Here is a 56804-nt window from a genome sequence, read left to right as displayed (position 1 = left end):
TGCTCCCGTGCCGGTCTCAATGATATCCGTTCGCGGGAACCTCTTCTGCCAAGCAGTCCGGATCGATACCCAAGACGGCCTCTTTGAATCGCAGAGCTTTCGCGACGCGCGCCGGGATTTTCTCCTGGCCAGCCGACTTATGTATTCGGGTCCTGAAGCGCGCCGGAACGGATCCCCCGAAGCGAGAGGCCGCTACACGGCGCGACACGGATGTCGTAACGAAATGCCGGCGCAGGTCTGCGGAGGCATGGGGGATGGCCAGTGCGAGCACGGGCGCGGCGCTGCTTTTGGCTCTTTCATCGTCAGCCGTGCTTGCCCAGGTGGAGCCGTGGGGCGGCAATGTGCCAGGGTGGAAATTCACCCAGACGGCGGAGGCGGGCGGCATCGTCAATTGTCGCGCGACGCAGGGTGCATACCTGATCTCTCGAAGCAGCCGCGGCCGGACCTACGTATCCGTGCCTCCGCCAGCCGGCTTGCCCAGCGGCCGGTACAATGAGGGGCGGGCTTCGATCATCATCGGCGGCGCCGCCGAGCCGATCGACGCGGAGCTCAATGGCCGCCTGCTATTCTACATCAGTTCGGCCCAGGCAGCGACCCGAACGACTATGAGGTGACGTTCATCGAAGGCCGGGATGGGGAGAAGTGGGCGCGCATCACGGAAGGGCGCAACGATGGCCCCGGGCTTCTGGACGATGCGCTTCCCAATTTCACTCAGATATCCTTTTCCGGTCGGAACATCATCCTTGAGCGCCCGCTCAATGGGAGCAAGCGCGCGCTGGATGTGTTCTTCCGGTGCAGCAACGACCTTCAATAGCGCTTTCCGTCTCGCTCCGACGCGCGATTTCCCAGACTTCTCAGCCATTGCGGCGTCGCCCACTTCCGTCGCGGGGGCGATGGGCCGAAGCGGCTTTTCTGCGAACGATCTCTGACTTTCCCCAGCCCTTCAGCTGCGGAAGCGCCATTGGCGAACGGGAAGCCGGATCGGGGACGCCGCGCGGAAAGGCGCGAGCGCGCGCCCGGGCCTATCCCAGGCCCCGGGTGGGGCGCGCGAGGCGGGCGGAGGCGAACGCGTCGAAGTCGGCGCGCGGGAGGGGACGGGCGAAGAAGTATCCCTGCGCCTCCTCGCAGCGATGGGCGCGCAGAAACGCCATCTGCCGCTCCGTCTCCACCCCCTCGGCCACCACCTCCAGGCCGATATTGTGCGCCATCACCAGGATCGACTGGACGATGGCGGCATGCTCCGGCGCCGCCGCGTCGGCGATCTTCTGCACGAAGCTGCGGTCGATCTTCAGGCGCGTCAGCGGATAGCGCAGCAGATAGCTCAGCGACGCGTAGCCGGTGCCGAAGTCGTCGAAGGCGAGGCCGATGCCCCGCTTGTGCAGCGCCTTGAGCACGTCGAGCACCTCGTCGCCGTGGCCGAGGGCGATGTTCTCGGTGATCTCAAGCTCCAGCTGGCGGGCATCGAGCCCGCTGCGCGCGAGGGCGCTCTCCACGTCGTCGAGCAGCGTGCGGGAATGGAACTGGATCGGGAACAGGTTGACGCCGATCCGCAGCGCCCCGAGCCCCTTCTCGCGCCAGGCGGCTGCGGCCTCGCACGCGCTCGTCAGCACGAACTGGCCCGCCTCCGCCGCCGCCGGGCTGCGGCTGAGGGCATCGATGAAGGCCGCCGGCGCCAGCAGCCCGCGCTCCGGATGACGCCAGCGCAGCAGCGCCTCCGCCCCCACGATGGCATCGTCGGCGAGGCGGATCTGCGGCTGGAAATGGAGCTCGAACTCCTGCTGCGCCACGGCGCGGCGCAGCTCGCTCTCGATCTCCTGGCGCGCGCGCGCCTCGGTGCGGATGGCCGGCGCGAAGACCCCGAGCTTGCGCGCCCCTCCCGCCTTGGCGGCATTGAGCGCGAGATCGGCGTTGAGGATCAGGTCCTCGCTCCTGTGACCGTGGTCCGGCGCGCGGGCGAGGCCGCATGACACCGAGACGAACAGCCGATATCCGTCGACCTCGATCCGCTCTTCCAGGATGCGCACCACCTCCTCGGCCTGCGCCACGCCGGCGTCTGGCGAAGGGCCGCCCTTGAACAGCATGAAGAACTCGTCGCCGCCGGAACGGTAGAAGCGGCAGCCGTCCGAGGCGAGACGCATGAGGCGCGCGCCGATCTCGCCGATCACGCGGTCGCCGGTGGAATGGCCGAGAAAATCGTTGATGTCCTTGAAGCCGTCGAGGTCGAACACCGCGAGCGCCAGCGGCGACGCGTCGGCCCCGTCGAGCGCGGCCGAGAGGTCACGCAGCAGGCTCACCCGGTTCGGCAACCCCGAGAGCTGGTCGAAATAGGCCAGCCGGTCGAGCCGCAGCGCGGCCGCCATGCGCTCGGTGATGTCGCGGCCGATCACGAGGCCGCTATCGAGCCCCGGCGCCCACACGCCGAGGAAGGAAAGGGTGAGCAGGTGCCCGTCCTTGTGGCGCATGTCCGCCACCACCTCGGGCGCGCGCTGCCCGGCGGCCAGGGTAGAGAGCGCGGCTTTCAAGCTGGCGCGCTGCTCGGGCACGGCGAAGATGCTGCCCTCGCGCCCCACCATCTCCTCGGGCAGGTAGCCGAGGATGGCAGCCGAGCTCTTGCTCACCCGCCGTACGATCCCCGCGCGGTCGATCACCAGGATCAGGTCCACCGAGGTCTCGAACAGGAGGCGCTGCTCCTCCGCCTCGCGCCGGATCTGCGCGGACTGCGCGCTCATGGTGCGCAGCGCCTCGGACCGCTCCGTCGCCGCCAGCGGCAGCCAGCGCCACAGCAGGATGACGAGCACCAGGATCGCCGCCAATACATTCAGGATCTTGGGCAGGATCAGCAGCTCGGGCCGGGCCAGCGCGGTCTCGACGGCCTCGGGGAACACGCCGTACCGCGAGCCCCACAGGAGCCCGAAATAGAAATTCTCGGCGATGTTGCGCACCACGTCGATGGCGAGGACGGCAAGAAGAAGCCAGGTGGTGCCGTAGACGCCGGACTTGCCGCGCGCCGCCGCCCTCGCAACCGCGCAAAGCACGGCCAGCCACAGAGCGACAATGACCCAGTAGATCAACGCTGTCGCCAATGCCACGGCAGCCCCCTTGGACGACGCGACACTGCATCGCACGATCAGATCACGAGCCCGTTTGGTTTAAAAGCATACGCGATATCAGAAGCTCATCTCAACAAAGCAGCGACAGAATATCAAGATACCATCAAACGACAATGCGCCGCCGTCAGGCCACCGCGCGCGGCGTTTCCGGCGCGCTCCGGTCTCGCGCCGCCTTCACATCCCGCGCCGGCGACAGGCCGAACATGCGTCCATACTCACGGGTGAACTGGGGCACGCTCTCATAGCCCACCGCGAACGCCGCGCTGGCGGCGCTGGCGCCGTCCTGGAGCATCAGCCGGCGTGCCTCGATGAGGCGGAGCTGCTTCTGGAACTGGAGCGGCGTGAGCGTGGTCACGGCGCGGAAATGCTGATGGAAGGTGGACAGGCTCATGCCCGCCGCCGCGGCAAGGCGCGCCACGGGCACCGGGCGGGCGAACTCGGCGCGCAGGATCGCCACCGCGCGCGCCACCCGCTGGGCGTGGCCATCCGGCCAGCCGAGCCGGCGGATCGCCGGCCCGTGCCGCCCCGCCAGCAGCCAATAGTGCATCTCGCGCACCAGCTGATCCTGCAGAACGGGCAGCGCCTGCGGACGATCGAGCAAGCGCATCAGGCGCAGCGCCGCCTCGCTCACCTCGGCGTCGGTGGGCGCGGTGCGCACCGGTGCGGGATCGGCGAGATGGGCCGCCTCCATCTCCGCGCTGAGCGCGGTGATGAGGCCGAGGTCCAGCGCCATCACCAGCGAATAATAGGGCTTGGCGGGGCTCGCCTCGACGATCCGGCTGCGGATCGGCACGTCTGCCGTGATGATGAGGGATTCGCCGGCGGAGAAGGAGAAGCTGTCCTCCCCCTGGGTGACATGCTTGCGCCCCTGGACCACCAGGCACACCAGCGGCCGGTAGATGTCGTGGGTGAGTTCGGTGGGCGCGCGGGCGCAGACCGTCGCGAGCCCCGGGATCGCCGTCATGGCAATGCCCGCGGCTCCGGCGTGGCGCGCAACGTGGGCGCGGACGGCATCGAGCAGGGTCGTCATGGCCGGAAGACTAGCGCAGCGGCGCGGCGCGCGCACCTGTCGCCTGCGGCCTCCCGGAGAATCAGGCAAGCATTCGCGAGCTTCGGACAACATCGCGGGCGTCGCCGGGCGCATAACCCCTGCATCGAACCAACCCCGTGGGAGAGCGGCAATGACCTCGGCACAGTCCCCCAAGATCACCCTCGTCACCGGCGGCAGCCGCGGCCTCGGCCGCAACACCGCCCTCGCGATCGCCCGCAAGGGCGGCGACGTCGTCATCACCTATCAGAGCCGGGCCGACGCGGCGCAGGAGGTGGTGGCCGAGATCACCGCCATGGGCCGCAAGGCGGTGGCGCTGAAGCTCGACACCGGCGCCGTCGCCGGCTTCGTCGATTTCGCGGCGGCCCTGAAGGCGGCGCTGCGGGAGACCTTCGGCCGCGAGAGCTTCGACAACCTCGTCAACAATGCGGGCCATGGCGACTTCACGCCGCTCGGCGGGACCACGGAGGCGACGTTCGACCGGCTGGTGAACGTGCACCTGAAGGGGGTCTTCTTCCTCACCCAGGCGCTGCTGCCGCTGATCGCCGACGGCGGGCGCATCGTCAACCTGTCGTCCGGGCTGACCCGCTTCTGCTATCCGGGCTACAGCGCCTACGCCGCCATGAAGGGCGCGGTGGAGGTGCTCACCCGCTACCTCGCCAAGGAGCTGGGCCCGCGCGGCATCGCCGTGAACACCGTGGCGCCCGGCGCCATCGCCACCGACTTCGGCGGCGGCGCGGTGCGCGACAACGCCGAGATCAGCCAGCACGTGGCTGGGGTCACCGCGCTCGGCCGCGTCGGCGTGCCGGATGACATCGGGCCGATGATCGCCAGCCTGCTCGGCGAGGACAACCGCTGGGTGAACGCCCAGCGCATCGAGGTGTCCGGCGGCCAGGGCCTCTGAGCCCGCTCCCGGCCCGCCGCCGCTCCGGAAAACCGGGGCGGCGGTGCCGCGCCTCAGCGCCCGAGCGCGGCCTCCAGGGCGTCGGCAACGGTCTTCGCCACCTTCACGCGGGCATAGAGCTTGTCCTCGGCCTCCACCAGGGTCCAGGGCGCCGCGCTGGTGGAGGTACGGTCCACCATCTCGCTCACGGCCGCCTCGTAGAGCGGCCACTTCTCGCGGTTGCGCCAGTCCTCCGGGGTGAGCTTGAAGCGCTTGTAGGCGACGGTTTCGCGCTGGGCGAAGCGGCGCGCCTGCTCCTCCTGGCTGATGGCGAGCCAGAACTTCACCACCACATAGCCCGCCGATGTCAGCTGGTCCTCGAAGTCGTTGATCTCGCCATAGGCGCGGCCCCATTCGTCGGGCGAGCAGAAGCCCTCCACCCGCTCCACCAGCACGCGGCCGTACCAGGAGCGGTCGAAGATGGCGGTGTGGCCCAGCGCCGGCACCCGGCGCCAGAAGCGCCACAGATAGGGCCGCGCGCGCTCCTCGTCGGTGGGCGCGGCGACCGGGTAGACGCGGAAGCGGCGCGGATCGAGCGCGTGGCGCAGCCGCATGATGGCCGAGCTCTTGCCCGCCGCGTCGCTGCCCTCGAACACCACCACGAGGCCGCGCTTGCCGAACGCGGACGCGGTGGTGAGGCGGGTGATGCGGCGCTGGGCCTCGCTCAGCTCCTCGCGATAGGTCTTCTCGTCCAGAGCCTTCGTGAGGTCGAGGGTGGAGAGGATGGAGAATTGCGGCAGCCCGTGCGGCACCTCGGCCGGGTTGGCCGGCCGCGGCTGCGGCGCCGGGGCGGGCGCGGCGTCGATGGCGCGCAGCATCTCCAGCAGCACGGTGCCGGCCATGGCGTCGCGGTATTCGCCGTCCACCGCCGGCACCACGTGCCAGGGCGCGAACGGGGTGGAGGTGAGGCGCACCACCTCCTCGGCCGCGGTCCACAGGCGCTCGCGCTCCTTCGGCGTGTCCACCTCGGTCCACTGCCGCACCACCGGGCGCGCATGCTGGCCCTTCTCCAGCGCCTTGAGGCGCGCCTGCGCCTCGTCGCCGCCGAGATAGAGCCACAGCTTGAGGATGCTGACGCCCTCCGCGTCGAGCATGGCCTCGTAGCGGCGGACGCCCTCCAGCGCGGCGGTGAAGGCGGACCGGCCGAGCTTGCCCAGCGCCCGGTCCACGAGCGCCGTCTGGTACCACGAGCCCAGCATGATGCCGATCTCCCCGTAGCCGGGGAGGTCGCGCCAGTACTTCCAGGCCGGCGGGTGGGTCAGCGCGTTGGTGGTGGGGGCGTCATAGGTCAGGGTCCGGAGCTTGCGGGCGTCGAGCCAGCCGTAGAGGCGGTTGAGCACCGCCCCCTTGCCGGCGCCGTCCGGCCCGTGGATCAGCACCAGCAGCGAGCGGCGCTTCTGGTCGATCAGCTGGAACTGGGCGTTGAGCAGGTCTTCCCTGAGCGCCGGCTCCAGCGTCTTGAAGGTGGCCTTGTCGAGCTTGTGCTCGAACTTGGCGGACTCGAACATGGCGCGTCCCCTTGCCGATCCGTTGCCGATCCGCGGCCGCTCAGGCCGATGCCACCTTCTGCACGCCGGAGGACGGCACCTTCACCAGCGCCTCGCCGTCGAGCACCACCTCGTCGCCCACCTTGCAGATGCAGGAGAGCCGGGCGCGGAACTTCTCGGGGATCAGTTCCAGCACCTTCACCTCCACGTCCACCGTGTCGTCGATGCGCACCGGGGCGCGGAAGTTGAGGGTCTGGGAGATGTAGATGGCGCCCGGCCCGGGCAGGCGGGTGCCGAGCACGGCGGAGATCAGGCTCGCCGTGTAGAGCCCGTGGGCGATGCGCCCGCCGAACGGCGTCTTGGCGGCGAAGTGCTGCGACAGGTGGATGGGATTGCGGTCGCCGGTCAGCTCGGCGAAGCCGACGATGTCGGAGGAGGAGACGGTCTTGGAGATGCGCTCGGCCCGGCCGACCGCGAGGTCCTCGAAATAAAGGTTCTGCAGCTCGAGAAACATGGCGGCGCGCTCCTCCGGGACAAGGGGCGCGCAGATTAGTGCGCGCGCGGGGAAGAGGGAAGCGAGAGGAAAGGGGGATGGTTGCGCACGTCCAGATTGACGGCCAACTCATTGCAACGCTACAGATATAAAGCAAAAAGAAGGGGGAAAGTTCATGGATGCCGCGGTGCTCTCGGATTACCGGACTCGATTCGTCGAACTCGCCAAGCGCGCCGCGAATGCCGCGCCCCGCTGTGCCAACGAGGAATCGACAAAGATGTTCCTCGTCATTCCCATGATTTCATTCCTTGGCTACGATCCCATGGACCCGAATGAAGTCTTTCCTGAACATCACTGTGATTTTTCGGAAAAATACAAGAACAGGGTCGATTTCGCCATCTTCAAGAACAACGATCCCGTCATTGCCGTTGAGACAAAGCCGGCCGGCGCCCCGAGTCTGAGAGACGACCGCGGCCAATTGCGCAGCTACTTCAATGCCGCAAAGACCGTGAAGATGGGGGTGCTGACCGACGGGTTGATCTGGGAATTTTATGCCGACTCGGACGAGCCTAACATGATGGATACCAATCCATTTCTCAGGCTCGACCTTAGGGAAGTCGCCAAGGGAAAAGTCGACGATTCAGCGCTTGAAGGGCTCCATGGCCTCGGCAAGGCTGTGTTCGACCCCGAGAACATCGGTGCGGAGGCCAAGCGCAAGCATATCTACAATTCGGTCCTTGCTCAGGTGGCGACCGTTTTTGCCGATCCGCCAGAGGAGTTTGCGCGACCGCTGCTGCGCAAGGCCGGTATCGGCCATATCTCCCAGAAGGCGCTCGACGAATACCGGCCGGTCATCCAGGCGGCCTTCAGGGAATTCATCAATCGCCAGATCCTGCACCGGCTCGATTTGCCCAAGCCCGATCAACCGACTCCGCCTGAGCCGCCCCAGCCTCCGCCAGTGACGCCGGCCGATGTCATCGTCACTTCCGAGCGCGAGATGCAGGTGTTCAAATGGGTCCTGCAGCGCCTTGCCTTCCTGGTCCGCGACGACAGCCTGTTCGCCGAGATCGCCGCCATCGATTTCCGAGACTATCAGGGCAAGTTCGTCGTCTTTTACAAGAATGTGCGCAAGGGGCGCCTGTTCGAGTTCATCGAAAGCAAGACGGCGCCCGGATATCGCTTCGTTTTCCCGGAGGAGAGCGAACTCCCGCAAACCGATATTACCGTCTCGGCATTGCCGGACATCGATGCCCCCCTTTTGGCGATATTCAAAGCGCGCGTCGGCGCCCTTTCAAAGGCGCCAGCCAGCGCGGCGGCGGATGATTGACGTGGGCCGGCGCGCAGATCTGGCAGGTTAGCCCCCTCACCCGAACGCGGCGAAGCCGAGGGTCTTGGGGTCCGCCACCTTGCGGCCGACGCGGCGGAACACGCCGATGCCCTCGCGCGAGCCGCCGTCATTGGTGTTGCCCTCGATGGTGGAGAGCACGCCGTTGACATTGTCCGTGACGATGCCGGCATGGCCCGTGTCGCCGTCGAGGCCGAGGAAGAACACCATGCCGGGCGTCACCAGCGAGGGGTCGCGCGCGGCGTCCCGGGCGGCGACGACGCGCACGCCGGCGGCGATCCGGCCCGCCTGCCGCCAGGCGGTGCGCACATGGCCGGTGCCCGGCACGCGGTTGGGCACCTTGAGCGCCGCCGCGGCACCGGCGAAGCACCAGTGGACGAAGGCCATGCACCAGGGGCTGCCGCCCTTGAGGCCGACGCTGCGCAGATAGGCCTCCACCTGCGGCCCGCGATTGCTGCCGGGCGGCACCTCGCGCACGTCGATCTCGCCCTGGGCGATCTCGATCACCGCCGAGGCGAGGTCCAATTCGCGCTTGCGCACCCGGAAGCTGGGCTTCACCCATTCGCTGTCGATGGCGAGCGGGCCGAACAGCGCGCCCCAGGTCTTCGGGCCGACGATGCCGTCGATCTCCAGCGGCACGCCCTCGAGGTCCGCCGAGCGCGACTGGAACAGCTGGATCGCGAAATGGGTGGGGGTGTCGAAGGCGCCGCTCGGCGCGCCCGGCGAGGCGCCCATCTGGGCGAGGCGCTCCTGCACCTTGCGGACCGACGCCTTGTCCCGGCTGCCGGGCAGGAGGTACTTGCCGGGAAAGCGGGGCGGATCGGCGGGGAAGTCCGCGGCGCTGCCGTCGCCGGGGACATGGGGCGTCGGGCGGGCAACGTCGTCCGGCTCCTCCGGCGGCACGAAGCCGAGGCGCGCGGCGACCTCGGGCTCGTCCTCCATCAGCGCGCTCAGAAGCGTCATGCCGCCGCACTGCTGGCTCACCGCGTCAGGCGAGAACACCCCGTCGGTGATGAACTTGCCCCGGCTATAGGCGTTGGAGAAGCCCCAGAGATAGGGGCTCTTCACGTGCGGATGGCGGCGCCGGTAGCCGAAGCCGTTATAGCGCTCCAGCGCGTAGGCGATACCGGGGACCGTCCAGTCCCGCCAACGGTCGAGCCCGTCGTGGGCGAGAGCGTCGGCGGCGCTCTCCTCCCAGCTGTAGGCGGTGCCATCGGCGGGCGGCGGCGCCGGCAGGCCCGCCGGCTCGCCGGCTCGCGGACCGTGCGGGCCGTCAGCGGATCACCATTGTGCAGATGGGCGCGGAAGGAGCCGGAGGCCTCCAGATTGTGGATCAGGCCCACCACGAACCAGGGCACGCCGCACGCGGCCTCCACCGCCGCGTAGCGCGCCCGGTTGGCGGGCAGAAGGATGCGGGCGACCAGACGCTCCACCTCCTCCCGCCGGCCCGGATTGATCACGAGCGCGGCGAACAGGGCCGCATATTCTTCCGCAAGCCGGGAATCGAATGCGACCGCCATGGCCGTGCCCTCGGGGAGGAGATCCGAGCGCCAGGGATTCCACGGGCGGTAGAGATGCGCAACCTATAATTGCACAAACTTAATAACGCATCCGAAAGTCGGCTTCAGGCCGCATCCCCGTCCCTCAGCTTGCGCATGAGGGCCTCCAGCTCCGCGTCCTTTTCCTTGGGCAGGACCACGTTGACCCGCACCAACATGTCGCCGTGGCCGCCGGTGGCGTTGGGCAGGCCCTTGCCGCGCAGGCGGAACAGGCGGCCACCGGAGGTCCAGGCGGGAATGGAGAGGTCCACCGCGCCGGAGAGCGTCGGCACCCGCACCTTGGCGCCCAGCACCGCGTCGGGCAGCGGCACGTCCACCAGCTGGCGCAGGTCGTCGCCGTCGCGCTCGAAGGTCGGGTGCGGGGCGTAGGCGATGGTCACGTAGGCATCGCCCGGCGGGCCGCCCATGGGGCTCGCCTCGCCCTGCCCCTTCAGGCGCATGCGATGGCCCTCGCGGGTGCCGGCGGCGATCTTGATGTCGATCTGCTTGCCGCTGGGCAGGCCGACGCGCTTGGACGCGCCCTCGGTCGCCTCCTCGAAGCTCACGGGCAGCGAGATCTCCATGTCGGCGCCCGGCTGGGGCGCGAAGCCCCCGCCCGCCGAGCGGCGCTGGCGGCCGAAGCCGAAGATGTCGCCGAGGTCCTCGAAGCCGCCGCCCTGGCCGCCGCCGCCACGGCGGCCGGCCCGGCGCATGCCTTCGGGACCGAAGGAGAAGCTCTCGAAGATGGTGTCGCCGTCGAAGCCGGAGAAGCCGCCGGGACCGCCCCCCGGCCCGCCGCGCCCGCCGCCGAAGCCGGCGAACTCGGGCGCCCGCGGCTTGCCCTCGGCGTCGATCTCGCCGCGGTCGTACTGGCCGCGCTTCTCCTTGTCCTCCAGGATCTCGTGGGCCGTGTTCAGCTCGGCGAACTTGTCCTGGGCCTTCGGGTCGTCCTTGTTTGCGTCCGGATGCAGCTTCTTCGCCAGCCGCCGATAGGCACGCTTGATCTCGGCCTCGTCGGCGCCCTTCGACACGCCGAGGACGTCGTATGGATCACGCATGAATTCTCACCTCGCCGGCCGGCGCTCAAGCGGCCAGCCGCATCAAACATGTGGGAGGCGGGGCTTGAAATGCAACGGCGAAGGTCAGGCACGCCCCAGAATTCGCACCTGGTTCAGCACGAAGCCCGAGCGGGCGCGGCAGGCCTCGCCCTGGACCCAGCGGTCGCCGGCCTTCGCGTCCACCACCGAGATCATGAAGTCGCGGCAGCCGCCGCGTTCGGGGCCGATGGGGGTGGCGGTGCCGCTGGCGCCGCTCGCCTTGTTCTCCCACGGGATCGAGGTGTCCTTGTCGCGCGAGGTCAGCGCCTGGTCGAGCGCCGCCTTGGCCTCGATCCAGTCCGGCTCGGCGATACCCTTCGGCGCCGCGCCCTGGGGCAGCGGCGCGGACACCGGCGTCGCGTGCGGGCGCACCGAGCCGGTGATGAGCTGGTCGTCGGGCGTGCCGAGCGTGGAGCAGCCCGCCGAGGCGAAGGCGAGGCACAGGAGCGCGGCGCCGAGAATGCCGCGCCCGAGCCCCTGCGGGAGGGCTTCGCGCCGGGGCGCCGCGCTTCTATGATGGGCAACCTGCCGGCTCTTGACGGGGCCGGTTTCGGCGATGGACGGCACGAGGGGCTCCCAGATGACGACAAGCGAGACCATGGAAGCCCACGACCCCTTAACATCCGGTGATTTTACCGAGGCGTCCGAGCCTTTCCGCCTGTTCGCGGAATGGCTGGAGGACGCCACCAGGTCGGAGCCGAACGACCCCAACGCCATGACCCTCGCCACGGTCGACGAGACCGGCCTGCCGGACGCGCGCATGGTGCTGCTGAAGGGGCTGGACGCGCGCGGCTTCGTCTTCTTCACCAACACCGGGAGCGCCAAGGGGCGCGAGCTGGCGGCGGTGCCCAAGGCGGCGCTGGTGTTCCACTGGAAGTCGCTGCGCCGGCAGGTGCGGGTGCGCGGGATGGTGGAGCAGGTGAGCGCGGAGGAGGCGGACGCCTATTTCGCCACCCGGCCGCGCCTGTCGCAGATCGGCGCCTGGGCGAGCCAGCAGTCGCGCCCGCTGGAGGGCCGGTTCGCGCTGGAAGCGGCGGTGGCGGCGACCACGGCGCGCTACGGCCTCGGCACGGTGCCGCGCCCGCCGCACTGGACCGGCTTCCGCATCGTGCCGGTGGCGATCGAGTTCTGGCACGACCGCCCGTTCCGCCTGCACGACCGGGTGGTGTTCCGGCGCGGCGGCGAGGCGGAGTCCTGGGTCCGCACGCGGCTCTATCCCTGATCCCTGATCGCTGGGCCATCCCTGAGCCGCGGCGGCGCCCGCCTCAGCCCATGCCGATATTGCCCTTCTCGCGCGGCGTGAGCTCGGCGGTCAGCCGCTCGATGCGCTCGGCCACCTCCTCGATGGTGCGGGCCACCTCCTCCTCGCTCGACTCGATGCGGGCGATGGCGGAGGCGCGGGCGTCGCGCTGGCTCTCGATGTCGCTTTCCAGCGCCCGGATGCGCGCGCGCGCCTCGGCCAGCTCGTCGGCGATGGTGATGGCGGCCATGACCACCAGGCGCTGATCGCCGATCTCGCCGAAGGCGCCGCGCAGGTCGAGGATGCGGGTGTCGATGTCCCGCGCCAGCCGCATGAGGTGCTCCTCCTGCCCCTCGTCGCAGGCCATCCGGTAGTGGCGACCGGCGATGGTGACGGAGACATGCGGCATGCGCTTATCCGCCGTGGGTCGCGAGCACGTCGCGGATGGTGCCCATGGCGACGTCGAGGCGGCGCATGACCTCGCGGCTCACCTGGGCCACCTCCTCCACCTGGCTCTGCGACAGGTCCAGCTCGGCGGCGAGGCGGGCGCGGTCGTTGCCGAGCGCGTGGAGCTGGGCGAGCAGCGCCTCCTGGTGCCGGTCCATGTCGCGGCGCCGCTCCAGCGCGTCGGCGAGCGCGTCGAGGGCCGCATTGAGGCGCTTGGTGGCGGCCTCGATGGGCGTATCCTGGAGCGGCGGACGGTGCTTCAGCGCATACATGAATTGAAGTCTAGCCGAGTCGAGGGGATTCGGGCCACCGGCCATTGGATTGTCAACGCAAAAACTTGGGCCGCGCGCGGCCCCCTGCGCCCGGAGGGGTGGCCGGCGCCGCCGCCCCCCAGTACCCAAGGAGCCGGCGCCGCCGGCTCCTCGGGCGGTATCGAGTGGCAATCGTGGCGCGCGCGGCAGTTGCCGGCGGCCGCCTGCCTCATCCTGGCCGGGCAGCGGGGGGTAGCGGATGGTTCCGAAGCGCCCCCCATCCACCCGCCGGACGCCGCCGCGACGATGGGGCGCAATCACGCGCGATCGCGCCAGCCTTGACGGCGCGGCATCCGGCGGGTTTGACACCCGGCGGTGCGCTGATATCTAGACCGCCATCAGGGCCGGGGCCGGCCGGTCCGCCCCGGCGCTCCGCGTTACCAGGCGCGCCCGTCCGGGCGCGGGAGACAAGAAGAACATGTCGAGCCGCCACAGCCATGACCGCATGGCCAACGCCATCCGGTTCCTGTCCATGGACGCGGTGGAGGCTGCCAACAGCGGTCATCCCGGCCTGCCCATGGGGGCGGCGGACATCGCCACCGTGCTGTTTGCCCAGGTGCTGAAGATCGACCCGTCCGCGCCCCACTGGCCGGACCGCGACCGCTTCGTGCTCTCGGCCGGCCACGGTTCCATGCTGCTCTATTCCGTGCTGCACCTGATGGGCTTCCCGAAGGTGACCATGGAGGAGATCAAGCGCTTCCGGCAGCTCGGCTCGCTCACCCCCGGCCATCCCGAGAACTTCGTCACCGAGGGCATCGAGACCACCACCGGCCCGCTCGGCCAGGGCATCGCCACCGCCGTCGGCATGGCCATGGCGGAGAAGGCGCTCCAGGCGCGGTACGGCGCCGAGGTGGTGGACCACCACACCTATGTGCTGTGCTCCGACGGCGACCTCATGGAGGGCATCAGCCAGGAGGCGGCGGACCTCGCCGGCCACCTGAAGCTCTCCAAGCTGATCGTCCTGTGGGACGACAACCTGATCTCCATCGACGGCGCCACCTCGCTGTCGGGCTCCACCGACCAGCTCGCCCGCTTCGCCGCCTCCGGCTGGTCCACCACCCGCGTGGACGGGCACGACCCCGCCGCCATCCTTGCCGCCATCGAGGCCGCGAAGGCCTCCGGCAAGCCGAGCCTGATCGCCTGCCGCACCACCATCGGCTTCGGCGCGCCCAAGAAGGCGGGCTCGGAGAAGGCCCACGGCTCGCCGCTCGGCGCCGAGGAGATCGCCGCCACCCGCGCCGCCCTCGGCTGGGAGGCCGCCCCGTTCGAGGTTCCCGCCGACGTGCTCGACGCCTGGCGCGCCGCCGGCGCCGCCGGCAAGGCCCGCCGCACGGCGTGGGAGCAGCGCCTCGCCACACTGCCGGCCGACAGGCAGGCGGAATTCCAGCGCACCCAGGCCGGCCGCCTGCCGGAAGCGCTCGCCGACGCCTTCGCCGCCTTCAAGGCCAAGGCGGCGGCGGACAAGGCGGCGGTCGCCACCCGCAAGTCGTCCGAGATGGTGCTCGACGCCATCACCCCGGTGGTGCCGGAGATGCTGGGCGGCTCGGCCGACCTCACCGGTTCCAACAACACCAAGGCGAAGGGCGCCAAGGCGATCACGCCGGACGACTTCTCCGGCTCGTTCGTCCACTGGGGCGTGCGCGAGCACGGCATGTCGGCGGCCATGAACGGCATCGCCCTCCACAAGGGGCTGATCCCGTTCTCGGGCGGCTTCCTTGTCTTCTCCGACTATTGCCGCCCGGCGATCCGCCTCGCCGCCCTCATGGGCGAGCGGGTGATCCACGTGCTGACCCACGATTCCATCGGCCTCGGCGAGGACGGCCCCACCCACCAGCCGGTGGAGCACCTCGCCGCCCTGCGGGCGATCCCGGACCTTCTCGTGCTGCGCCCCGCCGACACGGTGGAGACGGCGGAGTGCTGGCAGATCGCCCTTGAGACCACCGACCGCCCGTCCGCGCTGATCCTGTCGCGCCAGAACCTGCCCGTGCTCGCGCCGGGCGGGGGCGAGAACCTCTCCAGGGGCGGCGCCTACGAGATCCTGCCGGCGAGCGGCAAGGCGCAGGTGTCCCTGTTCGCCACCGGCTCCGAGGTCTCCCTCGCCGCCGAGGCCAAGAAGATGCTGGAGGCGCAGGGGGTGCCCACCCGCGTCGTCTCCGTTCCCTGTTTCGAGCTGTTCCTCGAACGCCCGGCCGCCGAGCGCGCCGCGGTGATCGGGGATGCCCCGGCGAAGGTGGCCGTAGAAGCCGCCGTCCGCATGGGGTGGGCCGATCTCCTCGGCTCGGATTTCGCCTTCGTGGGAATGACCTCGTTCGGCGCCAGCGCGCCGGGAAAGGACCTTTTCAAGCATTTCGGCATTACGCCGGAGTCGGTCGTCGCCAAGGCGCTCGACCGCCTGAAGCAGAACTGAGATCGGCGCGCGGCGGAGCGCGACGGGCGCGCGGGAGCGGAGGGGCCGTTTCCTGCGCAGGGCACACATGAGGGCCGGGCTTCAAGCCGGCCATGGAGGAATGGACATGAGCGTCAAGGTGGCCATCAACGGTTTCGGTCGCATCGGTCGCAACGTGCTGCGCGCGATCGTGGAATCGGGCCGCACCGACATCGAGGTGGTGGCGATCAACGACCTCGCCCCGGTGGAGACCAACGCCCACCTGCTGCGCTTCGACAGCGTGCACGGCCGCTTCCCGGCGCAGGTGAAGGTCGACGGCGACACCATCGATGTGGGCCGGGGCAAGATCAAGGTGACGGCGGTGCGCGATCCCGCGACCCTGCCGCACAAGGAGCTGGGCGTCGACATCGCGCTCGAGTGCACCGGCATCTTCACCGCCAAGGACAAGGCGTCCGCGCACCTCACCGCCGGCGCCCGCCGGGTGCTGGTCTCCGCGCCCGCCGACGGCGCCGACCTGACGGTGGTCTACGGCGTGAACCACGACAAGCTCACCGCCGAGCACTTCGTGGTCTCCAACGCCTCGTGCACCACCAACTGCCTCGCGCCGGTCGCCAAGGTGCTCAACGATGCCATCGGCATCGACAAGGGCTTCATGACCACGGTGCACTCCTACACCAACGACCAGCCCTCGCTGGACCAGGTGCACAAGGACCTCTACCGCGCCCGCGCGGCCGCGCTCTCCATGATCCCGACCTCCACCGGCGCCGCCAAGGCGGTGGGCCTGGTGCTGCCGGAGCTGAAGGGCAAGCTCGACGGCGTCTCCATCCGCGTGCCGACCCCGAACGTCTCGGTGATCGACCTCAAGTTCGTCGCCAAGCGCGCCACCACGGTGGAGGAGGTGAACGCGGCCATCAAGGCGGCGGCGGACGGCCCGCTGAAGGGCGTGCTGGGCTACACGCTCCAGCCCAACGTCTCCATCGACTTCAACCACGATCCCCACTCCTCCACCTTCCACATGGACCAGACCAAGGTCATGGACGGCACGCTGGTGCGGGTGATGAGCTGGTACGACAACGAGTGGGGCTTCTCGAACCGCATGGCCGACACGGCCGTGGCGCTCGGCAAGCTCGGCTGAACCGGAGGGGAGGAGGCTTCATCATGATCGCCTACCGCACCCTCGACGACGCCGACCTCGCCAAGAAGCGGGTCCTTGTCCGCGTCGACCTCAACGTTCCCATGGAGAGCGGGCGCGTCACCGACGGCACCCGCATCCGCGCCATCCTGCCCACCATCCGCGCCATCACGGAGAAGGGCGGCAAGGCCGTGCTCCTCTCGCATTTCGGCCGGCCCAAGGGCCGGGACGAGAGCCAGTCGCTGGCGCCGCTGGTGGAGGCGCTCTCGGCCGAGCTCGGCCGCTCCGTCGCCTTCGCCTCCGACTGCATCGGCGCCGAGGCGAAGGACGCGGTGGAGCGCCTCGCCTGCGGCGAGGTGATCGTGCTGGAGAACACCCGCTTCCATGCGGGCGAGGAGAAGAACGCGCCCGATTTCGTCGAGGCCTTGGCGAGCCTCGGCGACGTCTACGTGAACGACTCGTTCTCCACCGCCCACCGCTCCCACGCCTCCACCGAGGGCCTCGCCCACAAGCTGCCGGCGTTCGCCGGCCGCTCCATGCAGGGCGAGCTCGACGCCCTCACCAAGGCGCTGGAGGCGCCGCAGCGGCCGGTTCTGGCCGTGGTGGGGGGCGCCAAGGTCTCCACCAAGCTGGAGCTGCTGGGCAACCTGGTGGCGAAGGTGGACATCCTCGTCATCGGCGGCGGCATGGCCAACACCTTTCTCGCAGCCCAGGGCAAGACCGTCGGCAAGTCGCTGTGCGAGCACGACCTTCTCGGCACCGCGCGCGAGATCCTGGACAAGGCGAAGGCCGCGAACTGCGAGATCGTGCTGCCGGTGGACGCGGTGGTGGCGAAGGAGTTCAAGGCCAACGCCCCGCACCGCACGGTCTCGGTGGACGAGGTCGGCGACGACGAGATGATCCTCGACGCCGGCCCCAGGACCGCCGCGCTCGTCAGCGACAAGCTGAAGGCGGCGAGGACGGTGGTGTGGAACGGGCCGTTCGGCGCGTTCGAGCTCACCCCGTTCGATGCCACCACCGTGGCGGTGGCGCAGGAGGTGGCGCGCCTCACCCAGGCCGGCAAGCTGCTTTCCGTTGCGGGTGGCGGCGACACCGTGGCGGCGCTCAACCACGCCCGGGCGGCGGCGGGCTTCTCCTACGTCTCCACGGCGGGCGGCGCCTTCCTCGAATGGCTGGAAGGCAAGGCGCTCCCCGGCGTCGAGGCGCTGAAGCGCTGACAAACATTGCACTGCGGCGCACCTGCCGCAGTGCCCTATACTGTTCCCAGAACATCCCGCCGCGAGGGGCGGCAAAGGCAGGACGGACCGATCATGACCGCTGAGCTCGATACGATCGCACAGAAGATGGTGGCCGACGGCAAGGGCATCCTGGCGGCAGACGAAAGCTCCAGCACCATCAAGAAGCGCTTCGACGCCATCGGCGTCGCGTCGACCGAGGACAACCGCCGCGACTATCGCGAGCTGCTGTTCCGCTCGACCGAGGCGATGAAGAAGTACATCTCCGGCGTGATCCTGTTCGACGAGACCATCCGCCAGAAGGCCAAGGACGGCACGCCGCTGGTGACGCTGATCGCCGAGGCGGGCGCGGTGCCCGGCATCAAGGTGGACGCGGGCGCCAAGCCCCTGCCCTTCTGCCCGGGCGAGACCATCACCGAGGGCCTCGATGGCCTCGCCGGCCGCCTGAAGGAGTATTACGACCTCGGCGCCCGCTTCGCGAAGTGGCGCGCGGTGATCGACATCGGCGCCGGCATCCCGTCCTACACCGCCATCCGCACCAACGCCCACGCGCTCGCCCGCTATGCGGCGCTGTGCCAGGAGGCCAAGATCGTCCCGATCGTCGAGCCGGAAGTGCTGATGGACGGCGACCACGACATCGAGCGCTGCTACGAGGTCACCGAGTTCGTGCTCAAGGAGACCTTCCAGGAGCTCTATTACCAGCGCATCCGCCTGGAAGGCATGGTGCTGAAGCCCAACATGGTGGTGCCCGGCAAGAAGAGCGCGAAGAAGGCCTCGGTGGAGGAGGTGGCGGAAAAGACCGTGCGCCTGCTCAAGAGCTGCGTGCCGTCCGTGGTGCCCGGCATCGCCTTCCTGTCCGGCGGCCAGTCGGACGAGGAGGCCACGGCCCATCTCGACGCCATGGTGAAGCTCGGCGGCCTGCCGTGGAAGCTCACCTATTCCTACGGCCGCGCGCTCCAGGCGGCGCCGCAGAAGGCGTGGTCCGGCAAGGCCGAGAACATGGCCGCCGCCCAGGCCGCCTTCACCCACCGCGCCCGCATGAACTCGCTCGCCGCCCTCGGCCAGTGGTCGTCGGCCGAGGAGAAGAAGGCCGCGTGAGCCGCAAGGCGGCCGCGGCCGCCTTCTTCCGCATGAGACAAGAAAGGCGCCGGCTTTCGCCGGCGCCTTTTTGCTTGGGCGTGTCCGGCGCTCCCCCTGCCCTCACATGCCGATCGGACGGCGCAGATCGAGGGTGGTCGGGAACTCGTCCGGCGCGGTCTCGGCCGGCACGTGGGCCATGCCGGGCGTGTGGCCATACTCCTGGAACCGGGCGAGGCGGCGCGCCTCGGCCTCGTAGGAATTGACCGGGAAGGTCTCGTAGGAGAGCCCGCCCGGATGGGAGACGTAATAGACGCAGCCGCCGCGCGAGCGCTGGCTCCAGGTGTCCACCACGTCGAACACCAGCGGCGCATGCACCGGGATGGTCGGATGCAGCGCCGACCAGGGCTGCCACGCCTTGTAGCGCACACCGCCGACGAAGGTGCCATTGCGGCCCGTAGGCGCCACCGGCACACGCCGGCCGTTGCAGGTGAGCACGTGGCGCGAGGGATTGAAGCCCTCCACCTTCACCTGCAGGCGCTCCACCGAACTGTCCACGTAGCGCGCGGTGCCGCCCGTGACCCCCTCCTCGCCCAGCACGTTCCAGCATTCGAGCGCCTGGCGCACCTCCACGTCCACGCCGCCGCGCTGCACCTGGCCGTAGAGCGGGAAGCGGAACTCGAACTGCGCCTTGAACCATTCGGGATCGAACGCGTAGCCGGCGTCGCCGAGGTCCTCCAGCACGTCGAGGAAGTCGGCCCACACATAATGCGGCAGCATGAAGCGGTCGTTGAGGATGGTGCCCCAGCGCGTGCAGTCGCCGTGGATCGGCGCCTTCCACAGGCGCGAGATCAGCGCCCGCAGCAGCAATTGCTGGGCAAGGCTCATGCGCCAGTCCGGCGGCATCTCGAAGCAGCGGAACTCCACGAGGCCGAGCCGCCCGGTGGGGCCGTCCGGCGAATAGAGCTTGTCGATGGAGATCTCGGTGCGGTGGGTGTTGCCGGTCACGTCCACCAGGATGTTGCGCAGCAGGCGGTCCACCAGCCACGGGGCGGGGGGCAGCTCGCCGCCCGGCAGCGGGATCTTGGAGAGCGCGATCTCCAGCTCGTAGAGGCTGTCGTGGCGCGCCTCGTCGATGCGCGGATGCTGCGAGGTCGGGCCGATGAACAGCCCCGAGAACATGTAGGACAGGCTCGGGTGGCGCTGCCAGAACAGCAGCAGGCTCTTCAGGAGGTCCGGCCGGCGCAGGAACGGGCTGTCCGCCGGGGTGGCGCCGCCCACCACCACGTGGTTGCCGCCGCCGGTGCCGGTGTGGCGGCCGTCCACCATGAACTTCTCGGTGCCGAGGCGGGCGAGCCGCGCCTCCTCATAGAGCGCGTGGGTGATCTCGACGCAGCCCTTCCAGGTGTCGGAGGGGTGGACGTTCACCTCCAGCACGCCCGGATCGGGGGCGAGGCGGATCAGGTTGAGGCGGTAGTCGAACGGCGGCGGGTAGCCTTCCAGGTGGATCGGCATGTTCTGCTCGATCGCCACCTGCTCCACCGCGGCGATGAGGTCCACATAGTCCTCGAGGCGCTCCACCGGCGGCAGGAACACGCACAGGCGGCCGCCGCGCGGCTCCACGCACAAAGCGGTGCGGGTGTCGGCGGTGAAGATCTGGCGCTCGTTCTGGGCGATGTACTGGCGCACCAGCTCCTGCGCCCGCTCGCCGACCCCGTAGGCCTCGGTGCGCGGCGCCACCTGGTAGCGCGCGCGCGCATCGCCGGCCGGCGCGCCGTCGCGGTAGCGGGCGGCAAGCTCGGCCGCGTCCGGCAGCGGGCCACGCGGCTCGAACGTGTCCTCCTGCATGGTGAAGGGGTAGCGGGTGGGCGCGAGGTACGGCATCGATTCCAGCGGCAGCCGATAGCCGATGGGGCTCTCGCCGGGGATCAGGAACAGGAAGTCGCGGCGGAAGGTCCAATGCTCCGACGCCCAGATGGGCGTGCCGTCGGTCAGCCAGGAGCGGCGCAGCGGCAGCACCACGCCGGAGGGATTGGCGAGGCCCTGGTTGAAGGCGCGCGCCAGCATGCGGCGCGCCACCTCGTCCGCCATGCGCGGGTCGCCGGGGGGGATGTTCTCGGGAAGGCACTGCTCCTTCCACATGAAGTAGATGTTGTCCTCGTAGGCCGGCACCACGAACTGGTCGCCGACCTTGAGCTTCTCGGCCACCGCCTTGCCGAAGCGCTCCGCCTCCGCCGGGCCGGCGCCGTAGTCCACGGTCTCGGACGCGATCAGGTCCTCGCGCGACCACATGGGCTGGCCGTCCTTGCGCCAGAACAGGTCGAACGACCAGCGCGGCAGCGTCTCGCCGGGATACCACTTGCCCTGGCCGTAGTGCAGCACGCCCTCGGTGGAGAAGCGCCGGCGCAGGCGGCGTATGAGGTCGTCGGCGCGCACGCGCTTCTGCGGGCCGAGCGCCTCGGTGTTCCACTCCGGGGATTCATAGTCGTCGATGGAGACGAAGGTGGGCTCGCCACCCATGGTCAGGCGCACGTCGCCGCTGGCGAGGTCCCTGTCCACCTTCGCGCCGAGGGCGTCGAGCGCGGTCCAGGTGTCGTCGGAGAACGGCAGCGTCACCCGCGGGGCCTCGGCGACGCGGGTCACGTCCATCTCGAAGCCGAATTCCACCTCCGCCTTCTCCACCAGGCCGGTGATGGGCGCGGCGGAGCCGTAGTGCGGGGTGGCGGCGAGCGGGATGTGGCCCTCGCCGCACAGCAGGCCGGAGGTGGGATCGAGCCCGATCCAGCCGGCGCCGGGCACGTAGACCTCGCACCAGGCGTGCAGATCGGTGAAGTCCACGTCGGTGCCGGAGGGGCCGTCCAGGGCGGCGACATCCGGCTTCAACTGGATCAGGTAGCCGGAGACGAAGCGCGCGGCGAGGCCGAGGTGGCGCAGCACCTGCACCAGCAGCCAGCCGGTGTCCCGGCACGAGCCGAGCTTCTTCTCCAGTGTCTCGTCGGGCGTCTGCACGCCCGGCTCCATGCGGATGACGTAGCCGATCTCGCTCTGGAGGCGCTGGTTGATCTCCACCAGGAAGTCGACGATGCGCTTCTTCTCGCGCGGCACCGAGGCGACGAAGGCGTCGAACAGCGCGCCCTCGTGCTCCAGCTCCAGATAGGGCGCGAGCTCCGCCTTCAGCGCCGGGGCGTAGGCGAAGGGGAATTCCTCGGCGTACTCCTCGACGAAGAAGTCGAACGGATTGATCACGTCGAGCCTGGCGAGGAGGTCAACCTCCACCTTGAACTCGGTGGTCTTCTCGGGGAACACCACGCGCGCCAGCCAGTTGCCGAACGGGTCCTGCTGCCAGTTGATGAAATGTTGGGCAGGCGTGATCTTGAGGGAATAGGACGGGATCGCGGTGCGGCTGTGGGGGGCCGGGCGCAGGCGGATGGTCTGCGGGCCGAGCGCGACCGGCTTGTCGTAGCTGTAGCTCGTGACGTGGTGCAGGCTCGCGAGGATGGACATCGAGGAAACACCTGATCCTGCGGGCCGCGACCTGGGCCCTGGTTAGAGCAGACCGAAGTTAGACAAGCCCCCGATCGAGCGGAAGCGCGACTTTGCGGCGACACATGCTGCAAAGGCGGGCATGCACGCAAGAGGAGGCCCCACAGGGGAGCCATGCATTTTCAGCGTGTACCGGCCCGGCGCGGCGGCGCCCGGCACCCGGCCGGGCCGGAGCGCTTTCGGGCACAGGCCACGCCGAAGCCACGGCGCCCGCCTCAGGCCGTGGCGGGCGCGGGCGGCGCCGCCGGCCCGCCTGCGCCGACCGGCCCGCCTGCGCCAACCGGCCCCTTGGGCCCTTCGGGCGGCTCGCCCGCGGCATGCGGCCCGGCCGGCTTCTTCTTGTTCTTCAGCCTCTCCTCGAAGCGCTGGAGAACGGTATAGAAGGAGGGCACGAACAGCACCGCGAGGCAGGTGGAGGCGAGCATGCCCGACACCACGGCGATGCCGATGGACTTGCGCGAGTTGGCGCCGGCGCCGGTGGCGAACACCAGCGGCAGCACGCCGAGGATGAAGGCGAACGAGGTCATGAGGATGGGGCGGAACCGGAGGCGCGCCGCCTCCACCGCCGCGTCCGTGATCTCCATGCCCTCGGCCCGCTTCTCGCGGGCATATTCGACGATCAGGATGGCGTTCTTCGAGGCCAGCGCGATCAGCAGCACGAGGCCGATCTGGGTGTAGAGGTTGTTGGACACCCCGAGGCCCAGCAGCGCGCCCACCGTTCCGAGCAGGGCCAGCGGCACGGCGAGGATCACCGACATGGGCTGGATCCAGCTCTCATACTGGCCCGCCAGCACGAAGTAGACCAGCAGGATGGCGAGGCCGAACACGAAGTAGATCTGATTGCCCACCGCCTTCTCCTGATAGGACATGGCGGTCCACTCGAAGCCGGTGCCCGGCGGCAAGGTGGAGGCGGCGATCTGCTCCATGAGGTCGAGCGCCTGGCCGGAGGAGAATCCGGGGGCGTTGGTGCCGTTGATGGTGGAGCTGGGATAGAGGTTGTAGAGCGAGATCAGCGGCGGCCCCTGCACCACCTTCACGGTGAGCAGCGTGCCGAGCGGGATCATGGTGCCGTTGGGCGCGCGCACCTTCAGCGCCTCAAGGTCCGCCGGGGTCACGCGGAAGCCGGCATCGGCCTGCACATAGACCTGGAACACGTTGCCGAACTTGTTGATCTGGTTGACGTAGGTCGAGCCGAGATAGGACGAGATGGTGGTGAACACCTGGCCCACGGTCACGCCCAGCGTCTCGGCCTTGATGCGGTTGATCTCCACCTCCAGCTGCGGCGCGCCGGCGCGGAACGAGCTGGAGACGTGGGAGAGCGCCGACTGGGCGTTGGCCTTCTCCACCAGCGAGGTGGTGATCTGCGCCAGCAGCTGGTAGTCGAAATTGCCGTTCTTGAGCTGCGGCTGCATGGTGAAGCCGGCGGCGTTGCCGATGCCCTGGATCGCCGGCGGAACCAGCACGATCACCTGCGCCTGCTCGACGTCCGCCACCGCCTTGTTCATGTTCTGGTACATGGACAGGAGGTCCTGCCCCTTGGTGGCGTAGCGCACGTCCCACGGCGTCAGGGTGACGTAGATCACGCCGGCATTCGCCAGGGTGGACGAGTTGTCCATGATCGAGATGCCGGACACCGCAAGCGCCGTCTGCACCCCCGGCACCTTGCGCACCCGCTCCGACACATCGCCCATCACCGCCTTGGTGCGGTTGAGGTTGGCGCCATCCGGCAGCTGGACGGCGACGAGGAAGTAGCCCTGGTCCTCGATCGGCAGGAACGAGGTCGGCACCCGCGTCAGCCCCCATCCGGCGACGCCCATGAGCGCCAGCGCCACCAGGACCATCAGCTTGGAGCGGTGGACCATGCGCGAGATCAGGGCGGTGTACCAGTGCTCGGCCTTGCCGTAGACCGCGTTGAAGCCGCGATAGATGAAGTTGCGCTTCTCCGGCGGCACCGGCTTCCTCAGCCAGAGCGCGCACTGGGTGGGCTTCAATGTCGCCGCGTTGATGGCCGAGATGAACGCCGTCGCAGCGATCACCAGGGCGAACTGCTTGAACATCTGCCCCGATAGGCCTGGTATGAACGAGGCTGGCAGGAACACGCTCATCAGCACCAGGGTGATGCCGACCACCGGCCCGAACAGCTCGTCCATGGCCTTCTCGGCCGCCGGCTGGCCCGCCATGCCCTCCTCGATGTGGCGCGCCACGCCCTCGACGATGACGATGGCGTCGTCCACCACGATGCCGATGGCGAGGATGATGGCGAACAGGGTCGAGATGTTGATGGTGAAGCCCATGGCGTCCATGGCGGCGAACGCGCCGATGATGGTCACGGGAACGGTGGTCGCCGGAACCAGCGTCGCGCGCCAGTCCTGGAGGAACATCAGGATCACCACCAGCACCAGGATCGCCGCCTCGAACAGGGTCTTCCAGACCTCGTCGATGGAGGCGGAGACGAACCAGGTGGTGTTGAACGGGTTGGCGTAGTCGAGGCCCTCGGGGAAGCTCTTCTTGAGCTCCTCCATCTTCTTGCCCACCAGCTCCGAGACCTCGAGCGCGTTGGCGGCGGGAAGCTGGAAGATGCCGATGCCGGCCGCAGGCTTGTTGTCCTGCATGAAGTCCTTGGAATAGCTCTGCGCGCCGAGCTCCACGCGGCCGATATCGCGGACCCGCACGATGCGGCCGCCATTCTCGTTGTCGACCTTGACGATGATGTTCTCGTAGTCCGCCACGTCGTCGAGGCGGCCCTTCACGTTCACCGTGTACTGGAACGAGGCGTTGGAGGGTGCGGGCGGGATGCCGAGCTGGCCGGGGGTGACCTCCTGGCTCTGCTTCTGCACCGCGTTCGACACGTCGGTGGGGGTGAGGCCCACCGCCTGCATCTTGTCCGGGTCCATCCAGATGCGCAGGGCGTAGGTGCCGGCGCCGAACACCGCCACGTTGCCGACGCCGGGCACGCGCTCCAGCTCGTTCTGGATGTTGATGATGGCGTAGTTGTTCAGGAACAGGCCGTCATAGCGTCCGTCCGGCGAGATCAGGGTCACGAACTCGAGGATCGAGGTGCCCTTCTGCAGGATGGTGACGCCCTGGGCCTGCACCGGGGCCGGCAGCGAGGCGAGGGCGATGTTCACCCGGTTCTGCACCAGCACCTGCGCCATGTTGGGATCGGTGCCGATGGCGAAGGTCACGATCAGCGTGTAGGTGCCGTCCGAGGCCGACCAGGACTGCATGTAGATCATGCCCTCGACGCCGTTCACCTGCTGCTCGATGGGCAGGGCGACGGTGTCGACCAGGGTCTTGGCGGAGGCGCCGGGATAGGAGGTGGAGACCGACACCGTGGGCGGCACGATGTTGGGATATTGCGCAACCGGCAGGCGGATGAGGGAGACGAGGCCGATCAGCACGAAGACGAGGGCGAGCACGTTCGACAGAACCGGCCGCTCGATGAAAAAGCGCGAGATCATGGGCGCTCCCAGAGGTTCGAGGGACGGATCAGTTCTTCTGTGCCGGCGCGGTGCCGCCCGCGGGGGCGGCGGGCGCCGTGGCGCCTCCGATCGCGTCCGGCACGCCCGCCGGCTTGCCCGCCTTCGTGGTCGGGGCGACGCCGACGATCTTGCCCTCCTCGGGGTCGATCTTCGAGCCCGGGACGGCCCGCTGGAGGCCGCTGATGATGATGCGGTCGCCCACCTTCAGCCCGCCCTCGATGGCGCGCAGGCCGTTGGCCTGGAGCTGGCCGGTGGTGACCGTGGTCTGGGAGACCACGTTGTCGGCGCTCACCGTCAGGACATAGGCGCCGAGCTGGTTGTAGCTGATGGCGGCGTCGGGCACGAGGATGGTCGGCGCGGCGTCGCCGAGCGGCAGGCGCACCCGCGCGAACAGGCCCGGCAGCAGCGCCATGTCCTTGTTCTCGAAGATGCCGCGCACGGTGAGCGTGCCGAGGTTCGGGTCCACCTGCGGGGCGATGTAGTCGAGCTTGCCCTTGTGCGGGAAGCCCTGCTCGGTCTGCAGGCCAATCTCCATGGGGATGTCGCCGATGCGGCGCTCCACGCTCATCAGCGTGCGGCCGGTCCTGGCGAGGTGCTCCTTGATGTTGAGCACCTGCTGCTCGCTCAGGGAGAACCAGACATAGATCGGGTCCACCTGGACGATGGAGGCGAGCTGGGTCGGCCCGCTGTAGCCGACCAGGGCCCCCACGTCCTGCTGGTGGGCGGTGACGAGGCCGTCGAAGGGCGCCGTCACCTGCGTGTAGCCGAGGTTGATCTGCGCCGTCTGCACCGCGGCCTCGGCGTTGGCGACGTTGGCCACCGCCTGGTCGCGCTTGGCGCGCGCCTGGTCGAGGGTGGCCTGGGAGGCGAAGTCCTGCTTGGCGAGCTGCGCCTGGCGATTGTATTCCGCCTCGGCCTGAACCTGGAGCGCCTGATTCGCCGCCAGCGTCGCCTTGGCCTGGTCGAGGCTGGCCTTGTACTGGTCCTGCTCGATCACGAACAGCACCGAGCCCTTCTTGGCGAGCTGGCCGTCCTCATAGTTGATGGCGGTGAGGAAGCCCTGGACGCGGGCGTTGAGCTGCACCGAATTGATCGAGGCGGTGTTGCCGGTCAGCTCCAGGAAGCGCGTCACCGGCTGCTGGAGCACGGGAGCGACGGTCACCTTCGGCGGCGGCGGGGGCACGTAGGTGTTCTTTTCCTCGCAGGCGGCGAGCACAAGAGCGGCCGAAACCGCAATGCCGCCACGGCGCAGGCCGGACACCCGGAATCCCCCCACCATACCCAATCCCCCTTTGTGCAGTCGCGGCGGATACTAAGCATGGGTCCATGACGTGTCCATGAGAGGAATTGGCTTGATCACTTCCAACATGCCGCTCCGCGGCCATCCGTCGGCGGCCGGGCCGGCGCCCGCGCCCGGGCTGCCTCGCATTGACATTGCCCCCACCCGTTCATAAGTGTCCGCCAGGATTTGCGCTCCCTTTGGCGGCATGAGGGTCAACGTTGCCCCGCGCGCCCTTGCGGCAGGTGCGGGGCGTCCGGGTTCCCGACTTGCTGCCGCCGCATTGGGGGTATTGAAGAACGCCCAATTTCCCGGAGGTCCGGCCGCTTGCGCCCGCCGCCTTCGCGACCGATCGGAACAGAGATACCCATGCTAGGTGGATTTGCCCGCAAGCTTTTCGGCTCCGCGAACGACCGTCGCGTCAAGGGATACCGCCCTCGCGTCCAGGCCATCAACGCCATGGAGAAGGAGCTGGAGGGGCTTTCCGACGAGGCGCTGCGCGCCCGCACCCAGCAGTTCCGCGACCAGATCGCCGCCGGCACCTCCCTCGACGATTTGCTGGAGCCGGCCTTCGCCACCGTGCGCGAGGCCTCCAAGCGCGCGCTGGGCATGCGCCCGTTCGACGTGCAGCTGATCGGCGGCATGGTGCTGCACGAGGGCGGCATCGCCGAGATGAAGACCGGCGAGGGCAAGACCCTGGTCGCCACCCTCCCCGTCTATCTCAACGCGCTCGCCGGCAAGGGCGTGCACGTGGTCACCGTGAACGACTACCTCGCCAAGCGCGACGCCGAGTGGATGGGCCGCCTCTACCGCTTCCTCGGCCTCTCCACCGGCATCATCGTCCACGGCCTCGACGACGACGAGCGCCGCGCCGCCTACAATGCGGACGTCACCTACGCCACCAACAACGAGCTGGGCTTCGACTATCTGCGCGACAACATGAAGTACGAGCGCGCGCAGATGGTGCAGCGCCCGCACTTCTACGCCATCGTCGACGAGGTGGACTCGATCCTGGTGGACGAGGCGCGCACGCCGCTCATCATCTCCGGCCCGCTCGACGACCGCTCGGACTTCTACAACACCATCGACCTCTACATCCCGCGCCTCGTGAAGGAAGACTACGAGGTGGACGAGAAGCAGCGCACCGTCACCATGACGGAGGCGGGCATGGAGAAGATGGAGCAGATGCTCGCCGAGGCCGGGCTCTTGAAGTCGGAGAGCCTCTACGACATCGAGAACGTCTCGGTGGTGCACCACGTCAACCAGGCGCTGCGCGCCCACACGCTGTTCCAGCGCGACAAGGACTACATCGTCCGCAACGGCGAGGTGGTGATCATCGACGAGTTCACCGGCCGCATGATGCCGGGCCGGCGCTATTCGGAAGGCCTGCACCAGGCGCTGGAGGCCAAGGAGCGCGTCCAGGTCCAGCCGGAGAACCAGACGCTCGCCTCCATCACCTTCCAGAACTATTTCCGCCTCTACCAGAAGCTCGCCGGCATGACCGGCACCGCGGCGACCGAGGCGTCCGAGTTCGCCGACATCTACAAGCTCGAGGTGGTGGAGATCCCCACCAACGTGCCGGTCTCGCGCATCGACGACGACGATGAGGTCTACCGGTCGGCGGCGGAGAAGTACAAGGCCATCATCACCCTCATCGGCGCGTGCCACGAGAAGGGCCAGCCGGTGCTGGTGGGCACCACCTCGATCGAGAAGTCGGAGCTGCTGGCCGAGCTGCTGAAGCAGGCCGGCTTCCGGCAGGTGGACTTCTCCGACCCGGCCGCGACCTCGGGCGCCCGCAGCAATGCGCGCTCGTTCGCGGTGCTGAACGCGCGCTACCACGAGCAGGAAGCCTACATCGTCGCCCAGGCCGGCGTGCCCGGCGCCATCACCATCGCCACCAACATGGCCGGCCGCGGCACCGACATCAAGCTCGGCGGCAACGTCGAGATGCGCGTCGCCCACGAGCTGAAGGACATGCCCGAGGGCGAGGAGCGCACCGCCGCCGAGGCGAGGATCGCCGGCGAGGTCGAGGAGCTGAAGAAGGCCGCGCTCGCGGCCGGCGGCCTGTTCGTGCTCGGCACCGAGCGCCACGAGAGCCGGCGCATCGACAACCAGCTGCGCGGCCGCTCCGGCCGCCAGGGCGATCCCGGCCACTCCAAGTTCTTCCTGTCGCTGGAAGACGACCTGATGCGCATCTTCGGGTCGAACCGGCTCGACGGCATGCTCCAGAAGCTCGGCCTCAAGGAGGACGAGGCCATCGTCCATCCCTGGATCAACAAGGCGCTGGAGAAGGCGCAGCAGAAGGTCGAGGCGCGCAACTACGACATCCGCAAGAACCTGCTGAAGTACGACGACGTGCTCAACGACCAGCGCAAGGTGGTGTTCGAGCAGCGCGTCGAGCTGATGAACGACGACGACGTGGCCGAGACGGTGGAGGACATGCGCCATGCCCTCATCACCGAGACGGTGGCGAAGTTCATCCCCGAGAACGCCTATCCCGAGCAGTGGGACGTGGACGGGCTCGACGCCGCCGTGAAGGAGCTGCTGGCCCTCGATCTGCCGGTCAGGGACTGGGCGAAGGAAGAGGGCATCGCTGGCCCCGAGGTCACCGAGCGCATCATCCGCCGCGCCGACGAGTGGATGGCGGCCAAGAGCGCCCAGTACGGGCCGGACCTCATGCGCTACGTGGAGAAGTCGATCCTGCTCCAGACGCTGGACCATCTCTGGCGCGAGCATATCGCCATGCTCGACCATCTGCGCCAGGTGGTGGGCCTGCGCGGCTATGCCCAGCGCGATCCGCTGAACGAGTACAAGTCCGAGGCCTTCAACCTGTTCTCGGCGCTGCTCAACCGGCTGCGCGAGATCGTCACCGCCCAGCTGATGCGGGTGGAGATCGTCACCCAGCCGCCGCCGGTGGGCGAGCTTCCGGTGATGGAGGCGCACCACGAGAACCCGCTCACGGGCGAGGACGAGATGGCGGACGCCGGCGCGGCCATCGGCAGCCGGCCCCAGCCGCTGCTGTCGGGCGACGTGGCGGTGGCCGAGCGCAACCCCGACGACCCGTCCACCTGGGGCAAGGTGGGCCGCAACGAGGCCTGCCCCTGCGGCTCGGGCAAGAAGTACAAGCACTGCCACGGCCGCTTCGCCTGAGGACGGGCCCGGCCGAGGGGTGCCGCGCCCGCTTGCGGCTCCCCTCTGCCCCCGTTTCGGCACCAAGACCCGGCACCTTCGCGCCTCCCCGCTCCAATCCCACGAGCGCGCCGGACCTTCGCGTCTCCCTGCTCCCCTTGCGGGAGAATGGCCGGGGGTGAGGGGGCGCCGGGCATGAGCCCGCGCTGGAAGGTCGTCAAACGTCCTTGAGCCGCCGCGACAGCGCCCGGTCGAGCGCCACCAGCAGCAGGCCGGCGGCATAGAAGCCGGCGGCGAGGGCCACCGCGTTGAGCGCCATGCGCTCCGGCCCGAGCTTCGCTGGGTCGAGGAACCAATAGGCATACCAGCCGTCATGGGCGCCGCGCGCCATCGCATAGGCGAAATAGGCGAGCGGCGGCACCATGACCCACAGGGCGTCGCGGAAGCCGAGCCGGCCGTGCGGCATCATCGCCCAGGCGAGAAGGAACAGCGGCGGCATCACGTCGTGCAGCGCGTGATCCGCCACCGCCTGCCAGCCGGTGGGGTTCCATACGTGCCGCAGCAGCAGGGAATACACGATGCCGATGAGCACGATCGCCACCGCCGCCGCGAGCCGCACCCTCGGCCCGGCGAGCGCGCGACCCGGAGCCAGCGCCATGGCGAGCGCCACCACGGCAGCGAAGATGTTGCCGAGAATGGTGAAGTAGCCGACGAAGCGCCACAGGCCGGCGGCGAGCGCCGGCAGCGGCCCAAGTCCCGCCCGCGCCTCCTTCACGACGATGATGCCGAGCTGGAGCGCCAGCGCGGCGAGCCCCACCAGGGCCGCGACCAGCGCCAGCCCCCTGCCCCACCGTTCCATGACGCTCCGCCCTCCAGCGCCGCGAACGGGAACGCGGGCTGCGGTCAGCGTGCCAGGCCAACCTCATGCCGGCCTTCGCCGGCACCAGGCATCCCGCTGTGGCTGCTCGGCCGGCTCTGCGCCGACTGGCGCAGCGGCGGGCGCGAAGGGGTGCTGCGCCGGGAAGGCTGAGGGGGCGCCGGCCTCAGCGGGGCGCGACCGTGCCGGTCACGACCGGGGCGGTCGCGCTGCCGCCGGCCTCGGTCAGGCCGGTGTCGTCGCTGCCGGCCGGCGGGCGCGTGGTGTCGGGCACGGTGCCGGGCGCCTGGGGCGTGAAGGCGGCTTCGCCGCCGCCCGCCGCCTGCTTGCGCTTGAACTCGGCGAGGAACACCGGGTGCATGCCGCCGTCGCGGCCGGTGCGCACCGGCGCCAGCGGCGCGCTCTGCGACAGGGCGGCGACCTGCGCCTCGTCGGCCCGGCTCTTGGCGGCCACCTGCTGCGCCACCTGCTCGTCCACCTTGTAGGGCGGGCAGGCCTGCTGGGCGTTGAACGTCCTGCCCGGCTCCGGCTCGGCGCCGAACACGTAGCGGCGCTCGCAGACGTTCACCTTGGGCACCTGCCGCGTCACCTCGAACTGGTCGTAGCCCTCCTTCAGGTTCTTCCAGAAGGCCATGTTCGGGTTCTTGCGGTTCTCGGCGAGGTTCTTCGGCGACATGCGGAAGGGATAGGCCTGGACCTGGAACGCGGTCTGGCCGCCGGCGAAGCTCTCGCGGGCGAGCGAGAAGACCTCGGAGATCTGCTCGTCGGTCATGGCGTAGCAGCCCGAGGACGAGCAGTCCCCGTGCACCATCAGGAACTCGCCGGTGCGCCCGTAGGCGCGGTCGAAGGCGTTCGGGAAGCCCAGGTTGAAGGCGAGATAATAGCTGGAGTTCGGATTCATCTGGCCGGGGGTGATGGTGTAGAAGCCCTCCGGCGCCTGGCGGTCGCCGATCTTCTCCTTGGGTCCGAGCTCGCCGGACCAGCGGCAGATGGGATAGGTCTTCAGCAGCGCATACTTGCCGTCCGTGGCCTCCTTCCAGACCTCGAGCTCCGACTCCTTCTTGAAGATGCGCACCAGGATCGGGCTCGACGGCTCCATCTTCTTCTGGGCGAGGAGGGAGAGCATCTGCGGCGTCAGCGGCTTGTTGGCCTTGCGCGCCACGTCGTCGGTCTGGGAACAGGCCGAGAGCGCAAGCCCCAGCGACGCGGCGAGAACCGCCGCGCGGGCGCGCACTCCAAATCTCGTCAGCGGACGGCTCAACGCAGAACTCCCAACGTCCGTATCCGGAACCACAAGAGGCCAAGAGCGGACGCCACGTCCATCGATAAGATCCTGTAGCGTTGACGAATGGTTACCGCAAGCCGCCCCAGGGGCACCTTGCAGCGCGGCAACCTTCTGCCTGCGATCGCCTTTCCGCCCCGGCGCGGAGACGTGCGGCCATCGGCCCTTCACGACACCGCGATCCCGCAGGCAAGCCGCCAAATGCGGCAGGGATGAGATCGCGGGCTCCGCGAGGCCTCAGAGGTTGCGGCCGATGGCGAGGAACTTCTCGCGCCGCGCCTTGCGCACGGCGTCGCCGTCGAGGCCGGCCAAGGAGGAGAAGGCATCGGCGATGGCATCGCCGGCGGCGGCGATGGCGGCCTCGGGGTCGCGGTGGGCGCCGCCGGTCGGCTCCTTGACGATGCCGTCGATGATGCCGAAGCGCAGCAGGTCCTGGGCCGTGATCTTCATGCTCGTCGCCGCGTCCTGAGCCTTGGCGGTGTCGCGCCACAGGATCGAGGCCGCGCCCTCGGGCGAGATCACGCTGTAGATGGCGTGCTCCAGCATCAGCACCCTGTTGGCGGTGGCGAGCGCGATGGCGCCGCCCGAGCCGCCCTCGCCGATGATCACCGAGACGCTGGGCGCCCTGAGCGACAGGCAGGCGTCGGTGGAGCGGGCGATGGCCTCGGCCTGGCCGCGCTCCTCGGCGCCGATGCCGGGATAGGCGCCGGCGGTATCCACCAGCGAGATCAGCGGCGTGCCGAAGCGGTCCGCCAGCTCCATGATGCGCGCCGCCTTGCGGTAGCCCTCGGGGCGCGCCATGCCGAAATTGTGGCGGATGCGGGTCTCGGTGGTGGAGCCCTTCTCGTGGCCCAGCACGCACACCGCCTCGCCGCGGAAGCGGGCGAAGCCGCCGATGATGGCCTCGTCCTCGCCGTACTTGCGGTCGCCGGCGAGCGGCGTGAAATCCTCGAACAGGGCTTTCGCGAAGTCGGCGAAGTGCGGCCGCGCGGGATGGCGCGCCACCAGCGTCTTCTGCCAGGGGGTGAGATTGGCGTAGAGCGCCACCAGCGCCTCGCCGGCCTTGGTCTGAAGGCGCTGCACCTCGTCGCCGATGGCGACGCCGTCGCCCGAGGCGGCGAGCGCGCGCAGTTCCTCCACCTTGGCCTCGAGTTCGGCGACCGGCTTCTCGAAGTCCAGATAGCTGCGCATCGTCATCCGCGAGATTTCAACGGGCCTCGGCCCGCGCCCCCACAAGGCGGCGGGAAGCTGCCTGCGCACGCCGCCCAAGTCAAGCGGTGATCGCAAGCGGCGATCGCAGGCGGCGCGCGCATGCCGGCCCCACGCGGGCGCAAGCGGATCGGGGATCGCGGCCGGTATTCCATGGCCGCCCGGCGCCGCCGGCATCGTCCCGGGCAGCGGAACGGAGACGCGCCTGCGCCGTTATGCTCCATGGCGGCCGGTCACGGCGACCGGCCCGGGAGACGACACATGGCAACCAGCAAACGCCCCGCCGCCGTGGCGAAACCGGCGGCCAAGCAGGCCGGCAGGCCCAAGGCCACCGGGCGGCTGCGCCCGGCCGGCGGCAAGCGGCGGCCCATCGGCGCGCCGGAGCCGATGCCGGCGGCCGGCCCGCATGCGCGGGCGCACCTGACCGATCCGGCGAAAACGCCCGGCGCCGGCACCCTGCCCGACCCGGCCCGGCCGCAGGACGAGAACGCGACCAGCGGCTAGCGGGGTTGGACCGGCGCGCGGGGCGTTTCCCGCCGTCCTCCCCCGGCTCGTCCGGGGGATCCACCCTGCGGGGCCGGCCCCGGCAATGAAGCGACGGCACGCAAGCGGCGCCGTGGATCCCCCGGACAAGCCGGGGCATGACGGCGCCGAAGAGGATGGCACGGGCAGGGGTGCGCTCAGGCCTGCTCCCCGCGCCTGTTGAGTGGATACGACCCTCGTGCGCGCTTTGGTGCCGCACTGCCCTTGTTCGATGACCCTCGGGGAGGCTATTGCTTCTGCCGATCCTTTCCGGGGGCTCCTTCGGCCATGCGCGCTCTGCTCGACATCATCCTCATCATTCTGCAGATCTACGTCTGGGTGCTGATCGCCGCAGCGGTGCTGTCCTGGCTCGTCGCCTTCAACGTGGTGAACTCGTACAACGGCTTCGTGCGGAGCGTGGGCGAGTTCCTCTACCGCGTCACCGAGCCGGTTCTGGCGCCGATCCGCAACGTGCTGCCGAGCTTCGGCGGCATCGATCTCTCGCCGATGGTGCTGATCCTCCTCATCTTCTTCCTGCAGCGCGTGATCGCCTACTACATCTACCCCTACGTGTTCTGACGGAGCCCCGCGCCTTGGCCTTCTGGCGGCCGGTCGCCGACGGCATCGAGGTGACGGTGCGCGCCACGCCCAAGGGCGGACGCGACGCGCTGGACGGCGTGGCGGCGCTGGCGGACGGGCGCGAGGTGCTGAAGGTCCGGGTGCGCGCGGCGCCGGAGGACGGCGCGGCCACCAAGGCGGTGATCAAGGTGGTGGCGCAGGCGGCCGGCGTCGCCGCGGCGCGGGTCTCGCTCGCCTCCGGCGCCACCGCGCGGGTCAAGGTGCTGCGGATCGAAGGCGATCCCGCCGCCCTCGGCGCGGCGCTCGCGGCGAAGGCGGGAGCGTAGGGCGCTCCGGACGCCCGGCAACTGTCCCTTACAGCCCTCCCCTGCCCCTCCCCGCAAGGGGAAGGGGTTGCCCCTGCTCGCGCTGCTCCCTCCCCCTTATGGGGAGGGGAGGGGAGAGGAGAGGAGAGGAGAGGAGAGGAGAGGGGGCGGGGGTGCCGCAGCGGGTGGTTGAGCAGCCCCCCTACCCCTTCACGAAGTCCGCACGCATGGGCGTGAACACGTCCACCAGCACGCCCGGCTCGATGCAGACCGCGCCGTGATGCACGCCGGAGGGCACATAGAAGCTGTCCCCGGCCTTCAGGCGCGCCGTCCTGCCGCCGATGGTGAGCTCGAACACGCCGCTCTCGACGCTGGTGATCTGCACGTGGGGATGGGAATGGGGCGCGCCCATGGGGCCCGGCGCGCGGGCGACGACGCGCACCAGCATGATCTCGTCGTCGAAGGTGAGGACCTGGCGGCTCACCACCGCGTCCACCACCTCCAGAGGCGCCTGGTCGGCGAAAGCGAAGACGTCGCCCTTCATGGTCATGCCCTTCCCTCTCAGCGCGCCAGCCAGCCGCCGTCCACCGGCAGCACGATGCCGTGCACGTAGTCTGCGGCCCTTGAGGCCAGGAACACCGCCGCGCCGCCGAGATCGGTGGGGTCTCCCCACTTGCCGGCCGGGATGCGGGCGAGGATGGCCGCCGAGCGCTCGGGGTCCTCGCGCAGCGCCTCGGTGTTGTTGGTGACGAAATAGCCTGGGGCGATGGCGTTCACGTTGATGCCCCGGCCCGCCCACTCGCAGGCGAGCAGGCGCGTCAGCCCGGCAAGCCCGCTCTTGCTCGCAGTGTAGGACGGGATGCGGATGCCGCCCTGGAAGGAGAGCAGCGAGGCGATGTTGATCACCTTGCCCCCCTTCCCGTCCGCCAGCATGCCCCGCGCCACCTGCTGGGTGAGGAAGAAGGCGGACTTCAGGTTGACGTTCATCACGTCGTCCCAGTCGGCTTCCGTGAAGTCGATGGCGTCGGCGCGGCGGATGATGCCGGCATTGTTGACCAGGATGTCGACGCGCCCGCCCGCCGACGCCGTCTCGACGATGCGCGCCACCGGCTCCAGGCTCGAAAGGTCGGCGCGCACCTCGGTGAAGGCGGCGCCCGCCTGGCGCACCAGGTCGCCGGTCCCGTCCATGGCCGAGCGGCCCACCGCGACGATGCCGGCGCCCGCCTCAGCCAGCGCCACGGCCACCGCCTGGCCGAGGCCGGTATTGGCGCCGGTCACCACCGCCCGGCGGCCGGAGAGGTCGAACGGGGAAGCCACGGCGCTCACCTGAGCTCCGCCATGGGCACCATGTCCATGTCGGTATAGTCGATATTGTCGCCGCCCATGCCCCAGATGAAGGTGTAGGCGCGGGTGCCGCAGCCGGAATGGATCGACCAGGGTGGCGAGATCACCGCCTGCCCGTCCGCCACCACGATGTGGCGGGTCTCGTCCGGCTCGCCCATGAGGTGGATGACGCGGGCGTCCGCGGCGAGGTCGAAATAGAGATAGACCTCCGAGCGCCGGTCGTGGACGTGGCAGGGCATGGTGTTCCAGATGCTGCCCTCGGCGAGCTGGGTCATGCCCATCACCAATTGGCAGGACGTGACCACGTCCGGGTGGATCATCTGGAAGATGGTGCGCTTGTTCGCGGTGGCCTCGTCGCCGAGCGGCATCTGCTTGGCGTCCGCCGCCTTGACCACCTTGGTCTCGTGGCGCGCATGCGCCGGGGTGGAGAGCAGGTAGAAGCGCGCCGGGCTGGCGGCGTCGTCGGAGGAGAAGGCGACCTCCTTCGTGCCCATGGCCACATAGGCGGCGTCGCGGTGGCCGAGCGGGAACGTCTCGCCGTCCGCTGTGATGGCGCCCGGCCCGCCGATGTTGAACACGCCCAGCTCGCGCCGGTCGAGGAAGTGGGGCGAGCCGATGGTGGCCTTGTCCGACCCCAGCGCCAGGGGCGCCATCAGCGGCACCGCGCCGCCGATGACGAAGCGCTCCACATGGCTGTAGGTGAGGCGGATGCGCCCCGCCTCGAACAGGTCCTCCACCAGGAAGGCCCGGCGCAGCGCCTCGGTGCCGAAGGCGCGCACCGCCTCGGGGTGGTGCGCCTGGCGCACGTCGATCTTCATGGCGGAAACCTCTTCGGAACGGGGTGGGGACAGGCTCAGCGGAACGCCGCCGGAAGCCAGAGCGAAAGGCCGGGGATGTAGGTGACCAGCAGCAGCACCGCCACCGAGGCGCCGAAGAACGGCCAGATGGTCTTCATGGCCTCGCCGATGGTGATCTTGCCCACCGCGCAGCCCACGAACAGCACCGACCCCACCGGCGGCGTGTTGAGGCCGATGCCGGCGTTGAGGATCAGGATCACCCCGAAATGCACCGGATCGATGCCGAACGCCTTCACCAGCGGCAGGAAGATGGGGGTGCAGATGATGATCATCGGCGCCATGTCCATGAAGGTGCCGAGGATCAGCAGGATGATGTTGATGAGCAGCAGGATCACGTACGGATTGGACGAGAGCGACTGCATCAGCTCGATGGTCGCCTTGGGCACCTGCAGGAAGGCCATGAGCCAGCCGAACGAGGCCGCCGTGCCGATCACCAGCAGCACCATGGCGGTGGTGCGCACCGCGCCGAGGGTGGCGTGGACGAAGGCGCTCCAGTCCATCTCCCGGTAGACCAGCGTCGTCACCAGCAGCGCGTAGATCACGGCGATGCAGGAGCTTTCCGTGGCTGTGAAGATGCCCGAGCGCACGCCGCCGAAGATGATGCCGATCAGCAGGATGCCCGGCACCGCCGCCACCACCGCGCGCAGCACGCCGTACCAGCCGGGGAAGGTGCCGGCCGGATAGCCGCGGTTGCGCGCCACCACGTAGGCGGTGACCATCAGCGCCGCGGCGAGCAGGATGCCCGGCACGATGCCGGCGGTGAACAGATCGGCGATGGAGATCGTGCCGCCCGCCGACAGCGAGTAGATGATCATGTTGTGCGACGGCGGGATCATCAGCGCGATGATGGCCGAGTTCACCGTCACGTTGACCGCATAGTCCTTGGCGTAGCCGTGGCGCGCCATCTGCGGGATCATGATGCCGCCGATGGCGGAGGCGTCGGCCACCGCCGAGCCGGAGATGCCGCCGAACAGGGTGGAGGCCACCACGTTCACCTGGCCGAGGCCGCCGCGCAGGTGCCCGACGAGGCTCGCCGCCATGCCGATGAGCCGGTCGGCGATGCCGCCGCGCATCATCAGGTCGCCGGCGAAGATGAAAAACGGGATCGCCAGCATGGAGAACGCGTTCATGCCAGAGTTGAGCTGCTGGAACACGACGATGGGCGGCAGGCCGAGATAGACCACGGTCGCCACCGAGGCGAGGCCGAGGCAGAACGCCACCGGCATGCCGATGAGCAGGAGCAGGGCGAAGACGCCGAACAGGACGGTGATGGCCATTTGCGCCTCCCCCCTCAATCGATGGGATGCTCGGCGTGGAGGGGCACGGCCGGCTCCTCCGCGCCCGCGAGGTCCTCGACCAGCTTTTCGAGGGAGAACAGGGCGATGAGCGCGCCGCCGCCCACCAGCGGCAGATAGTCGACGCCCTGGGGCAGGTCGATGCCCGCCATCTTGGCGCTCCAGGTGCCCATGGCGAGGTCCCAGCCATAGACCGCCATGGCGGCGCCGAAGCCCATGACCAGCACGTTGGTGGCGATCTCCATGGCCCGGCGCATCGGCGGCGCGGCGAAATGGAGGCCGATCTCGAAGCCGAGATGGTCGCGCTCGCGCACGCCCACGGCGGCGCCGAGCAGGATGAACCAGCTCATGAGCAGCAGCGCGAACGGCTCGGTCCAGCTGGGCGAGGAATTGAGCACGTAGCGGCCGATGACCTGCCAGAACACCACCGCCGTCATGAGGACGAGGCCGGCGCCGGAGATCCACAGCGCGGTCCGCGAGAGCAGGCTCACCAGCCGCCGCAGCGGGCGAAGCGCGGGGAAATGTCCCATGGCGTCGGGTCTCTTCATGGCGTCAGCGGGGAGCGTTTCGGCTGGCATGGCACGCGGTCCCTGGCGCGGCGGCGGCGGATGCCGCGCGCAGCCGCGTGGACGGGCGCCCCCGGCGCGGGGCCGGGGGCGGATGGCTCACTGGACCGCCTTGATGCGGTTCACGAGGTCCTTCATCTTCTCGGAGGTCACGAACTTGTCGTAGACCGGCGCCATGGCGTCGATGAACGGCTTCTTGTCCACCTCGTTGATCATGGCGCCGCCCTTGACCACGCGCTCCTTGGCCTCGGCGTCGCGCTTGGCCCACAGATCGCGCATCTTCCTGGTGGCCTCCTTGCCGGCCTCCTTGAACGCCTTCTGCTCGTCCGGCGTGAGCTTGTCCCAGGACTTCTTCGACATCACGAACACTTCCGGCGCCAGCGAGTGCTCGGTGAGCGAATAGTATTTCGCCACCTCGTAGTGCTTCACCGAGTCATAGGAGGGATAGTTGTTCTCCGCCCCGTCCACGAGGCCGGTCTGGAGCGCGGAATAGACCTCGCCGAACGGGATCGGCGTCGCGTTGGCGCCGAGCGCGTTGATCATGCCGATGAAGAGGTCCGACTGCTGCACGCGGATCTTCATGCCCTTCATGTCGGCCAGCGTCTTGATGGGCTTCTTGGAATTGTAGATCGAGCGCGCGCCGCTGTCGAAGAAGCCCAGCACCACGAGGCCCTGCGGCTCGAACGCCTTGGCGATCTCGTCGCCGATGGGGCCGTCCACCACCTTGTACATGTGGTCCACCGAGCGGAACAGGAACGGCATGCCGAGCACCGCCGTCTCGGGGATCAGGTTGTTGAACGGGGCGGTGTTGATGCGGTTGAGGTCGATCACCCCGAAGCGTGTCTGCTCGATGGTGTCCTTCTCGCCGCCGAGCTGGCCGGCGAAGAACAGCTGCACCTTGTACTTGCCGTTGGTCTTTTTCTCCACCAGCTCGCCGAAATACTTCACCGCCTCGACGGTGGGGTAGCCGTCGGGATGGATGTCGGCGGACTTCAGCGTGGTCTGCGCGAAGGCGGGCAGGGCCGGCGCGGCGCACAGCAGCGCGGCCAGTGCGAAGGCGTGGCGTCGGTTCAGCATGGCGTTCTCCCTTCTCGACTGTCTGGTCTTGTTTGGTCTTGACCGCGGAACCTGTTCGGCTCACCGAGGACGACCGGGCTCGCGCGCGTCGCATCGGCAGGCCCGGACGGCCGTCCCGGGGATCGACTTTCCTTGTTGGACGAAAATTGTATGGTAGTGTCCACTGGTATGCAACAGAGGAGGCGCGCGATGGACGCCATCAATGCCGCCGCGCAGGGCTCGGCGGCGCATCGCCTGGAGGCGGAGCTGCGGCGCGCCATCGTCGCGCTGGAGCTGAAGCCCGGCACGCGCCTGTCGGAGCAGGAGATCGCCGCGCGCCACGGGGTCTCGCGCCAGCCGGTGCGCGAGGCCCTGATCGGCCTCGCCCGCACGCGCCTGGTGGAGATCCTGCCCCAGCGCGGCACCGTGGTGGTGAAGATCTCGGTGAAGAAGATGATGGAGGCCCGCTTCGTGCGCGAGGCGGTGGAGTGCGCCGTGGCGCGCCGCGCGGCGGAGGCGTTCGACCCCATGGCGCGCCAGCGCATCGACGACCTCCTGGACCTGCAGGAGAAGACCGCCCGCCGCGGCGACCACCTGGCGTTCCAGCGCTATGACGAGATGTTCCACGCCGCGCTCGCTGAGGGCGCCGGCTGCCCGCTCGCCTGGGAGGCGGTGGGCGACATCAAGGCCCACATGGACCGCGCCTGCCACCTCACCCTTCCGGGCGCGCAGGCCATGCTGCCGCTGGTCGGCCAGCACCAGGCGGTGATGGCCGCCGTCGACGCCCGCGACCCGGACGGCGCGGCGCAGGCCATGCGGGAGCACCTGACGGAAATCCTGCGCGCGCTGCCGAAGGTGGAGGCCGAGCACCCCGAGCTGTTCGAGTAGCGAGCGCCGGCCGCCGCGAACCCGGGCGCGAAACGCCGCCTCCTGCTCCCGTTCCGCTCCGCCAGGGACGCCACGGGCCGTCATGCCCGGCCTCGTGCCGGGCATCCACGCCGCGCCGCCGGCGCACCATTTGCCATGTAGCGCCGGTCCGCTGGGCGGGGATGGCCGGGACGGGCCCGGCCATGACGGCTCCCCATGTCGCGGAGCCCTCCCCCGCAAGCGGGAGAGGGAATGGCGCGCCGGCCCGGCGTCGGGACGGCTGCCATTGCGGAGCGGGGAGCACAGCCGCGCCATCACATCACCGCGCCGATCTGCCAGGGCACGAACTCGGCGTCGCCATAGCCCAGCGCCTCGGACTTGGTCCGGGCGCCGGAGGCGACCGCCAGCACCGCGTCGAGGATCTGGCGGCCCTTGTCCTCGAGGCTCACGCCGTCGAGCACGTCGCCGCAATCGATGTCCATGTCCTCCTCCATCCTGCGGTAGATGTCGGAGTTGGTGGCGAGCTTGAGCGAGGGCACGGGCTTGCAGCCGAAGGCGGAGCCGCGCCCGGTGGTGAAGCAGATGACGTTGGCCCCGCCCGCCACCTGCCCGGTCGCCGCCACCGGGTCGTAGCCCGGCGTGTCCATGAAGACGAAGCCGTGGGCCGTCACCGGCTCGGCATATTGGTAGACCTCGCTCAGCGTCGCGAACCCGCCCTTGGCGGCCGCGCCCAGCGATTTCTCCAGGATGGTGGTGAGGCCGCCGGCCTTGTTGCCGGGCGAGGGATTGTTGTTCATCTCGCCGGCATTGCGGGCGGTGTAGTCCTCCCACCACTTGATGCGGGCGACCAGCTTCTCGCCCACCGCCCGGCTCGCCGCCCGGCGGGTGAGCAGATGCTCGGCGCCGTAGATCTCCGGCGTCTCGGACAGGATGGAGGTGCCGCCGTTCGCCACCAGCAGATCGGAGGCGACGCCAAGCGCCGGATTGGCGGTGAGCGCCGAATAGCCGTCCGAGCCGCCGCACTGGAGCGCCAGCACGATCTCGGAGGCCGGCCGCGTCTCGCGCCGCGCCGCGCTCGCCTTGGGCAGCATCTCCCTCAGCGCGCCGACGATGTGCTCGACCGTGCGGCGCGTGCCGCCCTCCTCCTGGATGGTGAGGGTGCGGAAGCCGTCGCTCTCCTCGATGCCGTAGTCGGACTTGAAGCGGGCGATCTGGAACATCTCGCAGCCGAGCCCCACCATCACCACCGCGGCGAAGTTGGGATGGGTGGCGTAACCCCACAGGGTGCGCGAGAGCACGTCGAAGCCCTCGCCCCTGGAGGCCATGCCGCAGCCGGTGCCGTGGATGATCGGCACGATGCCGTCGATGCCGGGAAAGCCCGCCAGCGCGCCTGAGCGCTCCAGTTCGGCCGCCGCGAAGCGCGCCACCGAGGCCGAGCAATTCACGCTGGTGAGGATGCCCAGATAGTTGCGCGTGCCGGTGCGCCCGTTGGAGCGGCGGAGGCCCTGGAAGGTGGCGCGCTCCGCCTGCGGCAGCAGCGCGTCCGCATGGGCGTCGGCGGCGAACGCATAGTCGCGCTCGAAGTCGTGCAGCGCGACATTGTGGGTGTGGATGTGGGCGCCGGGCGCGATCGGCTCGGACGCGAAGCCGATGATCTGCCCGAACTTCACCACCGGCGCGCCCGCGAGGATCGGCGCCAGGGCGAACTTGTGGCCCTTCGGGATGCGCGACATCGCCCGCACGCCCTGGACCTGCTCCCCTTCCGGGATCATGTCGAGCGCCACCGCGAGATTGTCCTTCTCGGACAGACGCAGGGTCCGCGGGGAAAGGCCCGCCTCCGCCACCTGAGCCACGCTTCCTCCTCACGCCGCGACCGTGCCGCGTTGACGTTGTTGATATGCTAATATATTAGCTGAGAGGCATCCGCAAGAGCGCCGCCGCCGTCTTCCGGCTCCGCAAGGGAAGCCCGGACCGCAGGCGAAGCGGCCGCAGCAGCGATGCGCTGGAGCACGCGCCGATCAGCCTGCGATGCAAGCCGATCGGACAACGCGTTCTCCATCATTAAGTTAGCGGGCGATTCACCGATCGGATCGATGCAATTTGATCGGATCGCGCTCTAGGGAGGGGCGAGGCGCCGTGGACGGAACGCGCAAGACCGGCACAAAGGTTCGCACCGTGGGCGCTCCCGCCCGGGTGGAAAATGTCCGAGCCGTCCCCGCCTCGGCCCGCATCCACGAGGCCTTGCGCGAGAAGATCATCGCCATGGAATGGACGCCCGGCGCGGCGGTCCAGGAGAAGCAGATCGCGCTCGCCTACGGCGTGTCCCGAACCCCGGTGCGCGAGGCGGTGCTGAAGCTCGCCGACGAGCGGCTGGTGGACATCTTTCCCCAGTACGGCACCTTCGTCTCGCGCATCTCGCTGCCCTCGGTGCGCGACGCCATGGTGATCCGCCAATCGCTGGAGCGCACCGCCGTGCGGGAAGCCGCCCTCAAGGTGGCGGGCGCGACGGAGAAGGCCAGCAAGGGCCTCCTCGCCGAAATCAAGGCGCTCGTCGCGCGCCAGCGGGCAAGCCACAAGGCCGGCGACCTCGCCGCCTTCCACGCCGCCGACGAGGCCTTCCACCAGGCGATCGCGGAACTGGCCGGCCATCCCAACATCTGGCGCGTGATCCGGCAGGAGAAGGCGCAGGTGGACCGCTGCCGGCTGCTCACCCTGCCGGCGGCCGAGCGGCGCGCCAGCGTCATCGCCGAGCACGCGGCCATCGTGGACGCCGTCGCCGCCGGCGATGCCGCCGCCGCCGAGGCGGCGGTCGCCGCCCATCTTGGCCGGGTCATCCCCAGCATCGCCGGGCTGGTGGCGGCCTATCCCGACTATTTCGCCGAGACCGAAATCCTCGCCGAGGCGGCAAGCGAGCCGCCCTCGCCCCGCATCAGGACCCTGTGAGAATGCTCGATCATCCCGACCGCCTGCTGCCGGCCGATCCCAACGTGCGCGCGGTGGCGCGGCGCCTCCTCGCCGAGGTCGAGCAGCTGCCCATCGTCTCGCCGCACGGCCACACCGACCCGCGATGGTACGCCGAAAACGCGCCGTTTCCCGATCCGGCGCGGCTGTTCGTGGTGCCGGACCACTATGTCTTCCGCATGCTCTACAGCCAGGGCGTGCCGCTGGAGGCGCTGGGCGTGCCGCGCCGCGACGGCGGCGCCACCGAGCAGGACGGGCGCGCCATCTGGCGCCTGTTCGCCGCCCACTATCACCTGTTCCGCGGCACCCCCACGCGCCTGTGGCTGGACCATGCGTTCGCCACCCTGTTCGGCCTGGAGGAGCGCCTGGGGCCGGACAATGCCGACCGCCACTACGACACCATCGCCGAGCACCTCGCCCGCGACGCCTTTCGCCCCCGCGCCTTGTTCGAGCGCTTCAACATCGAGGTGATCGCCACCACCGAGAGCCCGCTCGACGACCTGAAGTGGCACGCCATGATCCGCGACAGCGGCTGGAGCGGGCGCGTGATCACCGCCTACCGGCCCGACCCGGTGGTGGACCCGGAGTTCGAGGGCTTCCGCGACAACCTCGCGAAGCTCGGCGAGATCACCGGCGAGGACACCCTCACCTATCAGGGCTACCTCGCGGCTCACCGCAGGCGGCGCGCGTTCTTCAAGAGCTTCGGCGCCACCTCCTCGGACCACGGCCACCCCACCGCCGCCACCTTCGACCTCGACCCGGTGGAGGCGGAGGCGCTGTTCCGGCGCGTCACCGGCAATGCCTCGGTCTCGGCGGCGGATGCCGAGCTGTTCCGCGGCCAGATGCTCACCGAGATGGCGGCCATGAGCCTCGACGACGGGCTGGTGCTGCAGATCCATCCCGGCGCGCTGCGCAACCACAACGGCGCCGTCTTCGCCCGCCACGGCCGCGACATGGGCGCCGACGTGCCCACCGCCACCGAATATGTGCGCGCGCTCGCCCCGCTGCTGGAGCGCTTCGGCAACGAGAAGGACCTGACCGTCATCCTCTTCACCCTGGACGAGACCGCCTATGCCCGCGAGCTCGCCCCGCTCGCCGGCCACTATCCGGCGCTGCGGCTGGGGCCGGCCTGGTGGTTCCACGACAGCCCGGAGGGCATGAGGCGCTTCCGCGAGATGACCACCGAGACGGCGGGCTTCTACAACACCGTCGGCTTCAACGACGACACCCGCGCCTTCCCCTCCATCCCGGCCCGGCACGACGTGGCGCGGCGCATCGATTGCGGCTTCCTGGCGAGCCTCGTCTGCGAGCACCGCCTCGACGAGGACGAGGCGGTGGAGGTGGCGCGCGCGCTGGCCTACGGGCTGGCGAAGAAGGCCTACAGGCTGTGAGCGGGGGCGGCGAGGCTTCCTCGGCCGGCGGCACCCCCGCCCCTGCCCCTCCCCACAGGGGGGAGGGGTTCGCGGCGGAGCAAGGCGGCGGGGTGGCGCGCCTGACGCTGAAGACGCTCGGCGATCTGCCGGCCGCCGTCGCGCGGCCGGCCTATGACGTGGGCGCCGCCGAGGTGGGCGTGGTGCATCTGGGCGTCGGCGCCTTCCACAGAGCGCACCAGGCGGTCTATCTGGACGACGTGATGGCGCGCGGCGCGAAGGGCTGGGCGGTGGCCGGCGCGAGCCTGCGCGCGGCCGACACCTACGATGCCCTCGCGCCCCAGGACGGGCTCTACACCCTCGCCGTCCGCTCGGGCGAGGGCGACGCGCTCCGGGTGGTGGGATCGCTGCGGCGCCTCCTGGTCGCCCCGCGCGATCCCGAGGCGCTGCTCGCCGCCATGTGCGATCCGAAGGTGCGCATCGTCACCCTCACCGTCACCGAGAAGGGCTATTGCCACGACCCGGCGCGCGGCACCCTCGACGAGGCGCACGCCGACATCCGCGCCGACCTCGCCGACCCCCATCGCCCGAGGAGCGCGCCCGGCTTCCTGGTGGAGGCGCTGGCCCGCCGCCGCGCCGCCGGCACCCGCCCCTTCACCGTATTGTGCTGCGACAACCTGCCGGCCAACGGCGGGACCGTCGCCCGCGTCACCGCCCGCCTCGCGACGCTGCGCGATCCGGACCTCGGCCGCTTCGTCGAAGGCGAAGTCGCCTTCCCCGCCACCATGGTGGACCGCATCGTGCCCGCCACCACCGACGCCGACCGCGCGCTGGTGGCCGGGCGCCTTCGCGTCGCCGACGCCTGGCCGGTGATGGCCGAGCCCTTCAGCCAGTGGGTGGTGGAGGACCGCTTCCCCGCCGGCCGCCCGCCTTTGGAGGAGGTGGGCGTCCAGATGGTGGCGGACGTCGCCCCCTACGAGCACATGAAGCTGCGTCTGCTCAACGGCGCCCATTCCACCATGGCCTATCTCGGCTATCTCGCCGGCCACGAGACCATCGCCGAGGTGATGGCGGACCCGCCCTTCGCCCAGCTCGTCGCGCGGCTCCAGGACGAGGAGATCACGCCCACCCTGGCGGTGCCGCCCGGCGCCGACCTCGACGGCTACAAGCGGGCGCTGCGCGCGCGCTTCCGCAACCCGGCGCTCAGGCACCGCACCTGGCAGATCGCCATGGACGGCTCGCAGAAGCTGCCCCAGCGCCTCGTCGCCACGGCGCGCGACCGGCTGGCGGCGAACGCGCCCATCGACTTCCTCGCCTTGGCCATCGCCGGCTGGATGCGCTACGTCGCCGGCCACGACGAGCACGGCCGCGCCATCGACGTGCGCGACCCGCTCGCGCCGCAGCTGCGCGCGCTCGCCGACGCGGCCGGGCTCGATGCCGGCCGCCTCGCCCCGGCGCTGCTGTCGGTGCGCGAGGTGTTCGGCACCGGTCTGCCCGCCGACCCGCGCTTCTGCGGCGCGGTGACGGCGGCGCTCAGCGACATCATCCGCGGCGGCGCCGCCGGCGCCGTGGGGCGGCGGGTCACACGCTAAGGCGGTTCTCTGGTATAGCGGACCCGCGGCGGCCGGACCCGGCGCCGATGACGCGCAAGCCGGCACAGGCAAAGCCCGGAGGAGACCGATGACGACCGCTCCCGCTCCCACCCCCGTCTTCCCCGACCTCGCCGGCAAGGCGGTGCTGATCACCGGCGCGTCCACGGGCATCGGCGCGGCGGCGGCCGAGGCGTTCGCGCGCAACGGCGCCAAGGTCGCGGTGCACTACAATTCCAGCCGCGACAAGGCGGTGGCGGTGGCGGAGCGGATCCGCGCCGCCGGCGGCACGGCGCTTCTGGTCGCCGGCGACGTCACCGAGCCCGGCGTGCCGGGCCGTGTCGTGCGGGAGGCGGCCGAGGGCCTCGGCGGGCTCGACGTGCTGGTGAACAATGCCGGCGGCCTGGTGAAGCGCATGCCTGCCGCCGATTACGACGACGCCCATATCAGCGACGTGCTCGACCTCAACGTGCGGCAGGTGATCCACTTCGTGCGCGCCGGCGCGCAGGTGATGACGGCGCAGGGACGCGGCGGCGCCATCATCAACGTCTCCTCGGTCGCCGCGCGCACCGGCGGCGGCGGCGGCGCGGTGCTCTATGCGGCGGCGAAGGGCTTCATCTCCACCGCCACCCACGGCTGGGCCAAGGAGCTGATCGGCGCCGGCATCCGCGTCAACGCGGTGGCGCCGGGCGTGATCACCACCCCGTTCCACGACCGCTATTCGACGCCGCAGATTCTGGACGCGATGAAGGCGTCCATCCCCGCCGGGCGGCTGGGCGAGGCCGAGGAGTGCGCCGCCACCTTCCTCTACCTCGCCTCGGCGGCGGCGAGCGGCTACGTCATCGGCCAGGTGATCGAGGTGAACGGCGGCCAGTACATGCCGTGATCGGGCGCGCAGACCGCCCCGGCGGCTCAGTTGCCGCCGTCGTTGTTCGCCTCGCCGCAGGTGTAGCCGATGAAGCAGCGCGGGTTGTCGTCGGTGGGCACCCAGGCGGGCGTCGTCACCTGGTCTTCCTGGCAGAAGGTCTGGTCGCGCACATAGCGCTGGGCGTTGCCGCCGCCGATGGGGATCAGCACGAAGCCGTTCTGCTGCACCATGGCCTGGAGCGGACCGCAGGTGGAGGGCGGCACCGGGATCGCCATGTAGCCCGAGGGCGGGGACGACCCGTAGATCGCCGTGCCGTCGGGCGGCACCGGCACCCCCTGGGCGCCGAGGTCCGGCGGCGGCATCAAGCCATCCTGTGCCAGCGCCCCGGCCGGCATCATGAGCGCGGCCGTCAGAATCATCCAACGCATGGATCCCCTCCCCGTGAGCGGTCTCATCTAGAGCGTTTTCGCGCGAACGGGAATCCACCCCGGCGCCGCATCGAACACGATTGCGGGGTCCGGGCCTTGCGCGAGGCGGGAGGCTCAGACGGGGAGCGCGGCAGAAACCTTGCGGTCGAGCCCGGCGCGGATCGCCTCGGGCAGCTCGACCGCCTCCTCCACCGGCTGGCCCCGGTAGCGGATCAGCAGCGGCACGGTGAGCGTCATGGGATGGCTGATGCCGTGCTCCCACAGGCCGTCCTCGCCCCAGCAGTCGCCATGGTCGGCGCAGACGATGATCGTGGCGTGGGCGAAGGCATCGATCAGCGGCGCCAGCACGGCGTCCACATATTCGAGGCACAGGCGCTGGCGGGAGCGGCACGTGTCGGCGCGGTCCTCCTGCTGGAACGGACGGCAGGGATTGTCCGCCGCCGGCCAGGGCGCGCCCTCGAAATGATAGGGCACGTGGGTCTCGCCCACATTTATGAACACGAAGGCGTCGTCGCGCCGCCGCCGCGCCAGCGCCTGCTCGACGAAGGCCAGCTGGTGCCGCACCCCGGCCTCGCCGGTGAAGCGGAACTGCTCGAAATTGCCGATGAGGCGTTGGGAGACCGGGCTCGAACTGTCGAACCACCCGGCCGCGCCCGTCCCCACCGTATGATAGCCCGCGGCCCGGAAGCCGGCGATGATGTCCTGGCCGTCCACCGTGAAGCCGGGCTTTGCGTGCCCCGCATGGCCGGCCCGCCCGAGCCGGAACAGGCGCGCGAACTTGGGGTTCAGCAGCGGCGCGGGGATCTGCGCCACCCCCGGCGTAAAGCCCACGAACATGGCCGCGTGCGAGGCGTAGGTGAAGTGGGAGGGCGCCTGCGCCCGGAACACCGCCGAGACCCGGTCGATGGCCGGCGTGCGGGACGCCAGGAACGTGTCGTAGCGGCAGGAGTCCAGCGTGATGAAGAGGACGCTCTCGCGGGTGATTCCGCGCATTGCGGTGACCATTCCCGCCTGCCCCTCCGTCCCTAACGAAAGCCGCTCCCCATCCCCTCTGCCTGACTTAGCGGCATGCCGCAAGGAAAATTTGCGCAAGCGGTTGCAATATCAGCGAAAGATTCGCCGTTACAAGCTCGGAATCTGCCCGCCGTCCACCCGGATCATGGAACCGGTGATGAAGGAGGCCTGGTCGCTGGCGAGGAAGCAGGCGGCGGCGCCGAACTCCTCGGGGCGGCCGTAGCGGCCGGCGGGGATGGCGGCCCGGGCGCGGGCCCTGACCTCGTCGACGTCGATGCCCTCGCGCTTCGCCGCCGCCTCGTCCAGGAACGCCACGCGCTCGGTGGCGATGCGGCCGGGCACCAGCGTGTTCACGGTGATGCCGTCCTTCGCCACCTCCCGCGCCAGCGTCTTCGACCAGCCGGTGAGCGCCACGCGCAGGGTGTTGGACATGGCGAGGTTCGGGATCGGCGCGATGGTGCCGGACGACGTCACCGTGATGATCCGCCCGAACCGGCGCTCCCGCATGCCGGGCAGAATGCGGTCGGTGATCGCGATCACCGACAGCACCATGGCGCGGAAGTTCTTCTCCCACAGCTCGATGGGCTGGCCGGCGGCGGGCGTGGGCGGCGGGCCGCCGGTGTTGTTGACGAGGATGTCCACCGGCCCGAGCGCCGCCTCCACCTTGCCCACCGCGCCGTCGATGGCGTCGAGGTCGGCAAGGTCGAACGGCAGCACCAGCGCCTTGCCGCCCCCGGCCTCCACCGCGGCGGCGGCGCGCTCCAGCGACTCCACGTTGCGGCCGGCGAGCGCGACGCGCGCGCCCTCGCGCCCGAGCGCCGCGGCGATGGCGCCGCCAAGGCCGCCGCTGGCGCCGAGCACCAGGGCCGTGCGGGCCTCAAGTCCGAAATTCATGGGTCGTCTCCCGATGGTCGCGTGCCGAGCCGGCCGGCGGCGCGCGCCGCAGGTCCCGGCTGGGGAAGGTGCCTTCTCATAGGTCATGATGCGCCGGCGCGGAACGGGCTTTGCGCACCGAAGCCCCGGTGCCCGACCGTCCACCTCCCTCACCCCAGCCCCTCTCCCCGCCGGGGAGAGGGGAGACGGGCCATCATCCGCTGGAAATGCCGCCACGGAACGGCGCGCGCCCTCTCCCCTCGCGGGAGAGGGTCGGGGTGAGGGAGATCGCGGCGCCGCCGCGAGCGCTGCCGAAGCGTCTTCCCCCATACCCGGCGCCCCCTCACCCCCGGCCCGTCTCCCGCGAGGGGTGAAGCGCCAAAGCCCACCCACCGGAGCCAGCCGCGACGGAACCGCGCCGAACCCCGCCCGTTCGCGTCCCCTCTCCCCGGCGGGGAGAGGGCCGGGGTGAGGGGGGCGCCCGCCGGGACATGCGGTAGCCGGGCCCGAAGCGCGGGACCCCTCACCCTGCCCTCTCCCTCAAGGAGAAGGTTCTGCGGCAGTGCAGGCCGCCGCGCCGTCCCTCTCCCGCGAGGGGAGCGGGGGGAGCCCGCGGGCGAATCGCGGCGGGGCGAAAGAGGAAAGTCCCCGCGCCACCCTCCTGCCCGGCCGAAGCCGGCCCCTGCCCGTTATCCCCGCAGCTCACTGCCAATAATGTGGCCTGTGGAATGCAGTCGGCGAGCCCGATAGCGGCCCCATGAGGCTGGAGATCGCCCGCCCATCTGCTACATCATGCGCTCAACAGCGGATGGGCCCCCATGCTCGACCTTCCCGCCCGCCAAGGCGACATCGAACAGAACTACCGGCAGGCGCCCCACAACGTGGAGGCGGAGCAGGCGCTGCTCGGCGCCATCCTGGTGAACAACGAGGCCTTCTACCGGGTCTCCGACTTCCTGGAGCCGCGCCACTTCTACGAGCCGATCCACGCCAAGGTGTTCGAGCTCTCGGGCGCGCTGATCCGCGCCGGCAAGATCGCCACCCCGGTGACGCTCAAGACCTTCCTGCCCGCCGACCTCGACGTCGCCGGCCTCACCGGCCCGCAATATCTCGCCCGCCTCGCGGCGGAGGCGACCACCATCATCAATGCCGAGGACTACGGGCGCACCATCTACGACCTCTCGGTGCGGCGCGATTTGATCCGCATCGGCGAGGAGATCGTCAACGAGGCGTTCGACGCGCCGGTGGACGCCACCCCGCAGGACCAGATCGAGCAGGCGGAAAAGCGCCTCTACGAGATCGCCGAGACCGGGCGCTACGACGGCGGCTTCCAGCGCTTCGGCGAGGCGCTGCGCGAGGCGGTGGACATGGCCTCCAAGGCCTTCCAGCGCGACGGCCACCTCTCCGGCATCGCCACCGCGCTCGACGACCTCGACCACCAGATGGGCGGCCTCCAGCCGTCCGACCTCGTGATCCTCGCCGGCCGCCCCGGCATGGGCAAGACCGCGCTCGCCACCAACATCGCCTTCAACATCGCCGCCGCCTATCGCGGCGAGACCCGGCCGGACGGCGCCACCGAGACGCTCTCGGGCGGCATCGTCGGCTTCTTCTCGCTGGAAATGAGCGCCGAGCAGCTCGCCACCCGTATCCTCGCCGAGCAGGCCGAGATCCCCTCCTACAAGATCCGCCGCGGCGACATCTCCGAGGCCGAGTTCTCCAAGCTCGCCGCCGCCGCCCAGACCATGCAGGTGGTGCCGCTCTATATCGACGACACCGGCGGCATCTCCATCGCCCAATTGGTGGCGCGGGCGCGGCGGCTGAAGCGCCAGCGCGGGCTCGACTTCATGGTGGTGGACTATCTGCAGCTGCTCTCCGGCTCCTCCAAGAGCTCGTCCCAGGGCCGCGTGCAGGAGATCACCGAGATCACCACCGGCCTCAAGGCGCTGGCCAAGGAGCTGAACGTGCCGATCCTGGCGCTGTCCCAGCTCTCGCGACAGGTGGAGACGCGCGACGACAAGAGGCCGCAGCTCTCGGACCTTCGTGAATCCGGCTCGATCGAGCAGGATGCGGACGTGGTGATGTTCGTGTTCCGCGAGGAGTACTACCTCAAGAACAAGGAACCGAAGCAGGGCACCGAGGAGTGGTTCAAGTGGGAGATCGAGATGAAGGCGGCCGAAAACGTGGCCGAGGTCATCATCGGCAAGCAGCGCCACGGCCCGACCGGGACGGTGAAGGTGCATTTCGAGCCCCAGTTCACCCGCTTCTCCAACCTGGCGCGGGAGGACCGCCTGCCGGAGCACCGGTGAGCGCGCCGGCCCCGACCCCGGAGGAGGCCGCCGCCGAGGCGGACGCGCTCAAGCGCGCCGGGGCGGTGCTCACCATCGACCTTGCCGCCATCGTCGAGAACTGGCGCACGCTGTCCGCCCTCGCCGCCCCGGCCGAATGCGCCGCCGTGGTGAAGGCGGACGCCTACGGGCTCGGCATCGACCGGGTCGCCCCGGCCTTGTGGCGCGCGGGCGCGCTCACCTTCTTCGTCGCCCACCTGAACGAGGGCATCCGCCTGCGCGCGCTGCTGCCGGACGCCGTGATCTACGTGCTCAACGGCCTGATGCCCGGCACCGGTCCGGCGTTCGCGGCGGCCAAGCTGCGGCCGGTGCTCGGCTCGGTGCCCGAGATCGCGGAGTGGAGCGAGTTCTGCCGCGCCACCGGCAAGCCGCTGCCCGCCGCGCTCCACGTGGACACCGGCATGGAGCGGCTCGGCCTGTCGCTGGACGATGCGGTGCGGCTGTCGGACAGCCGGCGGCTGCTCGGCTTCGAGCCGAGCCTGCTCATGAGCCATCTCGCCTGCGCCGACACGCCCGGCCACCCGCTCACCGGGCGGCAGCTGAGCCTGTTCACCGACATCGCCCGGCGCTTCCCGGGCATCCCGGCCTCGCTCGCCAATTCCGCCGGCACGCTCTCGGGCCGCGACTTCCGCTTCGACCTCGTGCGGCCCGGCATCTTCCTCTATGGCGGCATCGCGGTCGCGAACGTGCCGCCGCTCCGGCCCGTGGTGCGGCTCGACGCCCGCATCCTCCAGGTGCGCGAGGTGGAGCGCGGCGCCACCGTCGGCTACGGCGCCGCCCAGCGCGTGAAGCGCGCCAGCCGCATCGCCACGGTCTCCATCGGCTATGCGGACGGCCTGTTCCGCGCCGCCGGCTCCACCGATGCGAAGGCAGGCGCCGAGGCGGTGGTCGCCGGCCGGCGCTGCCCCCTGGTGGGCCGCGTCTCCATGGACCTCGCCACCATCGACGTCACCAGCCTGCCGGAACCGGCGGTGGAGCGCGGCGCCATGGCCACCTTCCTCGGCGAAGGCATCGGCGTGGACGACCTCGCCGCCAGGGCGGGCACCATCGGCTACGAGGTTCTGACCTCCCTCGGCGGACGCTATCTGCGGCGCTACGTCGGCGGCTGAGCGGGCCTTCGAGGGCGCCGGATTCCTTCCGCGCTGCGGCATCCCCAAAAATTAACTCTTCGTTAAGAGAAAGGATTCGATTTTTTAGTTCTTTCGGGGCAGTCACCCGCGACTTCCCGCTCGACCGTGGAATCCGGTCGTGTCTATCCTTTCATCCGGATGCGGGGGGAGGCCATGGTGATTCGATTCGCGTTGTCCCAAGAACAACTCGCCTTGGTGGATCGGCTGGTGGCGTCCGGCCGCTACGAGGCGCAGGAGAGCGTGATCGGCGCCGCCCTCGGCCTGCTTGAGATGCGCGAGCGCGAGCGGCTCGTTTCCCTCGCCGCCCTGCACGACGCGCTGGCCGCCGAGGACGACGCCGAGGACCATGGCGAGGACGAGGACGGCGAAATCCCGGCCGCGGATCACGAGGCGGTGTCCTGCGACGGTGCCGTCCTCGACGAGATCGAGCGGCTGATCGCCGCCCATCCTGGCGCCTCCGCGCTCAAGGAAGCCTGCTGAGCGCGTCCGCGCTCACGGAAGCCTGCTGAAACGGGTCCGGCCGGGGGGCTCGGACGGGACAAGACCGGGCGGCGGGATCGCGCACGCTCGGGACTACGCGCGCTCGGGACGGGACGTGCGCGGGAACAGGCCTGGATTTCAGGTGTCGTCCTGGTCGAAGAGCGGCAGAGCCGAGGGCTCGCGCTTGGGCTCCGGCAGGCCGAGATGGGCGAACGCCAGCCCCGTGAGCAGCCGCCCGCGCGGCGTCCGCTGGATGAATCCCTTCTGCACCAGGAACGGCTCGACGATCTCCTCGATCGCGTCGCGCGGCTCCGAGAGCGCCGCCGCCAGGGTGTCGACGCCCACCGGTCCGCCGGCATAGAATTCAGCGATCACAGTGAGATAGCGCCGGTCCATGGCGTCGAGCCCGGCGGCGTCCACCTCCAGCGCCCGGAGCGCGCGGTCGGCGATCCTGCGGTCGATGGCCTCCGCCTCCGCCACCAGCGCGAAGTCGCGCACCCGCCGCAGCAGCCGGCCGGCGATGCGCGGCGTGCCACGCGCCCGGCGGGCGATCTCGGTCGCCCCCTCCGGGACGATGGGAATGCCCAGGACCCGCGCCCCCCGCGTCACGATTAGCTCAAGTTCCTCAACGGTGTAGAAGCCAAGCCGCACGGGAATGCCGAACCGGTCCCGAAGCGGCGTGGTGAGCAGTCCCGACCGGGTGGTCGCCCCCACCAGGGTGAATTTCGGCAGCGAGATCTTCACCGACCGCGCCGCCGGCCCCTCGCCGATGACGAGGTCGAGCTCGTAATCCTCCATGGCCGGGTAGAGGATCTCCTCCACCGCCGGCGACAGCCGGTGGATCTCGTCGATGAAGAGAACGTCGCGCTCCTCGAGATTGGTGAGGATGGCGGCGAGGTCGCCCGCCTTGGCGATCACCGGCCCGGAGGTGGAGCGGAAGCCCACCCCCATCTCGCGCGCCATGATCTGGGCCAGCGTGGTCTTGCCGAGGCCGGGCGGGCCGACGAACAGCACGTGATCGAGCGCCTCGCCCCGCGCCCGCGCCGCCTTGATGAACACCTCCAGGTTCGCGCGCGCCTGCGCCTGGCCGGTGAAGTCGGCGAGCAGTTGCGGGCGCAGCGTCACGTCGGCATCGTCGCCGCTTTTCTCGCCGGACAGGAGGCGGGTGGTCATGGGCTCAGTCTCGGAGGCCGGCGCGGCGCTCCCCTTCGCGAGTCGGTCATTCGGCGGAAATCTAGCGCCTCGGGCGGAGAAGGGCCAATGCAGGCCCCGGCATCACGCCGCCCGGGCGGCGAGCAGGCGCTCCAGGCGGTTGCCGGCGGCCTTAAAGGCGAGGATCTGCAGCACCTTCTCGGTGATGACGCTCCCCGCCTCCACCGGCGGCAGGCCGCCGTCATAGATATTGGAGATCACCGAATATTCGTAGCGGATCGAAGGATTGCCGGAGAACGCCGCTGCCCGCGCCCGCGTCTCCTCGTCGGCGAGGCGGAAGGCGAGATAGGCGGACATGGAGCGCGAGGCGCGCGCGTCGCCGCCCGGCCGCTCGCCGATCAGCGTCACCACCAGCTTGGCGCCGAGCGCGTCACCGATGGGCTCGGCCACCTTCACCCGCCCGAACGGCACCAGCACCGGCAGGCCGAGGCTCGCGCCGGAGCGCTCCAGCCCCTCCATGAGCACCGGCACGAGGTCCGGCACGTTGGCGTGGATCGCCTCGGCCGAGAGGCCGTCCGAGACCACGATCTGCACGTCGCGGTGCTCGAGCGCGAGATGCGCGAGATCGGCGGCGTCGAGATCAGCGCCGATGTCGGGATGACTGAGGTGCGCCGCCCGGTCATGGGCGCGCGAGGCGATGCGGCGGAATTGGATGCCGCCGAGCCGCTCCGGGTCGAGGTCGGCGTGGATCGCCTCGCGGGCGATGGCGAGGTTCGCCTTCACCGCACGCGAGACCGTGTCGGCGGGCCGCGGCCCGGCATTCTCGAAGCCGTGGGCGCCGGGCACGGTGCGGGCGAGGCGCTCGAACTCGATCTGCGACCCGCAGAAGAGGCGCGGATCGCCCCAGTTGGGCCCGCGCACCACCTCCCCTTCCTCCTCGGCGAAGATGCCGCGCGCGAGCGCCCAGGCGAGGAATTCCGGCGCCGGCCTCAGGCCGTGAATCTCGCGCAGCGTCTGATCGTCGTGGCCGGAGGTGTCGAAATAGGCCAGCATCCGGTCGGTGGAGAGATAGACGTCCATGAAGAAGTTGGCGCCCGCCGCGGCGAGCAGGCCCGTCGCCACCTGCTGGCCCTCCATGGTGATCTCGGAATGCAGCGTGTAGCAGGGCGCCATGCCCATGGGCAGGCCGAGCAGCTTGCCCATGAAGTGGTCCTGGAGGTTCGAGACGATCATCTCGAAATTGTCGCGGTGGGTCTCCGGGCCGATGAAGCCGGTGACGTTGTTCACCATGAACGGGTCGTAGCGCCGCGCGAGGCCGTAGCACAGCGCCTCGCAGGTGGTCATGTCGATGCCGTCGTGCTTGGCGTAGGTGAGCTCGGAGCCCTGGCCGGTCTCGAAATACATGTACTGGCAGTCCGGCCCGAGCGGCCCCTTCGCTGCCATGGCCGCATAGGCCTCGTCCAGCAGCGCGAGCGTGACGTCGAACTCCTCGGTGAGGGTGCGCTCGGTGCCGGCG

49 protein-coding genes (1 of these 49 cut by a window edge) are annotated in these 56804 nt (G+C 69.9%); 21 read left to right on the top strand and 28 right to left on the bottom strand.

The annotated features are described in order from the left end of the window. Positions 1–254: 254 nt before the first annotated feature. Both V5F67_RS09665 and V5F67_RS09660 read left to right on the top strand, forming a co-directional pair. Entirely contained in the window at positions 255–614 is a 360-nt protein-coding gene (locus V5F67_RS09665) for a hypothetical protein (RefSeq protein WP_394019192.1), read from the top strand. Beyond that, positions 611–814, top strand: a complete 204-nt coding sequence (locus V5F67_RS09660; RefSeq protein ID WP_394019190.1) for a hypothetical protein — start codon at positions 611–613, stop codon at positions 812–814. The genes V5F67_RS09665 and V5F67_RS09660 overlap by 4 nt, the downstream gene beginning before the upstream one ends. Before the next feature lie 208 nt (positions 815–1022). Here the strand turns inward: V5F67_RS09660 and V5F67_RS09655 are convergent, their stop codons facing one another. After that, the gene (locus V5F67_RS09655) at positions 1023–3071 is read right to left on the bottom strand and encodes a putative bifunctional diguanylate cyclase/phosphodiesterase (RefSeq protein ID WP_394019188.1); all 2049 of its coding nucleotides are present in this window, start codon (positions 3069–3071) and stop codon (positions 1023–1025) included. Positions 3072–3234: 163 nt separating this feature from the next. Beyond that, positions 3235–4140 carry an AraC family transcriptional regulator gene (locus V5F67_RS09650; RefSeq protein WP_394019186.1) on the bottom strand — a complete coding sequence of 302 codons (906 nt, stop codon included), beginning with the start codon at positions 4138–4140 and terminating at the stop codon, positions 3235–3237. Between the two features lie 151 nt (positions 4141–4291). Here V5F67_RS09650 and V5F67_RS09645 point away from each other — a divergent pair, with 151 nt between their 5' ends. Continuing rightward, the gene (locus V5F67_RS09645) at positions 4292–5062 is read left to right on the top strand and encodes an SDR family oxidoreductase (protein ID WP_394019184.1); all 771 of its coding nucleotides are present in this window, start codon (positions 4292–4294) and stop codon (positions 5060–5062) included. A 53-nt stretch (positions 5063–5115) separates the two neighbouring features. Here the strand turns inward: V5F67_RS09645 and pap are convergent, their stop codons facing one another. Together pap and V5F67_RS09635 are read right to left on the bottom strand one after the other, a co-directional pair. Next, positions 5116–6609, bottom strand: coding sequence for a polyphosphate:AMP phosphotransferase (gene pap / locus V5F67_RS09640; RefSeq protein WP_394019182.1), 1494 nt, complete (start codon positions 6607–6609; stop codon positions 5116–5118). A gap of 40 nt (positions 6610–6649) precedes the next feature. Then, complete coding sequence (locus V5F67_RS09635) at positions 6650–7102, bottom strand: MaoC family dehydratase (protein ID WP_394019180.1); 453 nt, start codon at positions 7100–7102, stop codon at positions 6650–6652. 154 nt (positions 7103–7256) lie between these two features. Here V5F67_RS09635 and V5F67_RS09630 point away from each other — a divergent pair, with 154 nt between their 5' ends. Further along, positions 7257–8408, top strand: coding sequence for a type I restriction endonuclease (locus V5F67_RS09630; protein WP_394019178.1), 1152 nt, complete (start codon positions 7257–7259; stop codon positions 8406–8408). A 36-nt stretch (positions 8409–8444) separates the two neighbouring features. On the opposite strand, the gene V5F67_RS09625 is transcribed toward V5F67_RS09630, so the two are convergent. The 4 genes from V5F67_RS09625 to V5F67_RS09610 all read right to left on the bottom strand — a co-directional run bounded on the left by V5F67_RS09625 (position 8445) and on the right by V5F67_RS09610 (position 11661). Next, positions 8445–9494 (bottom strand): peptidoglycan-binding protein, encoded by a 1050-nt coding sequence (locus V5F67_RS09625; protein ID WP_394019176.1) that lies wholly within the window; start codon positions 9492–9494, stop codon positions 8445–8447. Continuing rightward, positions 9491–9946 carry a hypothetical protein gene (locus tag V5F67_RS09620; protein WP_394019174.1) on the bottom strand — a complete coding sequence of 152 codons (456 nt, stop codon included), beginning with the start codon at positions 9944–9946 and terminating at the stop codon, positions 9491–9493. The genes V5F67_RS09625 and V5F67_RS09620 overlap by 4 nt, the downstream gene beginning before the upstream one ends. A gap of 104 nt (positions 9947–10050) precedes the next feature. After that, positions 10051–11022, bottom strand: coding sequence for a DnaJ C-terminal domain-containing protein (locus V5F67_RS09615; RefSeq protein WP_394019172.1), 972 nt, complete (start codon positions 11020–11022; stop codon positions 10051–10053). A gap of 84 nt (positions 11023–11106) precedes the next feature. Then, positions 11107–11661, bottom strand: a complete 555-nt coding sequence (locus V5F67_RS09610) for an RT0821/Lpp0805 family surface protein (RefSeq protein WP_394019170.1) — start codon at positions 11659–11661, stop codon at positions 11107–11109. Between V5F67_RS09610 and pdxH the strand changes: the two genes are divergently transcribed. Beyond that, the gene (pdxH, locus tag V5F67_RS09605) at positions 11642–12283 is read left to right on the top strand and encodes a pyridoxamine 5'-phosphate oxidase (RefSeq protein WP_394019168.1); all 642 of its coding nucleotides are present in this window, start codon (positions 11642–11644) and stop codon (positions 12281–12283) included. The two genes, V5F67_RS09610 and pdxH, sit on opposite strands and share 20 nt — an antisense overlap. 43 nt (positions 12284–12326) lie before the next feature. On the opposite strand, the gene V5F67_RS09600 is transcribed toward pdxH, so the two are convergent. Then, positions 12327–12710 carry a cell division protein ZapA gene (locus V5F67_RS09600; protein WP_394019166.1) on the bottom strand — a complete coding sequence of 128 codons (384 nt, stop codon included), beginning with the start codon at positions 12708–12710 and terminating at the stop codon, positions 12327–12329. A gap of 4 nt (positions 12711–12714) precedes the next feature. After that, positions 12715–13020 (bottom strand): DUF4164 domain-containing protein, encoded by a 306-nt coding sequence (locus tag V5F67_RS09595; protein ID WP_394019164.1) that lies wholly within the window; start codon positions 13018–13020, stop codon positions 12715–12717. A 457-nt stretch (positions 13021–13477) separates the two neighbouring features. Here V5F67_RS09595 and tkt point away from each other — a divergent pair, with 457 nt between their 5' ends. From tkt to V5F67_RS09575, 4 genes are all read left to right on the top strand, one after another. Next, entirely contained in the window at positions 13478–15466 is a 1989-nt protein-coding gene (gene tkt / locus V5F67_RS09590) for a transketolase (RefSeq protein ID WP_394019162.1), read from the top strand. 106 nt (positions 15467–15572) lie between these two features. Beyond that, positions 15573–16580 (top strand): type I glyceraldehyde-3-phosphate dehydrogenase, encoded by a 1008-nt coding sequence (gene gap, locus V5F67_RS09585; protein WP_394019160.1) that lies wholly within the window; start codon positions 15573–15575, stop codon positions 16578–16580. Between the two features lie 23 nt (positions 16581–16603). Continuing rightward, a complete protein-coding gene (locus V5F67_RS09580) occupies positions 16604–17794 on the top strand; it encodes a phosphoglycerate kinase (protein ID WP_394019158.1) in 1191 nt (396 codons plus the stop codon). A 93-nt stretch (positions 17795–17887) separates the two neighbouring features. Next, positions 17888–18910 carry a class I fructose-bisphosphate aldolase gene (locus tag V5F67_RS09575; RefSeq protein WP_394019156.1) on the top strand — a complete coding sequence of 341 codons (1023 nt, stop codon included), beginning with the start codon at positions 17888–17890 and terminating at the stop codon, positions 18908–18910. Positions 18911–19012: 102 nt separating this feature from the next. Here V5F67_RS09575 and V5F67_RS09570 read toward each other — a convergent pair whose 3' ends face one another. From V5F67_RS09570 to V5F67_RS09560, 3 genes are all read right to left on the bottom strand, one after another. Next, entirely contained in the window at positions 19013–22393 is a 3381-nt protein-coding gene (locus tag V5F67_RS09570) for a transglutaminase family protein (RefSeq protein WP_394019154.1), read from the bottom strand. 254 nt (positions 22394–22647) lie between these two features. Then, positions 22648–25893 carry an efflux RND transporter permease subunit gene (locus V5F67_RS09565; protein ID WP_394019152.1) on the bottom strand — a complete coding sequence of 1082 codons (3246 nt, stop codon included), beginning with the start codon at positions 25891–25893 and terminating at the stop codon, positions 22648–22650. Between the two features lie 28 nt (positions 25894–25921). After that, complete coding sequence (locus V5F67_RS09560; protein ID WP_394019150.1) at positions 25922–27193, bottom strand: efflux RND transporter periplasmic adaptor subunit; 1272 nt, start codon at positions 27191–27193, stop codon at positions 25922–25924. A gap of 369 nt (positions 27194–27562) precedes the next feature. Here V5F67_RS09560 and secA point away from each other — a divergent pair, with 369 nt between their 5' ends. Then, entirely contained in the window at positions 27563–30343 is a 2781-nt protein-coding gene (gene secA, locus V5F67_RS09555) for a preprotein translocase subunit SecA (protein WP_394019148.1), read from the top strand. Between the two features lie 196 nt (positions 30344–30539). Here secA and V5F67_RS09550 read toward each other — a convergent pair whose 3' ends face one another. The 3 genes from V5F67_RS09550 to V5F67_RS09540 all read right to left on the bottom strand — a co-directional run bounded on the left by V5F67_RS09550 (position 30540) and on the right by V5F67_RS09540 (position 33672). After that, complete coding sequence (locus V5F67_RS09550) at positions 30540–31181, bottom strand: Pr6Pr family membrane protein (protein ID WP_394019146.1); 642 nt, start codon at positions 31179–31181, stop codon at positions 30540–30542. Between the two features lie 184 nt (positions 31182–31365). Continuing rightward, the gene (locus V5F67_RS09545; protein ID WP_394019144.1) at positions 31366–32433 is read right to left on the bottom strand and encodes a hypothetical protein; all 1068 of its coding nucleotides are present in this window, start codon (positions 32431–32433) and stop codon (positions 31366–31368) included. Positions 32434–32718: 285 nt separating this feature from the next. Next, complete coding sequence (locus V5F67_RS09540; RefSeq protein ID WP_394019258.1) at positions 32719–33672, bottom strand: acetyl-CoA carboxylase carboxyltransferase subunit alpha; 954 nt, start codon at positions 33670–33672, stop codon at positions 32719–32721. Positions 33673–33951: 279 nt separating this feature from the next. On the opposite strand from V5F67_RS09540, the gene V5F67_RS09535 reads away from it, so the two are divergent. The 3 genes from V5F67_RS09535 to V5F67_RS09525 all read left to right on the top strand — a co-directional run bounded on the left by V5F67_RS09535 (position 33952) and on the right by V5F67_RS09525 (position 35117). Beyond that, positions 33952–34194 (top strand): hypothetical protein, encoded by a 243-nt coding sequence (locus V5F67_RS09535; protein ID WP_394019142.1) that lies wholly within the window; start codon positions 33952–33954, stop codon positions 34192–34194. A 306-nt stretch (positions 34195–34500) separates the two neighbouring features. Continuing rightward, positions 34501–34791: a YggT family protein gene (locus tag V5F67_RS09530; RefSeq protein WP_394019256.1), complete on the top strand. Its 291-nt coding sequence runs from the start codon at positions 34501–34503 to the stop codon at positions 34789–34791. Continuing rightward, entirely contained in the window at positions 34788–35117 is a 330-nt protein-coding gene (locus V5F67_RS09525) for a DUF167 family protein (protein ID WP_394019254.1), read from the top strand. Before V5F67_RS09530 ends, V5F67_RS09525 begins: the two co-directional genes overlap by 4 nt. 181 nt (positions 35118–35298) lie before the next feature. Here the strand turns inward: V5F67_RS09525 and V5F67_RS09520 are convergent, their stop codons facing one another. The 6 genes from V5F67_RS09520 to V5F67_RS09495 all read right to left on the bottom strand — a co-directional run bounded on the left by V5F67_RS09520 (position 35299) and on the right by V5F67_RS09495 (position 40235). Further along, positions 35299–35646 carry a cupin domain-containing protein gene (locus V5F67_RS09520; protein ID WP_394019140.1) on the bottom strand — a complete coding sequence of 116 codons (348 nt, stop codon included), beginning with the start codon at positions 35644–35646 and terminating at the stop codon, positions 35299–35301. An 11-nt stretch (positions 35647–35657) separates the two neighbouring features. After that, positions 35658–36422, bottom strand: a complete 765-nt coding sequence (kduD, locus tag V5F67_RS09515; protein ID WP_394019138.1) for a 2-dehydro-3-deoxy-D-gluconate 5-dehydrogenase KduD — start codon at positions 36420–36422, stop codon at positions 35658–35660. Next, positions 36419–37258, bottom strand: coding sequence for a 5-dehydro-4-deoxy-D-glucuronate isomerase (gene kduI, locus V5F67_RS09510; RefSeq protein ID WP_394019136.1), 840 nt, complete (start codon positions 37256–37258; stop codon positions 36419–36421). The genes kduD and kduI overlap by 4 nt, the downstream gene beginning before the upstream one ends. Before the next feature lie 35 nt (positions 37259–37293). Beyond that, positions 37294–38574: a TRAP transporter large permease gene (locus V5F67_RS09505; protein ID WP_394019134.1), complete on the bottom strand. Its 1281-nt coding sequence runs from the start codon at positions 38572–38574 to the stop codon at positions 37294–37296. Between the two features lie 14 nt (positions 38575–38588). Beyond that, positions 38589–39122: a TRAP transporter small permease gene (locus V5F67_RS09500; protein ID WP_394019132.1), complete on the bottom strand. Its 534-nt coding sequence runs from the start codon at positions 39120–39122 to the stop codon at positions 38589–38591. A gap of 135 nt (positions 39123–39257) precedes the next feature. Continuing rightward, complete coding sequence (locus tag V5F67_RS09495; protein WP_394019130.1) at positions 39258–40235, bottom strand: TRAP transporter substrate-binding protein; 978 nt, start codon at positions 40233–40235, stop codon at positions 39258–39260. 189 nt (positions 40236–40424) lie between these two features. On the opposite strand from V5F67_RS09495, the gene V5F67_RS09490 reads away from it, so the two are divergent. Beyond that, positions 40425–41102 (top strand): GntR family transcriptional regulator, encoded by a 678-nt coding sequence (locus tag V5F67_RS09490; RefSeq protein WP_394019128.1) that lies wholly within the window; start codon positions 40425–40427, stop codon positions 41100–41102. A gap of 293 nt (positions 41103–41395) precedes the next feature. Here the strand turns inward: V5F67_RS09490 and V5F67_RS09485 are convergent, their stop codons facing one another. Further along, positions 41396–42934: a D-arabinonate dehydratase gene (locus tag V5F67_RS09485; RefSeq protein WP_509210646.1), complete on the bottom strand. Its 1539-nt coding sequence runs from the start codon at positions 42932–42934 to the stop codon at positions 41396–41398. 322 nt (positions 42935–43256) lie between these two features. Between V5F67_RS09485 and V5F67_RS09480 the strand changes: the two genes are divergently transcribed. From V5F67_RS09480 to V5F67_RS09465, 4 genes are all read left to right on the top strand, one after another. Further along, positions 43257–44024, top strand: coding sequence for an FCD domain-containing protein (locus V5F67_RS09480; protein ID WP_509210645.1), 768 nt, complete (start codon positions 43257–43259; stop codon positions 44022–44024). Positions 44025–44026: 2 nt separating this feature from the next. Further along, complete coding sequence (uxaC, locus tag V5F67_RS09475; protein WP_394019124.1) at positions 44027–45433, top strand: glucuronate isomerase; 1407 nt, start codon at positions 44027–44029, stop codon at positions 45431–45433. A gap of 92 nt (positions 45434–45525) precedes the next feature. After that, the gene (locus V5F67_RS09470; protein ID WP_394019122.1) at positions 45526–47004 is read left to right on the top strand and encodes a mannitol dehydrogenase family protein; all 1479 of its coding nucleotides are present in this window, start codon (positions 45526–45528) and stop codon (positions 47002–47004) included. A gap of 88 nt (positions 47005–47092) precedes the next feature. After that, entirely contained in the window at positions 47093–47887 is a 795-nt protein-coding gene (locus V5F67_RS09465) for an SDR family NAD(P)-dependent oxidoreductase (RefSeq protein WP_394019120.1), read from the top strand. Between the two features lie 26 nt (positions 47888–47913). On the opposite strand, the gene V5F67_RS09460 is transcribed toward V5F67_RS09465, so the two are convergent. From V5F67_RS09460 to V5F67_RS09450, 3 genes are all read right to left on the bottom strand, one after another. Next, a complete protein-coding gene (locus tag V5F67_RS09460) occupies positions 47914–48297 on the bottom strand; it encodes a hypothetical protein (RefSeq protein ID WP_394019118.1) in 384 nt (127 codons plus the stop codon). 114 nt (positions 48298–48411) lie between these two features. Then, positions 48412–49290: a sulfatase-like hydrolase/transferase gene (locus V5F67_RS09455; RefSeq protein ID WP_394019116.1), complete on the bottom strand. Its 879-nt coding sequence runs from the start codon at positions 49288–49290 to the stop codon at positions 48412–48414. A 129-nt stretch (positions 49291–49419) separates the two neighbouring features. Then, positions 49420–50205, bottom strand: coding sequence for an SDR family oxidoreductase (locus tag V5F67_RS09450; protein WP_394019114.1), 786 nt, complete (start codon positions 50203–50205; stop codon positions 49420–49422). Positions 50206–51002: 797 nt separating this feature from the next. On the opposite strand from V5F67_RS09450, the gene V5F67_RS09445 reads away from it, so the two are divergent. The 3 genes from V5F67_RS09445 to V5F67_RS09435 all read left to right on the top strand — a co-directional run bounded on the left by V5F67_RS09445 (position 51003) and on the right by V5F67_RS09435 (position 54136). Next, positions 51003–52487 (top strand): replicative DNA helicase, encoded by a 1485-nt coding sequence (locus tag V5F67_RS09445; RefSeq protein ID WP_394019112.1) that lies wholly within the window; start codon positions 51003–51005, stop codon positions 52485–52487. Then, positions 52484–53635: an alanine racemase gene (gene alr / locus V5F67_RS09440; RefSeq protein WP_394019110.1), complete on the top strand. Its 1152-nt coding sequence runs from the start codon at positions 52484–52486 to the stop codon at positions 53633–53635. The genes V5F67_RS09445 and alr overlap by 4 nt, the downstream gene beginning before the upstream one ends. Before the next feature lie 174 nt (positions 53636–53809). After that, positions 53810–54136 (top strand): type II toxin-antitoxin system ParD family antitoxin, encoded by a 327-nt coding sequence (locus V5F67_RS09435; RefSeq protein WP_394019108.1) that lies wholly within the window; start codon positions 53810–53812, stop codon positions 54134–54136. Positions 54137–54274: 138 nt separating this feature from the next. On the opposite strand, the gene ruvB is transcribed toward V5F67_RS09435, so the two are convergent. Continuing rightward, entirely contained in the window at positions 54275–55309 is a 1035-nt protein-coding gene (gene ruvB / locus V5F67_RS09430; protein ID WP_394019106.1) for a Holliday junction branch migration DNA helicase RuvB, read from the bottom strand. Positions 55310–55411: 102 nt separating this feature from the next. Then, on the bottom strand, positions 55412–56804 hold the 3' portion of the coding sequence (eutB, locus tag V5F67_RS09425; RefSeq protein WP_394019104.1) for an ethanolamine ammonia-lyase subunit EutB. The gene runs 794 nt beyond the window's last position; the window shows 1393 of its 2187 coding nt (coding positions 795–2187); its start codon lies beyond the right edge, outside the window; it ends in the stop codon at positions 55412–55414.

It is taken from the genome of Xanthobacter pseudotagetidis, from assembly GCF_043194795.2.
Taxonomy (GTDB): Bacteria; Pseudomonadota; Alphaproteobacteria; order Rhizobiales; family Xanthobacteraceae; genus Xanthobacter; species Xanthobacter tagetidis_A.
Note: the sequence above shows the minus strand (reverse complement) of the source record. Positions and strands in the feature narration are given on the sequence as shown.

Bases quoted from the DNA above. Each gene is read 5' to 3' on its own strand.
- V5F67_RS09665 (WP_394019192.1), top strand. From the start codon at position 255: ATGGCCAGTGCGAGCACGGGCGCGGCGCTGCTTTTGGCTCTTTCATCG.
- V5F67_RS09650 (WP_394019186.1), bottom strand. From the start codon at position 4,140: ATGACGACCCTGCTCGATGCCGTCCGCGCCCACGTTGCGCGCCACGCC.
- V5F67_RS09645 (WP_394019184.1), top strand. From the start codon at position 4,292: ATGACCTCGGCACAGTCCCCCAAGATCACCCTCGTCACCGGCGGCAGC.
- pap (WP_394019182.1), bottom strand. From the start codon at position 6,609: ATGTTCGAGTCCGCCAAGTTCGAGCACAAGCTCGACAAGGCCACCTTC.
- V5F67_RS09635 (WP_394019180.1), bottom strand. From the start codon at position 7,102: ATGTTTCTCGAGCTGCAGAACCTTTATTTCGAGGACCTCGCGGTCGGC.
- V5F67_RS09630 (WP_394019178.1), top strand. From the start codon at position 7,257: ATGGATGCCGCGGTGCTCTCGGATTACCGGACTCGATTCGTCGAACTC.
- V5F67_RS09620 (WP_394019174.1), bottom strand. From the start codon at position 9,946: ATGGCGGTCGCATTCGATTCCCGGCTTGCGGAAGAATATGCGGCCCTG.
- V5F67_RS09615 (WP_394019172.1), bottom strand. From the start codon at position 11,022: ATGCGTGATCCATACGACGTCCTCGGCGTGTCGAAGGGCGCCGACGAG.
- pdxH (WP_394019168.1), top strand. From the start codon at position 11,642: ATGACGACAAGCGAGACCATGGAAGCCCACGACCCCTTAACATCCGGT.
- V5F67_RS09610 (WP_394019170.1), bottom strand. From the start codon at position 11,661: ATGGTCTCGCTTGTCGTCATCTGGGAGCCCCTCGTGCCGTCCATCGCC.
- V5F67_RS09600 (WP_394019166.1), bottom strand. From the start codon at position 12,710: ATGCCGCATGTCTCCGTCACCATCGCCGGTCGCCACTACCGGATGGCC.
- V5F67_RS09595 (WP_394019164.1), bottom strand. From the start codon at position 13,020: ATGTATGCGCTGAAGCACCGTCCGCCGCTCCAGGATACGCCCATCGAG.
- tkt (WP_394019162.1), top strand. From the start codon at position 13,478: ATGTCGAGCCGCCACAGCCATGACCGCATGGCCAACGCCATCCGGTTC.
- gap (WP_394019160.1), top strand. From the start codon at position 15,573: ATGAGCGTCAAGGTGGCCATCAACGGTTTCGGTCGCATCGGTCGCAAC.
- V5F67_RS09580 (WP_394019158.1), top strand. From the start codon at position 16,604: ATGATCGCCTACCGCACCCTCGACGACGCCGACCTCGCCAAGAAGCGG.
- V5F67_RS09575 (WP_394019156.1), top strand. From the start codon at position 17,888: ATGACCGCTGAGCTCGATACGATCGCACAGAAGATGGTGGCCGACGGC.
- V5F67_RS09570 (WP_394019154.1), bottom strand. From the start codon at position 22,393: ATGTCCATCCTCGCGAGCCTGCACCACGTCACGAGCTACAGCTACGAC.
- V5F67_RS09565 (WP_394019152.1), bottom strand. From the start codon at position 25,893: ATGATCTCGCGCTTTTTCATCGAGCGGCCGGTTCTGTCGAACGTGCTC.
- V5F67_RS09560 (WP_394019150.1), bottom strand. From the start codon at position 27,193: ATGGTGGGGGGATTCCGGGTGTCCGGCCTGCGCCGTGGCGGCATTGCG.
- secA (WP_394019148.1), top strand. From the start codon at position 27,563: ATGCTAGGTGGATTTGCCCGCAAGCTTTTCGGCTCCGCGAACGACCGT.
- V5F67_RS09550 (WP_394019146.1), bottom strand. From the start codon at position 31,181: ATGGAACGGTGGGGCAGGGGGCTGGCGCTGGTCGCGGCCCTGGTGGGG.
- V5F67_RS09540 (WP_394019258.1), bottom strand. From the start codon at position 33,672: ATGCGCAGCTATCTGGACTTCGAGAAGCCGGTCGCCGAACTCGAGGCC.
- V5F67_RS09535 (WP_394019142.1), top strand. From the start codon at position 33,952: ATGGCAACCAGCAAACGCCCCGCCGCCGTGGCGAAACCGGCGGCCAAG.
- V5F67_RS09530 (WP_394019256.1), top strand. From the start codon at position 34,501: ATGCGCGCTCTGCTCGACATCATCCTCATCATTCTGCAGATCTACGTC.
- V5F67_RS09520 (WP_394019140.1), bottom strand. From the start codon at position 35,646: ATGACCATGAAGGGCGACGTCTTCGCTTTCGCCGACCAGGCGCCTCTG.
- kduI (WP_394019136.1), bottom strand. From the start codon at position 37,258: ATGAAGATCGACGTGCGCCAGGCGCACCACCCCGAGGCGGTGCGCGCC.
- V5F67_RS09505 (WP_394019134.1), bottom strand. From the start codon at position 38,574: ATGGCCATCACCGTCCTGTTCGGCGTCTTCGCCCTGCTCCTGCTCATC.
- V5F67_RS09500 (WP_394019132.1), bottom strand. From the start codon at position 39,122: ATGGGACATTTCCCCGCGCTTCGCCCGCTGCGGCGGCTGGTGAGCCTG.
- V5F67_RS09495 (WP_394019130.1), bottom strand. From the start codon at position 40,235: ATGCTGAACCGACGCCACGCCTTCGCACTGGCCGCGCTGCTGTGCGCC.
- V5F67_RS09490 (WP_394019128.1), top strand. From the start codon at position 40,425: ATGGACGCCATCAATGCCGCCGCGCAGGGCTCGGCGGCGCATCGCCTG.
- uxaC (WP_394019124.1), top strand. From the start codon at position 44,027: ATGCTCGATCATCCCGACCGCCTGCTGCCGGCCGATCCCAACGTGCGC.
- V5F67_RS09465 (WP_394019120.1), top strand. From the start codon at position 47,093: ATGACGACCGCTCCCGCTCCCACCCCCGTCTTCCCCGACCTCGCCGGC.
- V5F67_RS09460 (WP_394019118.1), bottom strand. From the start codon at position 48,297: ATGCGTTGGATGATTCTGACGGCCGCGCTCATGATGCCGGCCGGGGCG.
- V5F67_RS09455 (WP_394019116.1), bottom strand. From the start codon at position 49,290: ATGCGCGGAATCACCCGCGAGAGCGTCCTCTTCATCACGCTGGACTCC.
- V5F67_RS09450 (WP_394019114.1), bottom strand. From the start codon at position 50,205: ATGAATTTCGGACTTGAGGCCCGCACGGCCCTGGTGCTCGGCGCCAGC.
- V5F67_RS09445 (WP_394019112.1), top strand. From the start codon at position 51,003: ATGCTCGACCTTCCCGCCCGCCAAGGCGACATCGAACAGAACTACCGG.
- V5F67_RS09435 (WP_394019108.1), top strand. From the start codon at position 53,810: ATGGTGATTCGATTCGCGTTGTCCCAAGAACAACTCGCCTTGGTGGAT.
- ruvB (WP_394019106.1), bottom strand. From the start codon at position 55,309: ATGACCACCCGCCTCCTGTCCGGCGAGAAAAGCGGCGACGATGCCGAC.